Source organism: Roseofilum halophilum BLCC-M91, assembly GCF_030068445.1.
GTDB classification, from domain to species: domain Bacteria; phylum Cyanobacteriota; class Cyanobacteriia; order Cyanobacteriales; family Desertifilaceae; genus Roseofilum; species Roseofilum halophilum.
The window spans coordinates 1-57,671 of the sequence record NZ_JAQPOK010000036.1; the positions used below are offsets into that span (position 1 = coordinate 1).

50 protein-coding genes and 1 tRNA gene are annotated in these 57,671 nt (G+C 47.2%); 27 read left to right on the forward strand and 24 right to left on the reverse strand.

The window, feature by feature from the left end:
• The 3 genes from PJF56_RS22030 to PJF56_RS04375 all read right to left on the reverse strand — a co-directional run.
• On the reverse strand, positions 1-107 hold a 107-nt coding region (locus PJF56_RS22030; protein ID WP_347179441.1), incomplete at its 3' end, for a helix-turn-helix domain-containing protein.
• A 149-nt stretch (positions 108-256) separates the two neighbouring features.
• Positions 257-508 carry a BolA family protein gene (locus PJF56_RS04370; RefSeq protein WP_283761424.1) on the reverse strand — a complete coding sequence of 84 codons (252 nt, stop codon included), beginning with the start codon at positions 506-508 and terminating at the stop codon, positions 257-259.
• A 106-nt stretch (positions 509-614) separates the two neighbouring features.
• Positions 615-1,229 (reverse strand): hypothetical protein, encoded by a 615-nt coding sequence (locus PJF56_RS04375; protein ID WP_283761425.1) that lies wholly within the window; start codon positions 1,227-1,229, stop codon positions 615-617.
• 126 nt (positions 1,230-1,355) lie between these two features.
• Here PJF56_RS04375 and PJF56_RS04380 point away from each other — a divergent pair, with 126 nt between their 5' ends.
• The 8 genes from PJF56_RS04380 (at position 1,356) to PJF56_RS04415 (ending at position 13,082) form a co-directional block, all read left to right on the forward strand.
• Positions 1,356-3,506: a S8 family serine peptidase gene (locus PJF56_RS04380; protein ID WP_283761426.1), complete on the forward strand. Its 2,151-nt coding sequence runs from the start codon at positions 1,356-1,358 to the stop codon at positions 3,504-3,506.
• A gap of 28 nt (positions 3,507-3,534) precedes the next feature.
• Positions 3,535-4,149, forward strand: a complete 615-nt coding sequence (locus PJF56_RS04385; protein ID WP_283761427.1) for a hypothetical protein — start codon at positions 3,535-3,537, stop codon at positions 4,147-4,149.
• A gap of 85 nt (positions 4,150-4,234) precedes the next feature.
• Positions 4,235-4,885, forward strand: coding sequence for a hypothetical protein (locus PJF56_RS04390; protein ID WP_283761428.1), 651 nt, complete (start codon positions 4,235-4,237; stop codon positions 4,883-4,885).
• Between the two features lie 796 nt (positions 4,886-5,681).
• Positions 5,682-7,433 carry a 2-succinyl-5-enolpyruvyl-6-hydroxy-3-cyclohexene-1-carboxylic-acid synthase gene (gene menD, locus PJF56_RS04395; RefSeq protein ID WP_283761429.1) on the forward strand — a complete coding sequence of 584 codons (1,752 nt, stop codon included), beginning with the start codon at positions 5,682-5,684 and terminating at the stop codon, positions 7,431-7,433.
• 205 nt (positions 7,434-7,638) lie between these two features.
• Positions 7,639-11,574 carry a S8 family serine peptidase gene (locus PJF56_RS04400; RefSeq protein ID WP_283761430.1) on the forward strand — a complete coding sequence of 1,312 codons (3,936 nt, stop codon included), beginning with the start codon at positions 7,639-7,641 and terminating at the stop codon, positions 11,572-11,574.
• A gap of 325 nt (positions 11,575-11,899) precedes the next feature.
• On the forward strand, positions 11,900-12,133 hold the full coding sequence (locus PJF56_RS04405; protein ID WP_283761431.1) for a hypothetical protein: 234 nt from the start codon (positions 11,900-11,902) through the stop codon (positions 12,131-12,133).
• Positions 12,120-12,461: a type II toxin-antitoxin system PemK/MazF family toxin gene (locus PJF56_RS04410; protein WP_283761432.1), complete on the forward strand. Its 342-nt coding sequence runs from the start codon at positions 12,120-12,122 to the stop codon at positions 12,459-12,461. Before PJF56_RS04405 ends, PJF56_RS04410 begins: the two co-directional genes overlap by 14 nt.
• Before the next feature lie 468 nt (positions 12,462-12,929).
• The gene (locus PJF56_RS04415; protein ID WP_283761433.1) at positions 12,930-13,082 is read left to right on the forward strand and encodes a hypothetical protein; all 153 of its coding nucleotides are present in this window, start codon (positions 12,930-12,932) and stop codon (positions 13,080-13,082) included.
• 14 nt (positions 13,083-13,096) lie between these two features.
• Here the strand turns inward: PJF56_RS04415 and PJF56_RS04420 are convergent, their stop codons facing one another.
• From PJF56_RS04420 to PJF56_RS04445, 6 genes are all read right to left on the reverse strand, one after another.
• Positions 13,097-13,426 carry a type II toxin-antitoxin system PemK/MazF family toxin gene (locus tag PJF56_RS04420; protein WP_283761434.1) on the reverse strand — a complete coding sequence of 110 codons (330 nt, stop codon included), beginning with the start codon at positions 13,424-13,426 and terminating at the stop codon, positions 13,097-13,099.
• Complete coding sequence (locus PJF56_RS04425; protein WP_283761435.1) at positions 13,411-13,602, reverse strand: hypothetical protein; 192 nt, start codon at positions 13,600-13,602, stop codon at positions 13,411-13,413. The genes PJF56_RS04420 and PJF56_RS04425 overlap by 16 nt, the downstream gene beginning before the upstream one ends.
• Before the next feature lie 33 nt (positions 13,603-13,635).
• Positions 13,636-14,103 carry a type II toxin-antitoxin system VapC family toxin gene (locus PJF56_RS04430; RefSeq protein WP_283761436.1) on the reverse strand — a complete coding sequence of 156 codons (468 nt, stop codon included), beginning with the start codon at positions 14,101-14,103 and terminating at the stop codon, positions 13,636-13,638.
• Positions 14,091-14,324 carry an AbrB/MazE/SpoVT family DNA-binding domain-containing protein gene (locus PJF56_RS04435; RefSeq protein WP_283761437.1) on the reverse strand — a complete coding sequence of 78 codons (234 nt, stop codon included), beginning with the start codon at positions 14,322-14,324 and terminating at the stop codon, positions 14,091-14,093. The genes PJF56_RS04430 and PJF56_RS04435 overlap by 13 nt, the downstream gene beginning before the upstream one ends.
• Positions 14,325-14,366: 42 nt before the next feature.
• Positions 14,367-14,687: a DUF433 domain-containing protein gene (locus tag PJF56_RS04440; protein WP_283761438.1), complete on the reverse strand. Its 321-nt coding sequence runs from the start codon at positions 14,685-14,687 to the stop codon at positions 14,367-14,369.
• Positions 14,688-14,865: 178 nt separating this feature from the next.
• Complete coding sequence (locus PJF56_RS04445) at positions 14,866-16,110, reverse strand: flavoprotein (RefSeq protein ID WP_283761439.1); 1,245 nt, start codon at positions 16,108-16,110, stop codon at positions 14,866-14,868.
• A 163-nt stretch (positions 16,111-16,273) separates the two neighbouring features.
• Between PJF56_RS04445 and hemB the strand changes: the two genes are divergently transcribed.
• The 10 genes from hemB to PJF56_RS04495 all read left to right on the forward strand — a co-directional run bounded on the left by hemB (position 16,274) and on the right by PJF56_RS04495 (position 26,907).
• A complete protein-coding gene (gene hemB / locus PJF56_RS04450) occupies positions 16,274-17,257 on the forward strand; it encodes a porphobilinogen synthase (protein WP_283761440.1) in 984 nt (327 codons plus the stop codon).
• Between the two features lie 61 nt (positions 17,258-17,318).
• Positions 17,319-18,416 (forward strand): calcium/proton exchanger, encoded by a 1,098-nt coding sequence (cax, locus tag PJF56_RS04455; protein ID WP_283761441.1) that lies wholly within the window; start codon positions 17,319-17,321, stop codon positions 18,414-18,416.
• 427 nt (positions 18,417-18,843) lie between these two features.
• Positions 18,844-21,237: a hybrid sensor histidine kinase/response regulator gene (locus tag PJF56_RS04460; RefSeq protein WP_283761442.1), complete on the forward strand. Its 2,394-nt coding sequence runs from the start codon at positions 18,844-18,846 to the stop codon at positions 21,235-21,237.
• Positions 21,238-21,239: 2 nt separating this feature from the next.
• Positions 21,240-22,598 carry a hybrid sensor histidine kinase/response regulator gene (locus tag PJF56_RS04465; RefSeq protein WP_283761443.1) on the forward strand — a complete coding sequence of 453 codons (1,359 nt, stop codon included), beginning with the start codon at positions 21,240-21,242 and terminating at the stop codon, positions 22,596-22,598.
• A gap of 153 nt (positions 22,599-22,751) precedes the next feature.
• Complete coding sequence (gene minC / locus PJF56_RS04470) at positions 22,752-23,690, forward strand: septum site-determining protein MinC (protein ID WP_283761444.1); 939 nt, start codon at positions 22,752-22,754, stop codon at positions 23,688-23,690.
• Between the two features lie 71 nt (positions 23,691-23,761).
• Complete coding sequence (gene minD, locus PJF56_RS04475) at positions 23,762-24,568, forward strand: septum site-determining protein MinD (protein WP_283761445.1); 807 nt, start codon at positions 23,762-23,764, stop codon at positions 24,566-24,568.
• Positions 24,569-24,655: 87 nt separating this feature from the next.
• Complete coding sequence (gene minE / locus PJF56_RS04480; RefSeq protein WP_283761446.1) at positions 24,656-25,243, forward strand: cell division topological specificity factor MinE; 588 nt, start codon at positions 24,656-24,658, stop codon at positions 25,241-25,243.
• 32 nt (positions 25,244-25,275) lie between these two features.
• On the forward strand, positions 25,276-25,701 hold the full coding sequence (locus PJF56_RS04485; RefSeq protein WP_283761447.1) for a (2Fe-2S) ferredoxin domain-containing protein: 426 nt from the start codon (positions 25,276-25,278) through the stop codon (positions 25,699-25,701).
• 294 nt (positions 25,702-25,995) lie between these two features.
• Entirely contained in the window at positions 25,996-26,634 is a 639-nt protein-coding gene (locus tag PJF56_RS04490; protein WP_283761448.1) for a response regulator transcription factor, read from the forward strand.
• Between the two features lie 200 nt (positions 26,635-26,834).
• A tRNA-Thr gene (locus tag PJF56_RS04495) sits at positions 26,835-26,907 on the forward strand.
• Positions 26,908-27,144: 237 nt separating this feature from the next.
• On the opposite strand, the gene PJF56_RS04500 is transcribed toward PJF56_RS04495, so the two are convergent.
• Entirely contained in the window at positions 27,145-27,849 is a 705-nt protein-coding gene (locus PJF56_RS04500; protein ID WP_283761449.1) for a YdcF family protein, read from the reverse strand.
• Between the two features lie 290 nt (positions 27,850-28,139).
• Here PJF56_RS04500 and ctpB point away from each other — a divergent pair, with 290 nt between their 5' ends.
• On the forward strand, positions 28,140-29,450 hold the full coding sequence (ctpB, locus tag PJF56_RS04505; protein ID WP_283761450.1) for a carboxyl-terminal processing protease CtpB: 1,311 nt from the start codon (positions 28,140-28,142) through the stop codon (positions 29,448-29,450).
• 392 nt (positions 29,451-29,842) lie between these two features.
• Here the strand turns inward: ctpB and PJF56_RS04510 are convergent, their stop codons facing one another.
• The 5 genes from PJF56_RS04510 to PJF56_RS04530 form a co-directional block, all read right to left on the reverse strand.
• Positions 29,843-31,339 (reverse strand): inorganic phosphate transporter, encoded by a 1,497-nt coding sequence (locus PJF56_RS04510; protein ID WP_283761451.1) that lies wholly within the window; start codon positions 31,337-31,339, stop codon positions 29,843-29,845.
• 70 nt (positions 31,340-31,409) lie between these two features.
• Positions 31,410-32,072 (reverse strand): DUF47 domain-containing protein, encoded by a 663-nt coding sequence (locus PJF56_RS04515; protein WP_283761452.1) that lies wholly within the window; start codon positions 32,070-32,072, stop codon positions 31,410-31,412.
• A gap of 47 nt (positions 32,073-32,119) precedes the next feature.
• Positions 32,120-35,008, reverse strand: coding sequence for a PA14 domain-containing protein (locus PJF56_RS04520; RefSeq protein WP_283761453.1), 2,889 nt, complete (start codon positions 35,006-35,008; stop codon positions 32,120-32,122).
• Positions 35,009-35,116: 108 nt separating this feature from the next.
• Entirely contained in the window at positions 35,117-36,007 is an 891-nt protein-coding gene (locus tag PJF56_RS04525; protein ID WP_283761454.1) for an alpha/beta fold hydrolase, read from the reverse strand.
• 114 nt (positions 36,008-36,121) lie between these two features.
• Positions 36,122-36,952, reverse strand: a complete 831-nt coding sequence (locus tag PJF56_RS04530; protein WP_283761455.1) for a carbohydrate ABC transporter permease — start codon at positions 36,950-36,952, stop codon at positions 36,122-36,124.
• A 32-nt stretch (positions 36,953-36,984) separates the two neighbouring features.
• Between PJF56_RS04530 and trmB the strand changes: the two genes are divergently transcribed.
• Positions 36,985-37,614: a tRNA (guanosine(46)-N7)-methyltransferase TrmB gene (gene trmB, locus PJF56_RS04535; protein WP_347179438.1), complete on the forward strand. Its 630-nt coding sequence runs from the start codon at positions 36,985-36,987 to the stop codon at positions 37,612-37,614.
• Positions 37,615-37,701: 87 nt separating this feature from the next.
• Positions 37,702-39,570, forward strand: coding sequence for an excinuclease ABC subunit UvrC (gene uvrC, locus PJF56_RS04540; RefSeq protein ID WP_283761456.1), 1,869 nt, complete (start codon positions 37,702-37,704; stop codon positions 39,568-39,570).
• Here the strand turns inward: uvrC and PJF56_RS04545 are convergent.
• The gene (locus PJF56_RS04545) at positions 39,564-41,885 is read right to left on the reverse strand and encodes a CHASE2 domain-containing serine/threonine-protein kinase (RefSeq protein WP_283761457.1); all 2,322 of its coding nucleotides are present in this window, start codon (positions 41,883-41,885) and stop codon (positions 39,564-39,566) included. The genes uvrC and PJF56_RS04545 overlap by 7 nt on opposite strands.
• A 72-nt stretch (positions 41,886-41,957) precedes the next feature.
• On the reverse strand, positions 41,958-42,779 hold the full coding sequence (locus tag PJF56_RS04550; protein ID WP_283761458.1) for an alpha/beta hydrolase: 822 nt from the start codon (positions 42,777-42,779) through the stop codon (positions 41,958-41,960).
• 153 nt (positions 42,780-42,932) lie between these two features.
• Here PJF56_RS04550 and PJF56_RS04555 point away from each other — a divergent pair, with 153 nt between their 5' ends.
• A complete protein-coding gene (locus tag PJF56_RS04555; RefSeq protein ID WP_283761459.1) occupies positions 42,933-45,743 on the forward strand; it encodes a CHAT domain-containing protein in 2,811 nt (936 codons plus the stop codon).
• Between the two features lie 134 nt (positions 45,744-45,877).
• Here PJF56_RS04555 and PJF56_RS04560 read toward each other — a convergent pair whose 3' ends face one another.
• A complete protein-coding gene (locus PJF56_RS04560) occupies positions 45,878-46,447 on the reverse strand; it encodes a Uma2 family endonuclease (RefSeq protein ID WP_283761460.1) in 570 nt (189 codons plus the stop codon).
• A gap of 115 nt (positions 46,448-46,562) precedes the next feature.
• Here PJF56_RS04560 and PJF56_RS04565 point away from each other — a divergent pair, with 115 nt between their 5' ends.
• Together PJF56_RS04565 and PJF56_RS04570 are read left to right on the forward strand one after the other, a co-directional pair.
• Positions 46,563-46,964 carry a hypothetical protein gene (locus PJF56_RS04565; RefSeq protein WP_283761461.1) on the forward strand — a complete coding sequence of 134 codons (402 nt, stop codon included), beginning with the start codon at positions 46,563-46,565 and terminating at the stop codon, positions 46,962-46,964.
• A 24-nt stretch (positions 46,965-46,988) separates the two neighbouring features.
• Positions 46,989-48,473, forward strand: coding sequence for a hypothetical protein (locus PJF56_RS04570; RefSeq protein ID WP_283761462.1), 1,485 nt, complete (start codon positions 46,989-46,991; stop codon positions 48,471-48,473).
• Here PJF56_RS04570 and PJF56_RS04575 read toward each other — a convergent pair.
• Together PJF56_RS04575 and PJF56_RS04580 are read right to left on the reverse strand one after the other, a co-directional pair.
• Positions 48,432-49,934: a DUF4335 domain-containing protein gene (locus PJF56_RS04575; protein WP_283761463.1), complete on the reverse strand. Its 1,503-nt coding sequence runs from the start codon at positions 49,932-49,934 to the stop codon at positions 48,432-48,434. The genes PJF56_RS04570 and PJF56_RS04575 overlap by 42 nt on opposite strands.
• Positions 49,931-50,536, reverse strand: a complete 606-nt coding sequence (locus tag PJF56_RS04580; RefSeq protein ID WP_283761464.1) for a DUF3038 domain-containing protein — start codon at positions 50,534-50,536, stop codon at positions 49,931-49,933. The genes PJF56_RS04575 and PJF56_RS04580 overlap by 4 nt, the downstream gene beginning before the upstream one ends.
• 486 nt (positions 50,537-51,022) lie before the next feature.
• Between PJF56_RS04580 and PJF56_RS04585 the strand changes: the two genes are divergently transcribed.
• The 3 genes from PJF56_RS04585 to PJF56_RS04595 all read left to right on the forward strand — a co-directional run bounded on the left by PJF56_RS04585 (position 51,023) and on the right by PJF56_RS04595 (position 52,959).
• Positions 51,023-51,544 (forward strand): adenine phosphoribosyltransferase, encoded by a 522-nt coding sequence (locus tag PJF56_RS04585; RefSeq protein ID WP_283761465.1) that lies wholly within the window; start codon positions 51,023-51,025, stop codon positions 51,542-51,544.
• A gap of 79 nt (positions 51,545-51,623) precedes the next feature.
• Positions 51,624-52,652, forward strand: coding sequence for an ABC transporter permease (locus tag PJF56_RS04590; protein WP_283761466.1), 1,029 nt, complete (start codon positions 51,624-51,626; stop codon positions 52,650-52,652).
• Between the two features lie 22 nt (positions 52,653-52,674).
• The gene (locus PJF56_RS04595; RefSeq protein ID WP_283761467.1) at positions 52,675-52,959 is read left to right on the forward strand and encodes a hypothetical protein; all 285 of its coding nucleotides are present in this window, start codon (positions 52,675-52,677) and stop codon (positions 52,957-52,959) included.
• A gap of 262 nt (positions 52,960-53,221) precedes the next feature.
• Here PJF56_RS04595 and PJF56_RS04600 read toward each other — a convergent pair whose 3' ends face one another.
• The 4 genes from PJF56_RS04600 to PJF56_RS04615 form a co-directional block, all read right to left on the reverse strand.
• Positions 53,222-54,295, reverse strand: coding sequence for a glucose-1-phosphate thymidylyltransferase (locus PJF56_RS04600; protein ID WP_283761468.1), 1,074 nt, complete (start codon positions 54,293-54,295; stop codon positions 53,222-53,224).
• A gap of 181 nt (positions 54,296-54,476) precedes the next feature.
• The gene (gene rfbD, locus PJF56_RS04605) at positions 54,477-55,364 is read right to left on the reverse strand and encodes a dTDP-4-dehydrorhamnose reductase (protein ID WP_283761469.1); all 888 of its coding nucleotides are present in this window, start codon (positions 55,362-55,364) and stop codon (positions 54,477-54,479) included.
• Positions 55,361-55,909, reverse strand: a complete 549-nt coding sequence (gene rfbC, locus PJF56_RS04610; RefSeq protein WP_283761470.1) for a dTDP-4-dehydrorhamnose 3,5-epimerase — start codon at positions 55,907-55,909, stop codon at positions 55,361-55,363. Before rfbC ends, rfbD begins: the two co-directional genes overlap by 4 nt.
• A 252-nt stretch (positions 55,910-56,161) precedes the next feature.
• Positions 56,162-57,658: a beta-barrel domain-containing protein gene (locus PJF56_RS04615; RefSeq protein WP_283761471.1), complete on the reverse strand. Its 1,497-nt coding sequence runs from the start codon at positions 57,656-57,658 to the stop codon at positions 56,162-56,164.
• Positions 57,659-57,671 lie beyond the last annotated feature (13 nt).

Sequence of the window (57,671 nt, forward strand, 5' to 3'; positions counted from 1 at the left end):
TTTAGAGCGTAGTTCCACCACCATCTAGCACAGCCAAAGTGCTGAGACAGTAGAATTTGTTGCTCTGGTGTTGGGTAAAGTCGAACCTTGAGTGCTTTGTGCAGCATCTTAATACCTCCTTACTGTATTTTACATACAACAGTAAAAACATCAGGAAAATTTGGAAATTTCCGTTCCTCCAATTTCCCGCCTTTCATCCCGCCGCTAAATCGAAGCGATTATAGCGGGGGACTTCCCGGCAAATTAGTTAAGACTTTTACTGGGAAGTTTCAAATTGTTCTGGGGTATAGGTTTTTAAACCCAAGGCATGGATGGCATTACTAGCCATGGCTTCCTGAACGGCCGCATAAACCAACTGATGTTGTTGTACGGGTCGTTTACCTTCAAACTCACGGGAGACAACGATCGCCTCGTAATGATCGCCCCCTCCCGTCATATCCTTGAGTTGAATTTGGGCATCGGGAAGCTTGGCTTTAATCATTGCTTCCACTTCGGCTGGACGAACCATGCAAGACTCCTTATGATTAGTTACGATCAATCGTTCTCAATTCTTTATTGTAGCGATCGCTCTTGAGAGACTCAAGGGGATAAACCACTCGATACTCTTATGGCTTCTATTGAGGAGTCGCAGAGGTAGGTTCCCTATCATCGGGTTTGGGATAGGGAGACTCCACAAATCCCAATTCAAAAAGCTGTTGATATGCCTTTTTGCCCATTTCTGTAGTCGGGTTTTGAGAGCGAATCACCTGTACCAGCAGGGGAACTGCTAAGTCAGCTTCGTTTTGAGCGCGATGGACAAGGGCAAGCTGATAGGTGGCTTCGTCCCGTTTTTGCGCCGTCTCAACGGCTAGATCCCGTTGGCTATTGGCAATGCGGTTATCAATACCAGAGAAACTCGCAGCCAGTTCCTGATAAAAATTAGAGAGCTGGTTAAACACCTGACGGGCATCTTGGAGTTTTTGCTGGGCTAGGGCATAATTCTCATCACCAACGGCTGCTGCTGCTTCTCCCATCAGGCGTTCGGCCCCGACCATGCTCAGTAAGCTGTTTTCCTGGTTCAGGGGGCGAAATTCGTTGGCACTGCCTTCTTCGGCGGTGGTTTGAGCGTCTTGTGCTGCAAGTTGCTGGTGGGTCGATTGTCCAACGGCAACGTTAGTCAAGGCGATCGCAGAAGTACAAACCGCTAAAGTCGTAGATTGTAGGAGTCGAGAGGGATTTAAAGATACCATGAGTTGTAAGAGCTAGGGTGAAGACAAACAATATAAAACAAATCTAAACATAATTTAGCAGACAGTTTCCCTTTTTATCTGTTCCAATCAAGAGCAAAGATAAACGATCGCAAAGAAGTGGTGAAGATGGTTAAATTTTTCGAGCAGTTGAAGCGCTTTCTTGGGAGTCAACCGAGTTCTCCCCCCGATCTAGCCTCCGATCCCGTTCAGGCTAAATCTCCGATCCCAGAGTCAGATATCGGGTTAGTTCTGCAACGGGGGGGCGAACAATGGGTTTTAGAAAAGGCCCCAGATCGGCTCACGGTGGCCGTGAAGTCCCAGACCTCTCCAGATTGGGCCAGGGATCTGCCTTCTTTAGCCACTCGCCCCATTGACACCAAACTCTCAGAATTAACCGTCGATCCCCAAAGCTTGGAAACGGCCATTACTTCGGCTCGCAATTCCCAAGATGTGGCCTTTGCCAGCCATGTCTATCAGATCAAAGATGCGCCGGGAACCTACACCTATTTGTCCAACGAGATGACCATTCAATGGTCAGAAACAAGCGATAAACCAACCCGCAACGCCCTGATCCAACAGTATGGCTTGCGGGAGATCAAACCCGTGGACATGCTCCCCCATACCTGGGTCTATCAACTGACGGAAAAATCTACCGAAAATCCAATTAAAATTGCTAACCGTCTGATGGCTTCCCCAGCCGTAGTTGCGGCTGAACCCAATTTAATTATTCCCAGCCAACCCATGTATCGCCCCACGGATGGGTTTTATGGTCAACAATGGTATCTGAACCATAATGGGGGCAATTATCTGGCCACCGGGTCTCATATCGATGCTGAACGGGCTTGGGATATGATTAGGGGCGATCGCTCCATCGTCGTTGCCGTTGCCGATGATGCCATGGATCTCAACCATCCCGACTTCCAAGGACTCGGCAAAATTGTCGCCCCCAAAGACTTCAAAGACCAAGACTTTATCCCCCAACCCGGAGGCCTGGTAGAAAACCATGGAACCTCCTGTGCCGGAGTCGCCATTGCCGAAGAAAACGGCTCTGGGATCGTCGGTGTTGCCCCCGGATGCTCCCTGATGCCCGTTCGTACCACTGGCTTCCTCGATGATAATTCCATCGAACAACTCTTTGATTGGTGTGCCAGTCGAGGCGCTGCCGTCATTTCCTGTAGTTGGGGGCCAGCCGCCGTTAATTTTCCCCTTTCCCTGCGCCAAAACGCCGCCCTTACCAAAGCCGCCACCCAAGGCCGTCAGGGCAAAGGTTGCGTGATTGTCTTTGCCTCTGGCAATGCCAACCGCCCCATAAACGATACGGTTTATGAGCAAGGATGGCCCAATAATGTCATTTCTGGCAATACCCGATGGTTAGCCGGTTTTCCCATTCATCCCGATGTAATTGCCGTTTCTGCCTGTTCCAGCCTCAGCAAAAAAGCCATTTACAGCAACTGGGGCAAAGAAATTGCCGTTTGTGCCCCCTCCAATAATGCCCCTCCAGGGATTTGGTTACAGCAAACCGGATTTATCCCAACCCCTCCCGCAGTCACCAGTGCAACTCCAGGGTTAGGGGTATTTACCACTGACCGGGTAGGGGGGGCAGGCTATGGTACGGGGGATTTTACGGGCACATTTGGCGGCACGTCTAGCGCTTGTCCGATTGTGGCTGGAGTCGCTGCCCTCGTCTTATCCGCTAATCCGGATTTAACGGCGGCTCAGGTGAAGCAAATTTTGATCTCGAATACTGATAAAATTACTGACCTAGACCCCGATCCCCAGTTTGGCTTTCGCAAGGGGACTTATGATGCTCAGGGCCACTCTGAGTGGTTTGGCTATGGTAAAGTGAATGCCTATAAAGCAGTTTCGGCTGCCCTGCGATCGCGTCCTACTCCTCCTACTGTCAGTCGCTGGATTCAACGCCAAAACTATGCCAGCGTCGCCATTAGAGATTATGATAGTCGCGGCATTAGTAGCTCGATTTACATTTCTGAAAGCAATTCATTACGGGATATCCAAGTCACCGTCAATATCGATCACAGTTTCTTAGGCGATATTCAAGTGAGTTTAATAGCGCCCAACAATCAAACGATTTTGCTGCAAAACCGGACATTAGCCAGACAAACCCAACTTCAACATACCTATACTTCTTCTGAGCGCCCCTTACTGAAAGATTTAGTGAATCTTTCCGTTAAAGGCGTTTGGAAATTACAAGTCATTGATTATGCTTTAGGCAATACCGGCACGTTAAGAGGTTGGGTATTGACATTAGGGATTTAAACCATTCTTGCAAGCGCTATCATTAACTATGTCTCGATTGACCATTATCAAGCCAGACCAATCGTATACTTTTGCGGATTACTTTAAACTTAACTTTGCACCGCAAGATATTCTGGCATATTTTCAGGTTTCCTTGCAACGGCGATCGCTACAATTTCCCCAGTATACCGGTACTCTCGATCGCCTACTCGACCTCAAAACCCGCATTGAGGAAAGTCTCCCCCGTCTTAGTCTCACCAGTGAAATGGCACGGCGAGAATTTTTGATTGCCCCGGTTTTAACGGACTTGCTCCACTATACCCAAGCAACCCTCAATGTTGAATATCCTATTGTCGTGAGCCATCAACTCAAAGGTTCTCTGGATTATCTGCTCCAAAGTGATGGTGTTTTCCTCGCAATTGAAGCTAAAAATGAAGATCTAGAGCGGGGTTTTGTGCAACTGGCGATCGAACTCATTGCCCTCGATCAATGGATCGAATCCGATCAAAACCTGCTCCATGGAGCAATTTCCACCGGCAATATCTGGCAATTCGCTCAATTCGATCGCCACTCTCGTCAAGTGACTCAAGACCTTAATCTTTACCGTGTCCCTGCCGATCTAGAAGACCTGCTACGCATTTTAGTTCAAACTCTGAATAATTAAATTAGCGGGTAGGTGCGTTAGCGACAGCGCAGGGCACCTTACTCTGGAAGATTGATTTTATCAAACTCTATAATCCAAGAAAATAATGCGAATTAAAGTTGACTCAACATTTCATCTGTCGAATAGTGGAATACTCGGCTTGTCTAGTTATGATGATTTAATGTTCACCAGCATTTATTGCACAATAAGTTTGGATTTTACTGAAGATTTATCAGAAGAAGAATGGTGTGAAAGAGAAGAAACTGGTGGTTTACCAGATGATATTCAAATTGGTCATATATATGCCCATAGATTTGATTTAGATTACGATCCAGAGACTCTATTTCTCTTGGGTCATGCTCGTAGTTCAGACTTAGCTAATTTCGTATCTTTCTTTTTCTTAGATGAAGGTAAAAAACAGAAAAGCTTTGATTATCTTTTTTATTTAGATGATGTATTTATTGAAATTCCTTATAGGGGTAAAAATTATGCATTACAAGCATTAGCTCTCTTCTTACAAGGTTTTGCCTGGGGAGAAACTGTCGGTTGTTTTCCTGAAGATTTACGGGGTAAAAATTCTAATTTAGAGAGCCAATCTAGAGAAAAAGGTAAATTTTTAATGAGAAAATATTGGTCTAAATTAGGATTAGATCGCTATAGTGCAAATCATAATATTCTTTGGACAGATGAATGGTATATGCCAAGTTGGTTACGAGATAAAGTGTTACCAAACTCAATTGATAGTCAATTCGATTAAGGTTGAGACACTGTTAGGTACACACAACCTGTCTAGAGCACCCGTATCTGTAGGGGCAAGCGGCCGTTTCGCTTCGCGACATAAACGCCCCTACAAAAATGTCTTGGGGGGACACAGGGGGGGTTTGCCTCTTGCCTATCGCGTTTCATGTCCGCCATAGCGGAAAGCGCTATAACCTGAATCAGTAGGGGCGAACGACTGTTCACCCCTACATCTCGTCTATTCTTAATTCAATAGGGTATCAGCTTGAGCGTGCCTAGGATTGGGAGACCGTTTTACGTACACTCAAAGCAGGAGCAGCAAGTTCCAAGGGCCCATGGGTGGTATATTCTGGCCATAAGATCGCCAATTCTTGAGGCTACAAATAATTCTGGATGGGGAGGCGATCGCCTAAAATAGAGCTAAAATAGATCCCAAGGCGTGCCCTGACTCTTACAGCTTACATACTTTAGTACGAGAGGAACAGTAACACTGCCATGCAGTGGGTGTTTGGGAAACAGGATGCGAAGAACCCGACAGGTGGACATTAAAGGTAGTCATCCTTTAAAGAGTGTGTAATAACTCATCGGCGGAGTCCCTGGTGTCCCTGAGCAAACACATCATGCTGTAAGTAACTTGCACGCCCTATCAATTAAAAATTAACAATTTTCATGTCGGCGACAGCCGAAAAAATTAAAAATGGGTATGGGTTGGGGGCGAGTTGGCTTGCTACGGGGTTAATATCGTGTTTTCATTGGAGATGCGAATAGGAAATCTGCCTATCTCCCCATCTCCCTATCCCCCCCATCCCTCCACTATGCCGATTGATTTCCGTAACCTGAATATGCTTTGGGCTTCGATTTTGGTGGAAACCTTGGAGCGTTTGGGGTTAAGGACGGCGATCATTTGCCCCGGTTCTCGTTCGACTCCCTTAACGGTGGCTTTTGCTGCTCAAAGGGGGATTGAAGCGATACCGATTTTAGATGAGCGTTCGGCGGCGTTTTTTGCTTTGGGACGGGCGAAACAATCCGGGTTACCCACGGCTTTAGTCTGTACTTCGGGAACGGCAGGGGCTAATTTTTATCCAGCCGTTATTGAAGCGGCGGAAAGTCGAGTTCCCTTGATGGTGTTAACAACAGATCGCCCCCCGGAATTGCGGCAAACCCATGCGGGGCAAACCATTGACCAGGGTAAGATATTCTACGGAAATTATCCCACTTGGCAAACGGAGCTAGGTTTACCGGATGTGGATCTTTTAGCCTATCTGCGCCAGGCGATCGCCTATGGATGGGAACGCACCTTAAGTCCAATTGCTGGCCCCGTCCATGTTAATATACCGTTTCGAGACCCCTTAGCGCCCATTCTGCAACTGGATCTGGGCATTCGGGAAGAAGAATTCGATCTCGATCGCTTCTTTGGCTTTTTAAATCCCCGTTCTGCCTCAGTATCGAGTATCGACATCACCCCGGAAGCGGTGCAAACTTGGTGTAATACTCTGCGCTCTTCCCGTGGCATTATTGTTGCCGGAGTCGCTCAACCGCAGCATCCAGAAGCTTATGTAAAGGCGATCGCCCATTTAGCCAAAACCCTTAACTTTCCCGTCCTCGCGGAAGGACTCTCACCTGTTCGTAACTATGCCCATCTCAATCCCCATCTTATCTCCACCTATGACCTAATTCTCCGCAATCCTGAAATTGCCCAAGAATTATCTGCCGATGTCGTCATTCAAATTGGCGATTTTCCCACCAGTAAAGAGTTGAGACAATGGCTTAAGAAATGTAACCCTCGCCAGTGGATTATCGATCCAACCTATCAGAATCTCGACCCCCTGCACAATCAAGCCCAATTTTGGCGCTGTTCCATTGAACAACTCTCCCGATTTCTGCCAGAACCCCCGTCTGAAGCCAATCCCTATTTAGAGCGTTGGCGTACCTTAGAGCATTGGGGGCGATCGCACCTAGATCGAGTCTTAGAAACGATCGATCCTTTACTCGAACCCAAAGCCCCTTGGCTACTCTCCCAAATTCTCCCCGCACAGACTCCGATTTTCATTTCTAATAGTATGCCCGTGCGCGATGTAGAATGGTTTTGGACTCCCAATACCCTCAAAATACATCCCTATTTTAATCGCGGAGCCAATGGCATAGATGGCATTCTCTCCACAGCTTTAGGAATGGCTCACCGTCATCAGCAACCTGGCATTTTACTCACCGGAGATTTAGCCCTCTTGCATGATACCAATGGCTTTTTAATCCGTCCCTATTTCCAAGGTCATTTAACCATTATTTTAATCAACAACAATGGGGGCGGCATTTTCGAGCATTTACCCATTGCTGAATATAATCCCCCCTTTGAAGAATTCTTTGCTACCCCTCAATCCATTAATTTTGCCCAGTTATGCCAAACTTACGCAATTGAGTATCATCTTGTGGAAACTTGGGAGCAGTTTCGGCAGTATTTAGCCCAATTACCCGATCGCGGGATTCGCCTCTTGGAAATTCAGTGCGATCGCCATCTAGACAGTCAATGGCGCAAGCAAATCTTCAATAACTTCCGCATTAATACTTAGAAAATGCCCGGCATTTCTATGATTTGTGTAAACTAACGTACATAAAAACCCCCGATCGATCGATCCATTTCAGAAATAATGTAAAGAATTGTTGCGGCTTGCATAAAAACAGGGGCAAAAAAACGAGAACCCTATAGAGGGGTTTCATAGCAGCCACTCTACCTATTTTTTACTGTTACTCAAGATTCGGGTGAATCTTACCACTATGGATTTTTTGAAAAAATTCTTCCGCAACAACGCCCCTAAAACCCCCAAAACTAATTCTAATCAAGGTCAGACCTTCATCCTTGAACCCATCCTTACCCCTTCAGGTTTGGGTTTCGATGGAGATGGAGGAGACGAAATTCCCCCCTTAGACCCAGACTTCGATATCGATCTAGATCCTCCTGATGGTGAAGAAATTGATATTCCTGACGATACAAGTGCTTCAGATACAGAACCTACAGAAAGTACAGAAGAGAATAATACAGAAGACAATAATACAGAAGACAATAACTCAGACGTTAGCGGAGGTGACATAGAAGATTCAGACATAGAAGATTCAGACATAGAAGAAATCTCCTATATCACCTCCCTTACAGAAAATCGAGCCGAAGATGAAGGTTTAGAAACACAGGAAAATCCAACTAATGACGAAGTAGAAGTTGATGGTCAAAAGATTGTAAATTCTGAATCGGATGGCGGGCAAGAAACCCTAGCTGCATCCTCAGTTAACCGTACTCAAGCAGACGGAGACTCTGAAGATGAACTTCAACCGAGTGAAACCCAAACGACTGAAACCGGAGAAGAAATTGTCAACAATACGGAAGAAGAGAAGGAAGAAATTGTCCCCGTTTTAGAGATTGAGCAACCCAATTTTACCTTTGATTCCGGAGTCTTCACCGTTGGCGAAACCGGAGAAGTTGGAGTAGATTTCCTCTTTGATGGTGGTGGATATAAAGGTGAACTGGCCATCTTTTCTTTAGATGGAATGGATGAATTTGAAGCCGGTTCCGAGGAATTTATCCAAGAAGCTGCAACTCGTGCCTTGAGTAACTCAGAGCAAGGTTATGTCGTGATTTCTGACGCTGAAGAGGGTGCGAAATTTAGCGGCAACTTGGGCGAGCGCGACCAAAATGATGGGGATTATTTGGGGGTGAAAACTTTTAAGATGCGCTCTGGCGATGAGTTTGGGGTGATGTTGGTTCCCAATAAGACTGTAGCCAGGGTTTTGGATAATCCCAGTATTGGGGGTTCCGGTCGTCCTTTGTTTTCCATGGTAACGGCGAATCCCCATGAAGCCTTTCATGTGGGCCAAATTGCCGATGTGACGGGAGATGGTTCTACGTTTGTGATGGAAGATATCCGCGTTGATGGTAAGACCGATGGGGATTACAATGATGTGATTTTCCAGGTTAGGGGAGCAGAAGGGAAGGCTACGCTGTTGGATAGTGCGATCGCCTCTGACAAAGAATGGCGCTATTCTGATCTTGGGCAAGCCTTGCTCGAATACGCCAAACCCTACATCACCCCTGAGTCCGTAGAAACAGAAGTCACAGATCTCATTCAGGACGTACAAGGATTAACCGATGCCTTGCAAGACGCAGTAGAAACTCTAGAACCTGAAGTTGTAGAACCTCCTGAAACCCCTGAAGAACCGACTCCAGCACCAGAAACTCCCACTTCTGAGCAGAACGAGCAAAATTCAGATACTGAGGAAACCGAGACTTCTGACAACTCCACTGCTGAGACTTCTAATTCTGAGCAGAACGAGCAAAATTCAGACACTGAAGAAACCGAGAATTCTGACAACTCCACTGCTGAGACCTCTAATTCCGAGCAGAATGAGCAAAATTCAGACACTGAGGAAACCGAGAATTCTGATAACTCCACTGCACAAACTCCAGATACTGAGGAACCCGAACATATTCATCACGAACATGAAGAACCCTCAGCCACCGATAACCTCATCGCTCGGTTAGACCATTTAACCACGCGACTCGAAGACGCGCAGGATGCTCCCGTTTCCACCGAAGAAGCAGAACAACTGCAAACCTTGGTGCAACAGGTAGAAACCTTAACTGAAACCCTCGAAGAACCGGAGTATCAATCCTTCTCCGAGCGGGCAGAATTAGCCGTAACGCGAGTCGTTGAGCGCTTAGAAAACGTCGCCCAACGCATCGTTCCCATTGGCGAAACTCCTCCAGAATTTGAGTTTGCCGAAACTGCGCAACCCCTAGTCGGTATCATCGACACCGGATTTAGCGGGGATAATCCCGATATTGACTATGCTCGCATTACCTTGGGTCAAGACCATATCGACAACGACGATAATCCCCTATTGTCCGAAGGAGAAGGCAACGAACACGGAACCCATATCCTGGGAATTATCGGCGCAACCGAAAATAACGGTATCGGTATCGATGGCATCAATGACCAAGCGCCCCTATGGGTAAGTCGTGCCGTAGGTTCTGGAAAATGGGCTGAGTCATTAGTTGAATTTGTCGATGCAGCGCGAGAGTCAGGACAACCGAATGCGGTGGTGAATTTGAGTATGGATTTAACTCAAATTGATGCCCAAGGAAATGTCACCACTCGCTATGAGTTTACCCAACAAGAGTGGGATGCTATTGAATATGCTCGTGAACATAATGTGTTGATTGTAGCTGCTGCCGGAAATGATGGCGGGGTGATGTCGGCGTTGGGACAAGCTTCTCAGGAGTTGGATAATATTCTTACCGTCGGTGCTGCTGAACAAGTGAATCTAGACCTATCTGTGGCTGAAGGTTTCGAGCGAGTAGACTATTCCAGTTATGGAGAAGGATTAAATCTGGTTGCTCCTGGAGGAACCGATGAATATCCGATTTTATCCACCGTTGGTAATGGCGTAGGAACCATGACCGGGACTTCAGTAGCAACAGCAAAAGTTACGGGAGCAGCGTCTCAAGTTTGGGCCGCTAATCCAGATTTAAGTTATCAGCAAGTGGTGCGAATTCTCAAGGAAACAGCGACTGATTTGCATGAAGCAAATCCCGATAATGAAACTGGGTTTGGCTTGTTAAATATTGCCGCAGCCGTTCAGTTGGCAACCGTAACGAAACCCGAAATTTACGAGCGTCCTACTATTGCAATTCCAGAGACTTGGAGTGGAGAAGGTCGAGTTACTGCTACGGAACGTGCTGCAAATTATCCAAATTATCCCATTGTCTCAGAAAATTTCAGTGGCTGGGTTGGGCCAACAATAGGTGTAAATCTTCGCAATACTCCTGTTCATGGCGATCGCGGGCCTGTTAACGAACCTTATCGTAAAACGCTTTACTTTGATGCCTGGACTTATGGCAGTCGAGTCAGTGACTTGTGGTTAAACCGTCCAGATGAGCTATGGTATCGAGTGCGTGGAACAAGTTACTGGGTTCCGAGTGCTTATATCTGGGGTTATCCAGGCAGTAAACCACCTGTACTTGCTCCACTGTTGCCAACCCCAACGCCTACTCCAACTCCAACCCCAACTCCCACTCCTACGCCTCCACCAGCTAATCGTCCAACTCCCGTCTCTCCTCCTACTGGCCGTTCTTATACCATTCAACGAGGGGATACTCTCTGGGCAATTGCTCAACGCTTCTTAGGTAATGGTAGCCGTTGGCGGGAAATCAAGGATCGTAACGGTAATTCTTTTAACTCAACTTCTGCAAGGTATTTGCGTATTGGTCAAGTGGTTTACCTTCCTGGTGGTTCTCCATCTCCGTCTCCCACTCCAACACCCCAACCATCGAATACCTGGCATCATCCCCTTCCAGGAGCGCGAGTAACCAGTGAATATGGGCCGCGTTGGGGACGTTTTCATTACGGTATCGATTTAGGTGTACCAACAGGAACTCCAGTTAAAGCTGCTAAAGCTGGTCGAGTCGTTTATGCTGGTTGGGATACGACAGGATATGGAAACTTAATCAAGATTCAGCATTATGATGGCACGATGACGTTCTATGCTCACCTATCTCGGTTTGGAGTCAGTGTTGGACAGTCAGTTAGTGGAGGAGCCTACATTGGTAGAGTTGGTAGTACAGGCAATTCTACGGGGCCTCATCTGCATTTTGAAGTCCGTGTATCTCCTTATCGATGGAAAGTTAATAACCGCAATCCTAGGAATTACATCAAATTCTAACGGTAGCGATTAATCGATCTCTCCCGTTAAATTGTAGGGGCTTTCCGGCCGTTTCGCTTCGCGACATGAAACGCCCCTACAGATTTGGGGAGATACGGGGGAGTTTTGGCGATCGCGCCAGCGATGCGGAGCATTATCGCCCTTCCAGCACCCCAAGAAACCGGGTTTTTCAGGACACTGTTGCGTCTTAAGCGATATCGGCGGCAAAAACCCGGTTTCTGAAGCTTAGGGACGATCTTGGGATGAGATTTCACTTCCAGGCGATTGTTACGCTCGGTCGCTATGATAAACTTCTAAAGTACGTCTGTTTACGATCGGTGAGATTATGAACTTTGTTTCCTTATCAGCGCATTTTGATGGGAAATCAATCCAACTCGATGAACCCTATAAACTCGAACCTAATACTAAACTGATTGTCACGATTATTCCCGAACAAGCAGAGGAGCAAGCATCTTGGTTAAAACGCTCCAGAACTCAACTCAACTGCGCCTACAGTAATGATGATGATTACCCTCTTGATGCGATAAAAGTTCCTAATCCCGATTATGCAGGAAGCTGATGTTGTTCTTACGCCAATTCCTCAAGCGGATGGACAAATTAAAAATCGTCCTGTCATTCTTTTGCGAGAACTGCCACCTTATCAAGATTTCTTAGTTTGTGGAGTGAGTACCCAACTCAATCAACAAGTCATGGGTTTTGATGATATCATTGCCTCTACCGATCTCGATTTTATCACAAGTGGCTTACGAAGTGATTCTTTGATCCGCCTTGGCTTTCTGGCTGTAATTCCTCGCCAGCAAATTCTTGGTTCTATTGGCAAAATATCACCAGAACGACACCAACGATTGCTGAAGACTTTAAGTGATTATCTCGTCAATTCTCCTTAGTGAATCGGCGATCGCCCCTTCCATCCTCTCCCCCACCCCAAGAAACCGGGTTTTTAGGTCACTTTTGCTGCTTCAGCGATATCTGTGGCAAAAACCCGATTTCTGACTTTGGGGCGATCTTTGGATGAGAAGGGGGCGATCGCTCATTTGCTAAAATTAATAGCAGGCTCATTCAGTAGCAGTAGTGCCGTGACACGACTAAAATGAGGCAATAGGATTTTGCTTAAATTCACAAATTTCAAGAACCCTAGCGATTTTCTAATGCCCTAAATTAGCTGTGTCACGGCAGTAGGGTGCGTTAGTCGGGAATCAATTTCAGACTGAATCAGTCAATTAAAAAGCCCGACGCAGGGCACCAACTTTACACAAATAAAATCAACCGGTTTTCGGTGCGTTATGCGGGGAATACAATTTACTCGACTTCGCCAACTGTTAACTCCCCGCTAACACACCCTACCCGGTAAGAGGTTGCTCATTTTCCCAGAGTGCGATCGCGCCAGCGATGCGGAGCATTATCGCCCTTACCCACCCCAAGAAACCGGGTTTTTAGGTCACATTTGCTGCTTAAGCGATATCTGTGGCAAAAACCCGATTTCTGACTTTGGGGCGATCTTTGGATGAGAAGGGGGCGATCGCTATTGGATGATTTCCAATATTTTGGCGATCGCCTCGTTTAATTTTTCTGGCTTCAGTTTACCCGCTCGATACAGTATGATTCCTCGATCGGCCGTAAACAAACGATTGGGTCTAATATTACTGTTTTGGTTCAGTCCACCCTCACTAAAATCATCCGTTTCCAGAGTAATTGCATAGCGATCGCTAATTTTCTGGCTCGTAACTTGACATAGAATTACATCATCTCCTGTTAAAGTGGCTATCACACAAGCTGGTCTGCGCTTAGCTTGGGTTAAATCTGAAAAGGGGAAAGGAACAACCACCACATCCCCTTTTACAAATTCTGCCATGCTTCATCCTCCTCTAAGCTCAACCAATCTTTTTCTAAAGAGGATTGACTGAGCAAGCTAGTTTCTAAGGTGTGGCGATCGCGTTTTTGTTTCAGAAACCGCAGAAAATCCCAGACCTCTTCTAACATGGCTTCAGGAAGATCTTCTATTTCTTTGAGAAATAACTCTTTGTCCATAAAACTGCATTAATCAATACAAAGGTTAGAACCTCAATTGTACCAGGTGTTATTTTCTCGTTCAAATCCTGGCCCTTCCACCACCCCAAGAAACCGGGTTTTTAGGTCACTTTTGCTGCTGAAGCGATGTCCGTGGCAAAAACCCGGTTTCTGACTTGGGGGCGATCTTTGGATGAGAAGGGGGCGATCGCCAAATGGGTCAAAACAAGTATAATTAACAAAACCCAACACAATCTCACAAGGGCAAAACTTTAGGTTCGGAAAAGATGGCAAGTCGCGAGCATATTCTTCAGCAATTTCGGAGAAGCCATCACGCAATGGCTTAACCATCAATTCTGCTAGTACCAAATCACAAGCAAAACCTTGACATTTTCCCAGCTCTATCAGCTCAAAAATTTTTCTGGCTAGTTCGCCAAATTCCTGATTCCCTTCGATAGCGTAAATAAAAATTACGCTGTCGAAAGCCACAGCAACACCTTCCAGGTCTTCTAATCGCGCCATGACTCCCGTTCCTCACGAATGTAAGCAACAGCATCAACTTCATCCCAGAGATGGCGATGCTTGCCAAACCAGCGAGAAGTGTGGCTGGGAACTGGCAGCATCACCACTGCACCATCTACTACTTTAAATTCCAGAGAATCGCCCGGTTTTAGCTGTAATCTTTCTCGCACCGCTACCGGAATCTCGATTTCATAGTTTCCACTCAATTGAGCTATAATCATGAACCTTATCTCAATATTTTATTCTTATTATACAAATGATATTTAATCTTCTCCAAGATTCATTCCCTTTAGTTTTTGCTCTACTTTAGAAGGAATTTTGGCTTGCAACTCTTGAACCCATTGTTCGCTCTGTTGAATCTGTTGTCGAATTTCTTGGAAATGATCGTGATAATAAGCCAAAGCAGCATAGACATCTGCCAAAGTAATGGAAGGATGTCTGGAGACAATCTCATCAGGAGAAATGCCCATTTGTTCGTGCCAAACCACAATGTCTTGAACTCTAATTCTATGGCCAGCGATATGGGGTTTTCCACCACATATCTCAGGAGAAATCTGAATGTGTTCTGAAATTACTGCTGTCATGGGAGCATGAAACTAGACGATTAGGAGTGCTTATTATATCTCAAATTCTTGTTCTTGAATCGTATTTTCAGTTAACCAGGGGGGCGATCGCCTGAAATTTAAGCAGCAACTGAACTTGGACTTGGAGGCGTTAAGCGCTATATGTCCATAAGAACAAGGTTGCAAGGTATGCGATCGCCTAGATTAATTCTTCTAAGCGATCGCCGATCGCCCTGGCAATGCCTTCTTTACCCATCATCTGTTCTGGTGCGTCATTCTCCGATACCCAATAGGCAACTTGTTCGCCGTTCTCGCCCATCTCTTCTCCCCGATTCGCCACCACTGCATTATACCCCTGTCCTAATCTCTCTTGGGCAATGTTCATTAATTCTTCATGGCTGACTTGTTCCTGATATTTGAACGTCACCATATATAAGTCGGGAAACTCTGCCCTTACCCGTTCAATGATTTTCGCCGTCGGGACTAATTTAAGGGACTGCATTGCGCCTCCACTGGGAATTTTTCCCGCGAATAGCTGCTCCGGTTGATAATCAGCAACGGCGGCGGAAAAGATACCAAAAACATAAGGAATTTCCTGTAACTGTTCTAAAACCAATTGTGAATAACGATCGTAGGTTGGAGCCATTTTACAAGGTAAATGAGCGGGGGAAATATCCCCACCTGTCCCTAAAATCAATTGAACTTCTGCGCCTCGTAAATACAGTTCTTCTGTGATTTTGATACTGAGTGTACCGCGAAAGCGATTAGTAATTCGGCGAATATTATCAATAGGCACGGGAGTAGGGCCGCCGGTCACTAAAATGGGGATACCTTTTAAGGGAGAAGAACTGACCAAACGAGAAACAGCAGCAACAATTGAGCGTAAATCGGGTAAATTATCTTTGCCGTAAGCTTGTTTGGGGGTCATAATCTCTACACCCCAGCACTGTAATTGCTGTAGAGATGCGGTTAAAATTTGATTGTGTAAACTGCCGTGCATCGTGGGCACAATCAGGATTTTCGCTTGTCCCTGTTCCAGTTTTCCTAATGCGGAAGCGAGGGTAGATGTAATTACGCCATCAGCAATGCCGTAGCGCATTTTATTAATGGTATTGTAGGTTGCAGGAGCGACGACATAGGCATCAAAAGGGTCTTCATCGCTCAGATGTTCGGCAGCAGCCGTCAGTTTGGTAATTACCGGATGGGTGGTACTCCATTCTAGGCTGTCAAGGGTGGTATAGCGTAGGGCTTCAGTGGAGGTAAATGCGATGACTTCTGCTCCTTCGCGCCTAAGTTCTCGCGCGAGTAAAGGGGCTTTGAGGGCAGCAATACTGCCGGTAATCAGCAGGGCAATCCGTTTGCCTTGAAGATGGGTTCCATGTAGGGGGACTTGGCGATCGCCTAATTCAGAGGCAGGAGGTGGGGTAAAATTCCAAGGTTTCATATAGGGAAGGGGAATGCTTGATTTTATTTTGCTTGAGGCTAGGGCCAGCTAACGTTACAAAAGATTGAGAAAAAGGGGTCAAATGCCAAGAGGGATCGGCGATCGCTATACAATGCACAAATACTCTGATTTTGTTTAGATTCTCGTTTGTAAACCCCTAACTATGTTTCCCATTCATCGCCCTCGCCGCCTCCGTAACTCTGCCACTTTGCGCCGGATGGTGCAAGAAAATGTGGTCACCACTAATGATTTGATTTATCCCCTCTTTGCTATACCGGGTGAAGGAATCGCCAAGGAAGTGCGATCGATGCCCGGTGTGTATCAGTTATCGGTAGATAAAATTGTAGACGAAGCCAAAGAAGTCTACGATCTAGGCATTCCCGCCATTATCCTGTTTGGCATTCCCGAAACCAAAGATATGGAAGCAACAGGCGCTTGGCATGATTGTGGGATGATCCAAAAAGCCGCCACAGCAGTCAAAGAAGCAGTTCCTGGTCTAGTGGTGATTGCCGATACTTGTCTGTGCGAGTATACCAGCCATGGCCATTGTGGTTATTTAGAAGTGGGAGACTTGACGGGACGGGTGCTGAACGATCCCACCTTAGAATTATTGAAAAAAACCGCCGTCTCCCAAGCCAAAGCCGGAGCCGATGTAATTGCCCCGTCCGGGATGATGGATGGGTTTGTACAAGCCATTCGAGCTGGGTTAGATGAAGCCGGGTTTGAAGAGATCCCGATTTTGTCCTATGCAGCTAAGTATGCTTCCTCCTATTACGGGCCATTCCGAGATGCAGCCGAGTCTTCCCCCCAATTTGGCGATCGCCGCACCTATCAAATGGACCCTGCCAATAGTCGAGAAGCAATCAAAGAAATTGACCTAGATGTGGCCGAAGGCGCAGATATGCTGATGGTCAAACCCGCCCTAGCCTACATGGATGTGATCTGGCAAGTCAAACAAGCCTCTAACCTCCCCGTCGCCGCCTACAATGTTTCCGGTGAATATTCCATGGTCAAAGCGGCTGCCCTCAATGACTGGATTGATGAAAAGCGGGTGGTCATAGAAACCTTAACCAGCTTCAAACGTGCAGGAGCCGATCTGATTCTCACCTATCACGCTAAAGACGCTGCTCGGTGGCTTCAAGGCTAATTACCGACAGTTTGAGAAAATGCGGGTAGCATGAGTGAGTGTCAACCTGGATTCACTCACCATGTCCAAAACGAATATCATCATTTCGCTATTCTTAATCTTTGTCCCCATCTCGATCGCCGGCCATTTTTTTGAATGGGGATCGACAACAATCTTTATCACGGCTGCTTTAGCCATTATCCCCCTAGCCGCTTGGATGGGCATCGCCACAGAAGAAATTGCTGTGGTTCTCGGGCCCAATTTGGGAGGGCTGATGAATGCCACCTTCGGGAATGCCACTGAATTAATTATTGGTTTAGTTGCCTTAAATGCGGGCTTAGTCAGTGTTGTCAAAGCCAGTATTACCGGCTCCATCATCAGTAACCTGCTACTGGTGATGGGGTTTGCTATGTTTTTAGGCGGCATTCGCTATAAGGAACAAAATTTCACCTCGGTGGTAGCGCGTTTGAATGCCTCAGCTATGAATCTAGCGGTGATTGCCATCTTGGTTCCTACCGCAGTCGATGTCACCTCGGATGGGATCGCCGAAGAAACCATGCAAACCTTATCCGGTGCGGTATCCATCGTTTTAATTGTGGTTTACTTGCTCACCCTGCTCTTTTCCATGAAAACCCATTCCTATCTCTATGATGTCGGTTTGGCGGAAAATGAGGAGGAAGGGGAAGAAGAACCCCATGAACAGCCGAATCTCGTTTTGTGGAGTCTGGTGCTGCTGGTGGCAACTGTGGTGGTTGCCGTGGAATCGGAGCTATTGGTGGATTCTTTAGAAGAGGCAACCTCTTATTTAGGCTTAACTGCTTTGTTTACCGGGGTGATTGTGGTTCCCATTATTGGTAATGCGGCTGAACATGCCACCGCAGTCACCGTCGCCATGAAGAATAAGATGGAATTGTCGGTTTCTGTGGCTATGGGATCGAGTTTACAGATTGCCCTGTTTGTGGCTCCGGTTTTAGTGTTAGCGGGAGTATTTTTTCACCAACCCATGGATCTCGATTTTAATCCTTTCGAGTTAGTGGCAGTGGTTGTGGCTGTCCTACTGGCGAATTCCGTTAGTTCTGATGGTCGTTCCGATTGGTTGGAAGGCTCCCTGTTACTTGCTACTTATGTGGTTTTAGGGTTAGCGTTCTTCTTCCATCCGGCGATCGAAGGATTAGGTTAATCTCCAACTTCTGATATCAAGTCCGCTTAAATTGGATTCAAGAAGCGGGCAAGATGCCCGCACTCCTCGAATTCTTCGATCTGACTGGAGTGGGAGCATCTTGCTCCCTGGATTTTTAATTCGGGTATTTCCGCTTCGCGGACATGAATAAGCGGACTTGATATAACTGAATCTTTTGAGACTTATCCCCATCTTCCGGTGAAACTGATTCAATATGTTAAGAAGACTCGCAATGACTTAATCATAGATAAATAGCCGGATTTGATATTACGATTCATTGCACACTCAGATGATATTCGATGATTTTCTTTTAGAATACGGAAATCTGGTGTTTTCTGGTCTGTATTTTTATAATTTTTTTTACCGATAAGGCTCTGCATCCCTGGCCCGATCGCCTAGGTCAACTCCCTCCACCCTCTATTCTAATATGAAACTTCCTAATTTACAACTCAGTAAATTTGCTGCAAAAGACCCTACTGCGGCTAAAACTGAGATAGATAGTTTATCGGAAAACCTGCTGTTAAAAATAGTGGTTGGCATCATGACTTTAGGGGTCAGTATGGCAACTTACTACAGCTATCAAATTTTGCGAAATTCTTACCTGGAAAGTTTAAAGCAAAATGCCATATTGGAAGTACAGCAAGGAGTCGATCGCGTCGATAAATGGCTAGGCATCCAAAAAGCCGAAAATGCTGCTATTGCTGCGAGTCCAACATTACGGACAATGGATTGGTCTCAAGTGGAACCCTATATGCGATCGGAAGAAGCAAGATCAAAAGACTTTTTTTACTTTGCAATGGTTTATCCCGATGGTTCCTACTATAATACCAAGGTCGGATTTGCCAAGGGTAAGAACCTCAAAGATCGCGAACATATTCAGATTGCCATGACGGGGAAAAACTCGGTCTCCGATCCGATCGTCTCTCGGACTATGGGCATAAATATAGTAGTCGTCGGCGCTCCCGTTCCATCGGAAAGTGAAACGCCTGCCGGTGTACTCACTGGTATTATGTCTTTAGAACGAGTCACTAAAGTCGTGACCGACCTCAAATATGGAGAGGGGAGTTATGCCTTCGCTCTCAACTCAGAAGGCAAACCGATTATTTATGCAGGCGATCGCGCCGAAGAAGTCGTACAAAAGGAACAACACCCAGATTTCCAACCTCTCACCCAGCAAATCATGAGGCAGGAAAGGGGCATTGAATTGATGCAACTCGACAACAAAAAGGTTTATATCGCCCACGTTCCCATCAGAGAAGCCAACTGGTCGATCGCCCTCGTCATTCCCAGGGAGAATATCGAATCTCAACTTAGACCCCTAGAAGTTATCGCCTTAGTCGTAGCCGGACTCACCATCGCCACCATCGCGATCCTCCAACAAGTGCAAAGCTTCAAGCAACGGCAGCTACAACGTTCCAAAGAAGCAGCCGATGCCGCCAACCAAGCCAAAAGCACCTTCATCGCCAACATGAGTCACGAGTTGCGAAGTCCCCTCAACGCCATCCTCGGTTTCACTCAAATTATGACCCGCTCTCAAACCCTGCCCAAAGAGCATCAAGAAAGTGTCAGCATCATCAACCGCAGTGGCGAACACCTGCTCACGTTAATTAACAACGTCCTCGACCTCTCCAAAATCGAAGCTGGGCGCGTCACCCTCAACGAAAAAAACTTTGACCTCCACCGCCTCCTCGATGACATCCACGATATGTTCCAACTCAAAGCCACAGATAAAGGCTTGCAATTGCTGTTAGAACCAGCCCCCAATCTCCCCCGCTACATTCGCGCCGACGAAGTAAAACTGCGGCAAATCCTCATTAACCTGATTAACAACGCCCTCAAATTTACCGAACAAGGGGGCATCTGTGTCAGAAGTCAAAGGATTAATGGGGCTAAAATTGCCTTTGAAGTGGAAGACACAGGCCCAGGCATCGCCCCAGAAGACCTCGATAAACTCTTTGAAGCGTTTAGTCAAACTCAAAGCGGCAAGCAATCCCAAGAAGGAACCGGTTTGGGATTATCCATCAGTCGTCAATTCGTTCAAGTGATGGGGGGCGAAATGCAGGTTAGTTCCCAAGTGGGTAAAGGAACGATCTTTACTTTTGAGATTGCCTACACAGAAGTCGCAGCAACAGAAATCGAAAGTCAGGAGGTTAACCAACGCCGGATTATTGCTTTGGAGCCAGACCAACCCCGCTATCGCATCCTCATTGTTGATGATAAACCAGTCAATCGACAATTGCTCGTTAAACTCCTGAATCCTTTAGGTTTCGAGGTTGCCCAAGCGAGTAACGGCAAAGAGGCAGTGGAAATCTGGGAGCAGTGGCAACCGGACTTAATCTGGATGGATATGCGGATGCCGGTGATGAATGGATTTGAAGCCACTCAAACGATTAAAGCGACTACAGCAGGACAAGCGACGGCCATCATTGCTTTAACAGCCAGCGTCTTAGAAGAGGAACGAGCAGTCGTCGTCTCTGCCGGATGCGATGATTTCTTGCGTAAACCGTTTCGCGAAGATGATATTTTTAAGATGATGGAGAAGTATTTAGGGGTGCGCTATGTGTATGAGGATATCACTCAGTCACGGCAGGAAATTCTCCAGGAAACGGAGGTATTAACTTCAGAAAATATACTCGCTTTACCGCCAGAATTGCAGGTGCAATTACGGAGGGCAGTCGTCAGTGCCAGCAAGCGAGAAATAACGGCTGTAGTTGAGGCAATTGCCAGGGAAAATGCGGCTTTAGCGGAGGCGATCGCCAATTGCTTCCATAATTTTGAATACGATAAAATTTTGAACCTAATCCCCCAGGAGATTAGTTAACTATGAACAATGATAATTTACCTCTAGGTCAAATTGCTGTAGTTGACGATACGGCAGCTAACTTGCATCTACTCTGTAATTTGTTGGAGGATGCGGGTTATGATGTGCGTCCTTTTCCTAGGGGTAAACTCGCTCTTGAGGGAATCGCTTATTCTCCCCCAGATTTAGTTTTGCTGGACATCCAGATGCCAGAAATCAATGGCTACGAAGTCTGCGAGAAACTCAAAGCTCAAGAATTAACTCAAAATATTCCCATAATTTTTATTAGTGCCTTAAATGAAACCTTTGATAAGGTAAAAGCCTTTCAAGTAGGTGGGGTAGACTATATTAGCAAGCCGTTTCAAGCAGAGGAAGTTTTGGCGCGGGTAGCCACTCATATAAACCTCTACCAAATCAAGAAAAAATTACGAGAAACGAATATTATCCAAGGGGAAAAACTCGCGGAGCAAAATATCCAACTTCGACAACTCAATCAATCTTTAGAGAAGGCTAACCAAGAATTACAAAGGCAATACGATCAATTACAGAAAACTCAATTACAACTGATTAAAACTGAGAAAATGTCAACTCTGGGAGGTTTGGTGGCAGGGGTGGCACACGAAATCAATAATCCTCTGAATTTTATCCAGGGTAATCTTAAGTATGCCCTGGGATATATTGATGACTTACTTGGTCATTTAGATCTCTATCAACAGGAATATAAGCCTACACCTGGCATTGAAGAAAATGCGGAGGATATAGAGCTGGATTTCTTGATTGAAGACCTTCCTAAGCTGATTAGATCTATGGTGGAAGGGGTAGAGCGAATCGGGAAAATTAGTACATCTTTGCGAACGTTCTCTCGCACAGATACGGATAAGGAAACAGAATTTAATTTGCACGAAGGACTCAATAGTACGCTGTTAATCTTAAAGTATCGCCTCAAAGCTAACGAACAACGGCCGGCTATTGAAATTGTCAAAAAGTATGGGGATCTACCTGCCGTTAAATGCCATGCTGGGCAAATTAATCAAGTGTTTATGAATCTTTTGGCTAATGCGATCGATGCTCTCGATGAAAGCAATGCAGGGAAAACATTTGAAGAGATACAAAAAGATCCCAATCGCATTACCATTGAAACGAAATTAAGCGAAGATAAGAAGAATATTCTGGTAGGTATTACCGACAATGGGAAGGGAATGGCAGATGAAGTGAAAACACGCATTTTCGAGCAAGGATTTACCACGAAGGAAGTGGGCAAAGGAACGGGATTGGGGATGGCGATCGCTCACCAAATTGTGGTCACAACCCACGGGGGAACCCTGACGGTTGACTCTGAACTAGGTCAGGGAACAAAATTTGGCATTCACTTGCCGATCTAGGGTTGGCTCAATAAAAGGGCACTCTCGCTCAAATCCTTAAAAATGGGAACTATAGCGTGAAAAACGGTTTTCCCATTACCGATTACCCATTATCGATTACCGCGCAAAGCGCTATATAATGCACTAAAAGCCATGCTAAAAGCGCGATCGCTCATGCCTGAATCTTCTGTTTCTCCCGCTTCCTTAACGTTTGCTGTCAGCTTAGATGCGGCTCCTCCAGAGGAGTCCCCGGATCAACCCGTGGAGGCTGCACCTTCAGAACCCCCTGCAAATCTTGAAGAGACTTCACACGAAGGCGATCATCTCGAAGATGCAGCAATAGATGACCAACAATTGCCTCCCGAACAGCAGCAGTTGAAAGATATTCCGGTGCGCTTGAAGTCCCAAGGCTCCCATTTTTGCTTGGTTTTACCGCCAGAGGGAGAATTAAGCTGTACTTGGACGGAGTTGTTTCAACAACTTCAGGTGTTGCTTAAAGGGAGCGATCGCCTGCGAGAATCGAATGTACCGGTTCATTTAATCTCCCAAGACCGTTTATTAGATATGCGCCAATTGCAGGCGATCGCCGATATCCTGAAACAATCCCAGCTTGAGCTAGAACAGGTGGAAACCCAACGCCGCCAAACCGCCGTAGCAGCAGCCACTTGTGGCTATTCGGTGCAACAGGTAACCCGCAAAGATCCCCTCAAGTCGGCTTCCTCCCAACCCCTACAACTGCAAGAAGAGCCTCTCTATCTACAGACTACCTTGCGATCGGGCGTGGAAATTCGCCATAAAGGAACCGTCATTATCCAAGGCGATGTCAATCCCGGAGCCTCTGTGGTCGCCGATGGCGATATCCTGGTTTGGGGAAGACTGCGGGGTGTAGCCCATGCAGGGGCGATCGGCAACCCCGAATGTGTCATCATGGCCTTAGATATGGAACCGACTCAAGTGCGAATTGCCGGTCAAGTCGCCAGAGCGCCCCAACATTCCTTACCCAAACCCTATCCAGAAGTCGCCTACGCCACCCCCGAAGGCATTCACATCGCTGGAGCCATGGAGTTTCACAAAGTTCGTCAGGCTCTAGCCGATGAACAACCCGAAGTTTAACCCCATCTGTTAAAACCCTAAACTGCCTTGCTATAATCAACAGCCGTGACCCTGCCAAAGAAATCGCCATCATGAGCCGTATTATCGTCGTTACATCAGGAAAGGGAGGAGTAGGTAAAACCACCTGCACCGCTAATTTAGGAATGGCTCTGGCTCAACGGGGACGAAGAGTTGTCCTGGTTGATGCCGATTTTGGGTTGAGAAATTTGGATCTCCTCTTAGGTTTGGAAAACCGCATCGTCTATACAGCAGTCGAGGTGATTGCCGGAGAGTGCCGCTTAGAGCAAGCTTTAGTGCGAGATAAGCGTCAGTCGAAGTTGGTGCTGTTACCCGCAGCCCAAAATCGCACCAAAGATGCTATTACTCCGGATCAAATGGCTAAGTTGGTTCATCGCTTGAGTCCTAGTTTTGATTATGTGATCGTCGATTGTCCGGCTGGAATTGAAATGGGATTCCAAAATGCGATCGCCGCAGCACAAGAAGCCGTCATTGTCACCACACCAGAAATTGCGGCAGTGCGGGATGCTGACCGGGTGATTGGTCTTTTGGAAGCCAACAGTATTCGCAAAATTCGCTTAATTGTCAATCGCATTCGCCCAAACATGGTGGAAGCCAATGACATGATGTCGGTTCAGGATGTTCAGGAAATCCTGGCCATTCCCCTAATCGGTATGATTCCCGATGATGAACGGGTGATTGTGTCCACGAACCGAGGGGAACCCTTGGTACTTTCGGCTGCTGGAGAGTCCTCCTTACCAGGGATGGCCTATGGTAATATTGCTCGCCGTCTGGAAGGGGAAAAAGTTCCGTTTCTGGATTTGGCTCCCCCCCAAGGCAATTTCTTCAGTCGCTTGTTTCAGATGTTCCGCAAGGGATAAGTGCGGTGAATTTCTTTTTCCCATTGCCTTTTGCCTTTTGCCTTTTGCCTTTTGCCTCTTGCCTTTTGCCTATTCCCCTAACTCCCTATGTTAAACGATCTTCTAGAACGCCTTTTTCCCTGGACTACTCGCCCGTCTAGTCGTGAGGCGGTGAAAGAGCGGTTGAAGTTGGTACTCGCTTATGACCGAGCGGGGATTAGTCCGGGGATGTTGAATGCCATGCGGGATGATATTTTGGCGGTGCTGTCTCGCTATGTGGAGATTGATGACGAACAATTGGAGTTTGCCATAGAAAATAGCGATCGCACTACAGCTTTAATTGCGAATTTTCCCATTCGCCGGATTAAAAAGACGGCTGAACCGGAACCGGAAAATTCTTCCTCCGAGGAAGAGAGCAGCCCCAACTCTCCTGCTCTGGAAGAGTCGGCCGAAGTATTGGCTGAAGAATCCCTTGAAGAATCGCTTGAAGAATCGGCTCCGGAATTAGAGGAGTTATTTGTCGAAGATGCGCCCCTAGAATCGCCTGAACCTCCTCCTAGTACGTCAGCTCCAGCAAAAAAGGAAGAAAAGGAGATAGAGTCTTCTGCACCCTCTGAACCCACAGAATCCCCTAAAAAAACAGATTTACCCCCGAAATCCAGCCAAAAACAACGAAAATCGCCCAAATCTGAGTAAGATAAAGTGAATCGTGTTACTTTGTCTTACGAATGAACCTGGAATCTGATGCACAAAAAACCACTTTTGACTCCTTAAGTGCTTGTGTCAAAGCACTGGGTCTCGCTCAGATTGAGCGCCATATCTTCATTTGCGCCGATCAGAGCGTTCCTAAATGTTGCGATCGCCAACAGAGTCTTGAATCTTGGAATTATCTCAAAACTCGCTTAAAAGAGTTGAAATTGGATCGGCCCACTCCAGAACGGCCGGCGAGTATTTTTCGCTCTAAGAGTCATTGCCTACGAGTTTGCCAGAACGGCCCGATTCTCGTGGTTTATCCTGATGGGGTTTGGTATCATAGCTGTACACCAGATGCGATCGAGCGGATTATTACAGAACATCTCCTAGGCAATCAGGTGGTTGAAGACCATGCCTTCCTGATCCATCCCTTGCCCAATGCTTCCGTAATTTCATCATGAGTTTTCAGGAAATTCGGATATTCGGAGAAAAAAATCAGTAAATTCCGCAGAAAAATTATTGGATCATCTGATTATTTCCGCAAAAGTACGCTATAATCAAAAAAAACAACTGAGCTTATATCAGTATATTTACCAAAATACCTAATCTGACCCTCAGTTCTCGAATCTCGGAGAAGTCTCAGGTATTTTGGGACAAGGCAGAAACTCGAACGTTCTTCCTATTGATTTCCTGAAAATAGAGGAATATACTGAATAAACAGTAGTTGATAATGAAGTAAATGAGGTTATACGGATATGACAACTGACCAAAAGCAATTACTGCTGATTGACGACGATCCCAACTTAATTCTGTTGGTGCAAGATTACCTAGAATTCCGGGGATACGAAGTGACAACAGCCGAAAATGGTCAAAAAGCGATCGATATCTTACAGCAGCAAACTCCAGATATGATTATCTGTGATGTGATGATGCCGGAAATGGACGGTTATGAGTTTGTGCAAAAAGTCCGGGAAAATGAGAACACGGCCTGGATTCCCGTCCTGTTTTTGTCAGCTAAAGGCCAAAGTCAAGACCGGGTGAAAGGGTTGAGTAAAGGAGCTGATGTCTACATGGTCAAACCCTTTGAACCCGAAGAACTCGTGGCCCAAGTTGAATCTTCCCTCAAACAGGCCTCCCGGATGATGCATTATCCCTACAAAGGGAATAATAGTGAAGTTAATTTCCCCAAAGTACCTGAAGATGTGACCCTAACACCTACGGAGCGCAAAGTGGTACAGAAAGTAGCCCAAGGCAGTTCTAATCGCGAAATTGCCGAGATCTTAAATGTGAGTCAACGCACCGTAGAAAGCCATGTCTCTAATATGTTGGGTAAAACCAATTTGCACAACCGCACCGAGTTAGCTCGTTGGGCCATGGAAAATAATCTAGCTTAGGGCAGCAATTAGGTTAACCGAATTAATCATAAGGGTTGCATCTTGACTTGAGGTTTTCCTTCTCAATTGCACAGTCTGAAGCCACAACTCTACTCCTCCAAACCACCTTTGGACTGTTGCTCCATCGATATTCCCTTCCTTTAAGATCGGGGAGTGACAAGGAGATCCAATTTCTGATATACTGCTCTAAGCATGAGTCTGCTGGTGTAACTCAGTTGGTAGAGTAGCTGATTTGTAATCAGCCTGTCAGGAGTTCGAGTCTCCTCACCAGCTTTTCTATGAATGCAGTCACAGGGAGACTTTCACCCCTGACAGGCTAATCATCAGCTACTGCATCTGCCTAAAATCTGCCTAAATCCAACATAACACCCCCCAATATGGGAGTAGGACTTACCCAATTGCCGGTGAGCTGTGCAAATAATTCACACAGTTCACGTAAAGTGGCATCTTGCCCGCTTCTTGAATCCCATTTTCATGTCCGCTTGCGGAAACCGGACTTGATATCACATCTTAAGGCATATTTTTAAAGATATGGCGTAAATCCCATTGATGTTCGCAGTTATATCCTTTTTCTATCCACTCTTGTACATCAGAGTCCACAAGCCGATACAATTGGTCACAACTCGGTTGATAAAACTGGCTAATTCCTGCCCAGATGAGGCTGCGAACTACATCTAATGCGGTTTTCAAAGGAGATTCGGTATTTCCAGGAATGCCTTTTTCTTTGACGGTATAGGTTTCCATCCAAATGCCATGACTACCGAGGATAATTTGTCCTAACCATTGGGCGCGGGGGAGATGGCGAGCCGAGGTGATCATTTGTAGGTGATGAACCCCCCAGTTTTTGAGAATGGGTAAGGTATAGTAAAAGTTTTCAAAGGTGGCATTGGCGCAGCGCTCTAACCACACTTGATTTTGGGGTGCAGCGTTGACTTCAAATAGGCGTACAATGCAAGGATCGTCGGCTCCTTGGGAGATGAGAATGGGAAGGTTGGGATGATCTTTGGCTACTTGCGTGATATGCATTTCTCGACGAATGCTGCCCCCTAGCATTAAATAGGCATCGAGGGGGGATTGGGAAGCAATAGAAAGTTTTTGGGAGGTGGCGATCGCCCACCCACTGCCAACGACTATCATCAGGCTAAGGAGTACCCAAGTGCCCAATCGCAACCAACGACGCAGCACAGGAGAAGTTAATCTTGCCCAAATCTTCATGACTACCTCCATAACATTGGCTAGGGATGGGATTCTGAGTATAGGCGATCGCCATTTTCCTTAGTGGATGTAAAGTTATGTTATGTTCCCTGGCCTAACTTGGGGAAAAGTGGCACACAATAGGGAAAGTGAGCTATTCGTCTTGAAGTAGAATCAAAGAGCTTCCTGGAGCATTTTGCATTCTTCAATCGACTCAGTATTCCTACCCAGTACATCAGTTGATGGGTAAAACTGAAGATAAAAACTCAATAGGACAGCTCACTCTCTAACCTCGATCGCGGCTAATCCCAATGAACTGGTATAAAAACTGCTTAAAACCACTTCAGATTGCGTTGCTCACGGGTACACTGACCACCACAGCAACCCTATCTTTACTCGGTACAGCCTGGTGTCAATCAGTCCGTGCAGCCTTACAGGATAGTCCCAAAGCAATTGTGGATGAAACCTGGCAAATTGTAAACCGTGAGTATGTTGATCCCGATTTTAATCAAGTGGATTGGTTGAATGTGCGACAGGAACTCCTAGATCGCCAGTATACTAGCCCCGACCAAGCCTATAGAGCCATTCGCGCGGCCTTAGAACAACTCAACGACCCCTATACCCGTTTTCTTGACCCCAACCAGTTTAAGCGACTCACCGAGCAAACCTCTGGAGAGTTATCTGGGGTGGGTATTTCCTTAGAAATCCATCCCCAAACTCGCCGATTGACCGTGATTCAACCTTATGATAAATCCCCAGCGTTGAAAGCCGGTATTCTCCCTGGAGATATCATTTTAGCCATTGATGGCCAGTCTACGGAGGGCATGTCTTTGCAAACAGCCAGCCAACTGATTCGAGGAGATGTGGGGAGTAAGGTAAAACTGAAATTAACCCGGCCGGGATGGGGCCCCTTTGAGTTAGAGGTTGTGCGAGCTACGGTGGAAGTGCCTTCTGTTAACCATGAAGTTAAACAAGAGGGTTCCTTACGAGTGGGTTATATTCGCTTAGATGAGTTTAGCTCCCATGCGGCTGAACAAATGGAGCGCTCGATTAAAGATTTAGAACATCAAAATGTGGATGGGTTTGTGCTAGATTTGCGCGGTAACCCAGGGGGATTATTAGAATCAAGTATTGAAATTGCTCGTATGTGGCTCGATAGTGGGGCGATTGTTAGTACGATTGACCGTAATGGGAATCGGGAGTCTGTGCGAGCGAATCGTACTGCGTTAACGAAACGGCCCTTAGCGGTTTTAGTGGATCAGAAATCGGCTAGTTCGAGTGAAATTCTCACGGGCGCTCTGCAAGATAATCATCGGGCTAAAATAGTGGGAACGAAAACCTTTGGTAAAGCCTTGGTGCAAGCGGTTCATTCCCTCTCCGATGGCTCCGGATTGGCGGTTACGGTTGCCCATTATTACACGCCGAAGGGAACGGATATTAGTAAAATGGGGATTACTCCGGATGTGGCGATCGAGTTGAGTCAGCGAGATCAACGGCGCTTGGTGCAAAATGCCCGTTTACGAGCTACGTCTTCCGATCCCCATTATACCCAGGCGATCGCCTCTTTAACGGCTCAATTGTCTCCCAAACCCTTAGCCACGACGTTTGAAATGAGGCCATAGATAGTAGTGTGAGCATCTTGCTCACTGCCTTTCTCTAGGGAGGAAGATGTAGTGGGAGCATCTTGCTCATACCCTTTCTCTAGGGAGGAAGATGTAGTGTGAGCATCTTGCTCACTGCTTTTCTCTAGGGAGGAAGATGTAGTGTGAGCAAGATGCTCACTGCCTTTCTCTAAGGAGGAAGATGTAGTGTGGGCATCTTGCTCGCTGCCTTTCTCTAAGGAGGAAGATGTAGTGTGAGCATCTTGCTCACTGCCTTTCTCTTGCCCGCTTGTTCGATATCAAAGCTATAGCAAGGCGCGATCCCATTCTGCAACCTGACTACCAATTACCCATTACCTATTACCTATTACCGCGCGTTTCATGTCTGCGAAGCAGAAAGCGCTATAACTGAATTATCGCGATCGCCGCCTACCCCACGAAGCACTATAAAATAGTTTTTCCAGATAAAGAAATTGGTCTTCTAAGTTCTCGTTTCCCGGTTGGGGTTGCCAGGCAGTGGTTTGCACCCCTAGAGCTTGATGAAGTTCCCATTTATAATTAAAGGATTGACCGGTTAATCGCTCAATGGCTGAGAATTGTTCTGGAGTTAAGGCTTGGGAATCAATTTTGTTAATCGCTTCTGGGGTAATGTGCAGGGGATAGAGTTCTGCTGCTGCCATTACCTGGGATTCTTGTTTTGGGGTTAAGCTGGCAACCCGTCTTAAGGCAGTGCGAAAATTAACTGGTTTAGTCAGGGTTTGACCTTCTAAGGGGGCAATTTCGGTCGTGGGTACGCCTTTTTGTTGTAGATGCATTAACACGGGTTCGGAGATGCGAAAGTGGATCTCCTCATACACGGGTTGGTTAAAGACATTTTGGACAATAAAGAGGAGAATAATACTGATTAAGGTGGCGATCGCCGGAGTCGAAACCCAACCCGATCCTATTTCCCCTAAAACTCGCCAGCGAATTTGCCTTACTCCTCGCATCCCCTGTAATAGTCCAATGCCAATCACTGCACCAATTACCGCTTGAGAACTCGATACCGGAATCAGGGGAATGGGGGGCACTCCGAGGCTAATAAACGTTTGTTGTAATTCCCTTGAAGAGAAGACGAATAAGACTAAAGAATGGGCAACCACCACCACAAAGGCGGCAATGGGGGATAATTTCATTAAACTGCCGCCCACGGTCATCATCACTCCTCTAGAGTAGGTATAGACTCCGATCGCAATGGCAATACCTCCCAGGAGAAATAATTGTTGTGTTGAACTCACGCGCACCATCGTTCCCAAGTGAAACTCGGTAAACGGAGACGAAGGAATAAACACCCCCATTACATTACCAATATTATTCGCGCCCAAGGCATAGGAGCCGAAAATTCCCGCTAAAATCAACCCCCAACGGGTATATAAATCCAATTGCAGTAAATGGGGTTTTGTGCGATTAATCATCATCGCGATCGCGCGATATAAAATAGCGGCAAATATCGCCCCTAAAACCGGACACGCCACCCAAGTGAGGGCAATTTTCGATAACACCCCTAAATCCGTAATTGCACCGCTAAAGAGATTCCAACCAATAATCGCCCCCACCACCGCTTGAGAGGTAGACACCGGTAAACCTAACTGGGTCATCCAAAACACCGTCATAGCGGCTGATAATGCCACTGTAAACGCTCCCGGCAGAGCATTTAACGATCCGAGTTCTCCCAAGCCTCCGGCAGCCCCTGCGCCCCCAATAACCGCCCCTAAAATCACAAAGACACTGCATAGAAACGCGGCTGTGGAAAAGCGAATCATGCGACTGCCAACCGCAGTGCCGAAGACGTTTGCAGCATCATTAGCACCGAGAGACCATCCTAAGAATAGCCCACTGGAGAGGAAGATAAAAGCGGCGATCGCATCCATGATGGTAATGGGTAATGGGTAATGGGTAATGGGTAATTAGTAATGGGTAATGATGTTACCCTGCCAAGAGCTATAATGCTCGTTTAATGGCATAAATGGATAGCTTATCCGCCACATCTTCGGAGGCATCGGCTAATGCATCAATCACATCAATGACATCTCGCAATTGGGTTTTATGAGCCAAAGGTAAAACGGAGCGAAAAATCCCCCGTTTCAGGCGAAAAGAAATCTGATCCGCTTCTGCTTCGTAAACCCGGACTTTATAGGCGTAGTCGCGGACGGTTCTGGGGTCGCGAAAAAAGGCGCGAGAGGTGAGAACAATAGTTTCCAAACACTTGACTCCCATGGAAACCAACTGCTTAAAATCACTATGATAGGGAGTGGGAATAATCGGTTCTTCAATCATCAAATTTTGAAAATTATCCCCAATTAAGCCAATCAGATAATACAAATCTTCGAGCAAACTCAAAACATCTCCCCGCGCATCGGGAATGAGCATTTCCGTGTAGAGTTCCGCTTCAATTTCCCGGCGCAAGGTATTACAGCGATGTTTCACTTGGTCGATTTGTTGCATTTTTTCTTCGCACCCTGGGGTGAGAGCTTCAGTCTCTAGGTAGAGTACCATACCCATCTCAAAGTACATCCCCCCTTCCGAGAGGCGATCAAAAAATTCATTCAGTTGATTTTCGATGAATTTGGTTTTACCAAACAGGGGGAGTGATGAGTGATTCATAGCTGCTAAAATTTTACTCCTCTAGAGCAGTATAAGCAATAAGGTAATTAAGGATATAAAACTTCTTGGGGAATCACTTCCGGATCGAGAGTGGTACTTGTCCAGATCGCTCGAAGGGTTGGATTTCCACCCTGGTTAATCCATTCGATTTTAATCGGATATTTTTCTCCCCTTTGCAGAGTAATTTTAGGGACAGGATTTTCTGAATCTTCAGCATCAAAAACCAATTGATTATCAACCCATATCTTACCAGAATCTTGGGCTTTTTTCAAGTACAGATAAAATTGATGGTCTTCACTAAATCTGGCTTGCACTTCACCTTCCCACACCATCTTAAAATCATCGGGTGCAACCCCAGAGATAGGGGAAGGGTTATAGGGTTCGATGTCAATTTTGGAAAAGGTAAACTCGCCCAGAGCTGATTTACCCTCGATATTTTGATAGAGAGTTCCTGTTAATCCGGTTCCAGAGAATCCTATGGTTTCGACGGGTTGATCTAGCTTCAATTGACCGGTTGCTTGTTGAATTTTGTCCCATCCCAGGCTTTCATAAACCGGTAATCCTCCCGTTTGCGGGCCAATCCAAAACCGGCGACCATCGGCCAATTCTGTTAAGGCAAATCCCTGAAAATCTTGATGATAAGAGGCTTGATAAACGGAATCCGGATAATTATCTAAGGTACGCTGGTCTAACAGGGGGCCAATAAATAATCCATCTTGGGTATAAACGGCGGCTGGCGTATAGTCTTGATCGACGACAATCACTGTATTATCGGGGCCAGAGCGCACATGCATGGGATAATAGAGTTTGCCGCTATCTTTTTCTCGATGATCGAAGACTTTACGGGAAATCAAGCCTAAAAGTTCTTGATTTTCATTCCATTTGATCAGGCGATTGACGCGATTTTGGCTACTGGGCCAGCGTCCTCCTAAGCTTTCATGAATGGTGAGATGGGATTGACTGACGAGATAGATATTACCCTGTCGATCGCGCTCTAATTCTCTTCCCCAATAGGCATTATTTACAGACTCAGGGATTGGGGGGCCGGGTTCGATGTTTTGCAGGTTGTAAAAGGGGATTTTGGGATTAGTTCCGAGCCATTCGGCTACGGGGACTTTATACCAAGCAAATTGGGGATCGGAACTGCCAAAGTTTTGGGTGGGTAAATAATAGTTAAATTGGTCATCCCAAGCACCTTCACCGGCGAAATTCCAGCGAAAATCCTGGGGATAGAAGAGGAATTCTTCGGGTTCCATGAGGCCATTTTGATTGCGATCGCCCCAAGCAAAGCTTCTCGGTGCTTGACCCAAGTCCTGAAACCCTTGCGATCGCACCGCTTCCACCCATGGCGCGGGAAAACCGTCTTCTCCAGACCCCCTCCACAGGTCACTATTGGGGTCGTGAATGACGGTTGTGGTTAAGGAAACGGGCCATAATTTCCCTTCCTGGCGATCGACTCTTAAAATAGCCGGTCTTTTCGTCGCGAATAAATAGAGTTCATCTTGCCAATACACCGGTTGCCAACGGGAACCGATCGCCCGATTTTCCACAAAGAGCTTATCCCCCGGTTCTGCAAAGGAATAGACCTCTAACACCTCCCAGGTTCCTTCATCTACATTCAGCCGGAGCTTAACTACCTCTGGAGCATGACCGGTTAACCAAATAATGCTGGGGTCTTTGGGGTCAACCGTGGGCACTAGATAATAACTTAATCCCCCAAACCAGGCACTTAAAACCGAGCCATCCGCGCTGCCAATATGGGAGGTTTGCCGAGGATACCTCCCCGGCTCTGTCGTATAAAATCCACCGCGCTGATCCGCCGTCACATCCGCCAGATCCCCGAATAACTCCTGTTGATAGACCCCAAAGGGTCGCCGCTCTGAGCCATATTCCTGTACCTTGCGAAACTCCCGGTCATAGCGCCAAACCTGAGACCCTTGGCTGGTTTCATTCAGATATAAATCCCCGGTGGTATGGTCGAGATCGAGGGCAACAACCCCCTGTAAGCCAGTGATTTGAGTCTCCTGAATGCCTGACACGGGATCGACAAAGATGACTCGACCTTGAGTATGAACCAGGACAGCTCCTTGGCGATCGCCGCTTACTGCCGTCACCCCATTCACCCCCTCTAACCCCTTAACCGTCCCTAAAACCATACTCGGATTCTCTGGATCGAGCCATCGGATTTCCCCTAAATCGGGCAAAACCACGACTAAATTATCACCTTCAATATCAACATCACTAACCTGAATTCCGCCCTCCGTAATTTGCCAGTCTCCTGCCGGTTGTCCCGTATCCGCCGTTACCACCCTAATCCAATGGGTTTCCGTATTCCCTCCCCCCTCATCCTTAAGCAAATACACCTTACCCCCTCCCGCCGCCAACCGTTTCAGACGGCCCCCTTTGTAATACTGCTCTTTCGTCCAAATTTGCTCTTTACCATCCGGGGAATGCTTCACCACCATTGGAGGCACTTCTGTCACCCTTGCGCCAAAGTAAACCCCAGAATCATCCACAGCCACGGTTCCCACACCGGTATGTTCTCCGGGCCATAAATGATACGATTCTGATGGCGGATTCACGCCAATATGGGTCACATAGCGGGAAGTAAACCCCGGATGAGTCACCCGTTTCCAAGTATACTCACCCGCAGGCGCAGGATTTCCTTCCCCATCCAAGCCATCCCACCTTACCTGATGGGTTCCCGCTTCATAGGGTTCACCCCTCAGCACTTCCCGCACCAAAACCCCTTCGGCATTAAAAATACCCAAAGAAACCCGGCGTTTTTCCGTAAGGGTAAACTCTAGGGTGCGTCCAGCAGGGATGACTGCTTGCGTAATTGAGGGGTCATTTGTTTCTAAAGTTTGACACCCAGAAAGGACTACTCCTGTGGTTAATCCGAGAATCAGTAAGGGGAGATAAAGAGAGAGACGCATGGCTTTTTAAATGAATAGACAGGGGGACGCGGAGACACGGGGATAGGGGCTATAGCCTGAAAAAACGGTTTTCCATTACCCTTCTGCCCTTTTGCCGCCCATAACCCCTTAAGGCCGCAATTGTTTCCAGAGTTGACGAATGAGACCAATGGTTAATCCGGGCATTTCCAATTGGGGAGTCAGTCCCACATCGTCTAGAGTCATAAATCGTTTCACATATTCGGGATTTAGACCCGCGAGACGTTGACCGATTTCGGGGCCAGTAAATTGAGATTTTTTCCCCCAAAGGATGGCGGTAGGAGTCGTTAAACGGGGCATATATTTGGCTAAATCAAAGCATAAATCCCCCCGCACAAAAGAGAGGGCAGCGTATTCTGCATTCGGTTGTGTCGCCGATTCGAGATAGGCTTCGATGATTTGGCTGTAGATGCGATTGCTTTGGGCAAATTGGCGATTTTCCAGAAAGGAAGCAATTCCGGCTTCGGTGGCGATCGCACTGCTATAAACCAATTTATCTAAAACCGGAAGTTTAATCAATTGGGCAAATAAACTGGCGCTATAATCTTGGCCAAAATCCGATAATCCTGCCGGAGTGGTTAGAATCAGAGACTCGAATAACTCAGGATACTCAATCGCTACCCGAATCACCAACGCTGCGGTTAAAGAAGAGGCAATCACCGTGCAGGGTTCGTCACAGGTGAGTTCGAGGAATTCCCGAATGGTGGTCAGATAATCCTCAATGGTATAGTTGCGCTCTGGATGCTCGGAACGACCCCAACCGATTAAATCGGGAGCGAGGGTATAATATTGGGGGGCGAATGCGGGATACACCTGCGACCACTCATAGGCCGATGACCCTCCCCCAAACCCATGTAAAAACACCAATTTGGGCTGTAGCTTGACCTGAGAATCCCAGAAGGAGTCACTGGGGTGGTAGTAAACCATGCGACCTAAGCTGGTTACCACAGAGTTTTGCTCAAAACCGGGAGGGATAATCATGTACGCTTTGTTCTGTTCTCAATGATTACGCTCCCATTTTAATCAATTTTTGGCGATCGCCTAAGCAGATACAATATTTTGGACGAAGAGAGATGAGGGCAACGATCGCCAACCCTAACCTTTCAAACCACTGCTCGCATCCGTAGACATAATATAGCGTTGCACAAACATAAAAAGCAGTAAAATCGGCAAAATTGAAATCATCGATCCCGCCGCAATTAAACGCCAATCTAACGAAAATGTCCCCGCTAACCGTTGCACACCCAGAGGAAGCGTAAACATTTCCGGTTGATCTAAAATAATCAACGGCCATAAAAAGTCACTCCACGATCCAATAAACACAAAAATCGCCAGAGTCACCAAAGCAGGGCGGACAGCAGGCAACATCACACACCACCAAATTTCCCATTCTGAACAGCCATCCATACGCGCTGCTTCTTCTAATTCCTTGGGCACACCTTGAAAGGCTTGTCGCAAGAGAAAAATCCCAAATGCAGAAGCCAGAGACGGCAACATTACCCCTAAATAAGTGTTTCTTAATCCCAATTGTACCATTAAAATATAGAGGGGAATCATCACAATTTGAAACGGAATCAAAATCGTGGCCACAATGAGGTTAAAAATCAGTTGTCGTCCCTGAAAATTGAGCCGCGCTAAGGGATAAGCCGCCAGGGAACAAAAGAGTAAATTGATCCCCACCGTCAGGGCAGAAATCCAGAAACTATTGAATAAGTAGCGGTCAAAGGGGTTGGTTTGCCAAACCTCCATAAAGTTACTCAGGGTGGGTTCTTCTGGAATTAATTGCGGCGGAAACTCAAAGATATTTTCACCGGCTGATTTCAGGGAGGTACTCCCTAACCACAGTAGCGGCAAGAGCATCATAAATGCTATGATGATCAGTACACTATAGGTTGCTAGAGTCGGCCAGAATTTGGTCTTATGCATAGAAGTTAGGAGAGGAAAAAGGGGGTTATCCTTTGGGACGAGTGCGGGTGCGTCAGCATGTTAATCCATTAAGCCAGAAATTTCAAGAGCCGGTCACTATCCCCAATTGGTCGGAAATTTATTCCCATTTAGATCGCCCTCTCCATCTAGATATTGGTTGTGGACGGGGGAGATTTTTATGGCAAATTGCCCAACAGCAATTAGACTGGAATTTCCTGGGGTTGGAAATTCGGGAACCTCTGGTGATAGAAGCGAATGAATGGCGCGATCGCCAGAATTTAAGTAATCTTCATTATCTCTTTTGTAATGTTAATATTTCCCTGAAAGATATTCTTGGTTCTTTACCGGAAAATGTTGTTCATTATGTAAGCATTCAGTTTCCCGATCCTTGGTTTAAAAATAGACATCAAAAACGGCGGGTGGTTCAGGATGAGTTGGTGGATTTTTTAGCTCAGTTTATCATAGCTGGGGGTCAGGTTTTTCTACAATCGGATGTGGAAGAGGTGGCGTTACAGATGCGAGATTTATTCGATCAACACTCTAGTTTTTCCCGTTCTGATGACTGGTTAGAGGAGAATCCTTTACCGGTGCAAACGGAGCGAGAAATTGCCACCTATGCCAAAGGTGAGCCGGTTTATCGGGTTCTATTTGAGCGGTTGTAGCCCTCATCCCCCAGCCCCTTCTCCCAGGGGAGAAAAAGTCCCTCTCGGAGTGGGAGAGGGAAAATTTTTGGATAATAACTAACAACTATGGCAGAAAAAATAACTTCAGAATTATTCTGTGAAAATCCAGAGCGCCTACAGCAATGTTTGCAAGAAATTCCCAAATTACCAGGGGTTTACTTGATGAAAGATGCAGATCATTTAATTTTATATATCGGTAAATCGAAACACTTAAGAACCCGCGTTCGCTCCTATTTTCGCGATTTCACTAGCCATAATGCTCGCATTGCTTTAATGGTGCGAAAGGTGAGTGATATTGAATGGATTATTACGGATACGGAGGCGGAAGCACTGGCTCTAGAATCAACGCTAATTAAGCGCCATCAACCGCGTTTTAATGTGCTGCTCAAGGATGATAAAAAGTATCCCTATATTTGTATTACCTGGTCAGATGATTATCCCCAAATTTTTATTACCCGCAAGTGTAAACGAAGAAATGGCAAGGATAAATATTATGGCCCCTATGTGGATGGGGGGCAATTGCGGCAAACTTTGGATTTAATTAAGCGAATTTTTCCCCAGCGTCAGCGACAGAAACCGCTTTATAAAGACCGGACTTGTTTGAATTATGATATTGGGCGCTGTCCGGGGGTTTGTCAACAGTTGGTGGAGGTGGAGGAGTATCGGCAAATGATGCAAAAAATTGCCATGATTTTTCAGGGGAGAACGGCTGAGTTGGTGGAGGAGTTGCGGGAGAAAATGCAGGAAGCGTCAGATGCTCTGAAGTTTGAGTTGGCGGCTGGGTTGCGGGATCAAATTCAAGGGTTGCAAGGGCTGAATGGGAGTCAAAAGATGGATTTATCGGACGATCGCATTTCACGGGATGCGATCGCCCTTGCAGAGGACGCAGAACGCTGCTGTATTCAGTTGTTCCAGATTCGCGCCGGTAAATTAGTGGGTCGTTTGGGGTTCTTTACCGAGTCTGGGGAACCGGGGGCGATTGTACAACGGGTGTTAGAGGAGCATTACCAAAGCGCCGATCCCCTAGAAATTCCGGCGGAAATTTTGGTGCAACACCCTTTACCAGATGCAGAGTTTTTGCTAGAGTTCTTGCACCATCACAAGGGTCAAAAAGTTACGATTCATGTTCCGCAACGGCAAAGTAAGGCAGAACTGATCGATTTAGTCTATCGCAATGCCCAAGGGGAGTTAAACCGGATGCAGAAATTGGGCGATCGCACCCAACAAAGCCTCACGGATTTAGCCCAGATTCTCAATTTACCGGCAATTCCCCGACGGATCGAGGGTTACGACATTTCCCATTTACAAGGCTCGAACGCGGTTGGGTCTCAAGTGGTGTTTATTAACGGGATGCCAGCGAAACAATATTATCGCCATTATAAGATCAAAAATCCCACCGTCCAACCCGGTCATTCTGATGATTTTGCCTCCCTTGCAGAAGTCATCAGTCGTCGATTTCGCGCTTTTCTGGACAATCCCCAACTTCCCCGTCAAGGAAACCCGGATTTTCCCGATCTACTGCTCATTGATGGGGGAAAAGGTCAGCTATCGGCGGTGGTTGCTGTCCTTTCTGAGTTAGAATTATTACCCGATTTGCGGGTGATTAGTTTAGCCAAACAGGAGGAAGAAATCTTTCAACCGGGCGATCCTGCGCCCCTTCCCAGCGATCGCGATCGACCCGGTGTGCAGTTGCTGCGTCGGGTTCGGGATGAGTCCCATCGGTTTGCGGTGAGCTTCCATCGTCAGCAACGGGGCGATCGCTTCCTCAGTTCCCGTCTAGATGCAATTCCGGGATTAGGCTATGAGCGCCAGAAGCAATTATACAAGCATTTTCCGTCCGTGGATGCGATCGCCCAAGCCACCCCCAAACAACTGCAACAAGTCCCCGGAATCGGCCCCCATCTCGCCCAAAACATTTATGATTATTTTCACTGATGGATTGTTTTCAAAGCCTCGATCGCCTCAACAGCAGAGGGATAGCGATCGCGGAAATGATAGGCCACCATTTTGTCTAAAACATCCATCAGCTCCACACTCACCTTATCCTCAACCAAATGATGCCAAACAGCGCTACCACTGCTCCAATCTTGCCGTAACTTCTGGGGCGTAATCCCCGTTAAAGCATGGATAGCGATCATACCCACAGAGTAAATATCACTACAAAGTCTCGGCTGTCCCATCAGTTGCTCTGGTGCTGCATAGCCTTTCGTGCCGATCGCCACCGTAAACCGTTCCGTCTCTTCATCTAACTGGGGAGAAAACTGCTTCACTGCGCCAAAATCAATCAAGCACAGGCGGCGATCGCTCTGGCGACGGATAATATTACTGGGTTTAATATCCCGATGGATCACCTGATATTGATGTACAAAGGTCAACACCTGCAAAAGATCCAACATCAACTCAATCACTCGCTCCACCTCTAAGCGCCGATCTTCCCCGACTTCATCACTTAAAGAACTGCCCTCAATGTACTCTTCCACTAAATAAAACTCTTGATATTCTTCAAAATAAGCAAACAATTGGGGGATTCGATCGTGTTCTCCTAAAATTTCTAAAATTTCCGCCTCCGTCTTAAACAACCGTTGAGCAACCTGAAAAAAATTACCCTCCGTCTGTACCGGTCGTAAATGCTTAATCACACAAATAGGATGTCGGGGGCGCTGTATATCTTGTGCCAAATAAGTTTGGCCAAATCCTCCCGCACCTAATACCTTCGTAATATGATAACGCCCTCCCAAAAGACTCATGGGCTGAGTCCATTCCTCTGGATTTTCCGGAGCAATTTGGGTGCAGTCTTCTTCTGCATCTATATCCGTCTGTGTCAAAGCCTTCGTATTCTCTGAAGGTTCTAATTGAGTCGAATTTTGTGCTTGAGTCTGTGCCTCTAAAAACGTTTGCAACAGCCTTAAATCTTCCTCTTGTTGTTTCACCCGTCTAGCCATTTGTTGTTGAACTTTTTCCGTTTGATAAGACCGATAACCCAACACCCCACCACTACTGATGAACAATCCCAAAACAGGAGAAAAGAGAGGAACCCAAACAGAAGCCTGAAAGAACCCCCAGCTACATCCGGCTAAACCCAAAACGGCGATCGCCAAACTTCCCGATAAACCCAAAGGACGGGGAATCTTCCAACTCAACACTGCCCCCACTGCCGCCCATCCTAGAATCCAGAGGATTTCCACCCGATCTGACCAGGTACTCATCAAGGGCTGGCCATCCAAAGCAGCATTAAGGAGTTGGCTAATCATTTGGGCATGAATCTCCACCCCTGCCATTTGATGATTCGTTTCTTGTCCTCCGCTATAGGGCGTATAAAAGAAATCATTCAAGCTAGGAGCCGTCACCCCAATCAGAATAATGCGATCGCGTATCCAACTCGGATCGACGTTCTCTTGCAAAACATCCGTGAGCGTCACTTTAGGAGCCACCCGATCCGGAGAATGATATTTCAATAAAATTTGATAACCTTCAGCATCCACCCCCTGATAGCCCCCCGTATTCGGTTGCAGGCGCTCTAAAGGCACTGATCCTAACATCAGCGTTCCCTCGGAAGTTCTCGCATCAATATTTTCATCCCTTAGATAATGGCGCGTCAGTTGCAGGGAAAAGGCTTGTTTCACCTGACATTGAGAAGAAGGAAAAGGTTTACCCCATAACAAACTGCGCCGAATCACCCCATCCTCATCAATCACCACATCCGCAAATCCCAGATGGGAATTGGGAACTTCAGGAGGGGGAGGAACCCCAATATCATCCTCTCCTCGACTCAGTTGACACACCGTAACTGTACGATTATCCTCCCCTTGTAAATAGGCCATCAATTCCTCACGGCCGGGATTTTGGGGAATATCTCGATAAATATCTAAACCAATGACTCTCGGCTCATGAGCCTCTAATTTCTGTAAAAGCTCATAAATCGTTTCATCGGATAGGGGATACCTCTGTTGCGCTTGAATATCCTCTTCCGTCACCCCAACAATTAAGAGGCGATCGTCGAGTTCGGCGATCGCCCTCCATTGAGTCAATTCATCATAAATTAACAATTCCAGCGATTCAGTCCAGCCCAATTCCCTCAACACCACCACCAACGCCGTCGCCGTCAACGTCACAATCACCACCGAATTTCCCACACTCACCCAATCCATCCATGAATCCTGGGGATTATTCCACAATTGACAGAGCTTGGGCCAAACTTGCTCGCACACCAATGAACGACATCGCTGCCATAAAGGGAGGCTGGTTTTCATTCCCGGTTCACTTTTGCCCATACTCGCCTCTCTGACACCTTTTGCCTGTTGCCTCTTGCCTAGCGCTCCGCCCTATATCGGAATAGTCCGTCCTAGGCTCAACTCTTGTAAACTTTCGTTATAGAGATCGACCCTTCCCATCCAATCATTATGCCCTAAGTCCTCAATCGGAACCAAGTCTTTCGGTTCCTTGGCAACTTGGTAGAGTTTCTCACCATGGATGAAGGGAATTACCCGATCCAGTGTCGCATGAAAAATGAGGACAGGAGCATTAACTTGTCTGATTTTGCCAATATTATTAAATTTTTCAAACGGAAATAAACGTATCCAAGTCACCACCCGCAAAACGGAAATAAACGTATTTTCAGTCACTAAAGCAGCAATAGGACTCTGGGTAGCTAAATCAATCGAGGGCCCCCCACCCACGGAACGACCATAAAGGATAATTTGACTAGGGGGAATCTCTAGCGTTTCCGTGAGATAGCCATAGGCAGCGCGAATATCTTCATATGCACCTCCTTCCGTGGGTCGTCCTTGGCTCGTTCCATAGCCTTGATAGTCATAGGCAAAAACACTAAACCCCAGTTGCTTGAAATGTTCGAGAACCGGTTGAATCATACCTAAATCTTCCGCATTGCCATGGCTATAGAGCAAGGTATAGGTAGCCTTGGGATTGGGTAAATATTGGCCCGTAATATTGACTCCCGATCCAGAGCTGAGGGTAACCGTCTGGGGTAGAGTTTGATAGCTAGACACGGGAGGCAAAAAAATCCGACTGTCTGCAATCAAGAAAACGTAAACACAGAGAATCGCATAAATAGCTACCGTGGATCGCAGCAGACGAAACCAGGAAAATTTGCCCATTAACAAGGTTTTTAACCGTGGAATTTTCATGATGATTCTCGGCTATGAGGTACATTAGTGACTATTTTTCACCCGAACTACAATAGCTTACAGTGCTATATAATAAATACATCCCCCATGACAGCGCTTGGCGCTATTGCGTTTCCGCTTCGCCGACACGAAAATTGTTAATTGTTCATTGCTATGGGTCTCTGGAACTGGCTAAAACGACTCTTTAACCGGTGGTTCGGCAAAAAACGCCAACCCCCACAAACCCCCGCGCCAACCCCTGCTCCTGCGCCGGATAATGCCCAATGCGAAGCCGTATTCATGGAACTGTTGGAGGGAGTTGACCAAGGGTGGACAAGGGGGAACGGTAAAGGCTTCTTGATGGGGAAAGGGATCAAAGAAGCGACCCTCATCGCTTGGTTGCACGAGTTTGCCCAGCGCGTGGGGCAGAACCGAGAACAGCACCGGGAACTGGGGAGACGGTTGCAGAAACTGGGGAATTTGGCATGGGGGGAACTCTCGCCAGTCGCCGCACGTTTGGCGCGGGAGTTGCTGGTGGTGGAGGAACCGAGAGTGCAAGGGATAGAAGCGGAGTTTGGCGGAGATGGGTTGGGAATAGAGGAGGAAGAGGAGAAAGACGAGGTAGAGGTATGGTTTGAGCGAGGTAAGGCTCAATATATGCAAGGTGATTTTTTAGGCGCGATCGCCTCCTACGACCGGGCAGTGGGGATTAAACCCGACTTCCATCAAGCTTGGGGCAACCGGGGGGTGGCGCTGGGTGAGTTAGGCAGAACAGAAGAGGCGATCGCCTCCTACGACCGGGCACTGGAGTTTAAACCGGACAAGCATCAAGCTTGGTACAACCGGGGGGTGGCGCTGTATGACTTAGGCAGAACAGAAGAAGCGATCGCCTCCTACGATAAGGCACTGGAGTTTAAACCCGACGACCATCAAGCTTGGCTAAACCGAGGAATAGCCGCAGGAAACTCTTCCTATTCTGCTCCTCTACAAGCCTTTGCCCTCACCCTCCAATATCCCCAACTCAACCAACGGGGTTTTGCTGGCGCACTCGCCAGCTACGAGGTAGGCTTAACCTTCTGTACCCAAGACCAACACCCCCAAGGTTGGGGACGCTTGCACCGTGCCATTGGTCGCGCCTACTATTACCGAGGACGCGCAAGCCTCTACAGTCACGGCGCAGGAGGCTCCGACTTCCAGGAAGCCCTCAACCACTACCACCAAGCCCTGCAAACCCTCAGCCCCCCACAAAAAGCCCCCTCTCCCCTAGCCGAGAACACAAAAGCCCCCTCTCCCCCAGCCGAAAACACAAAAGCCCCCTCTCCCCCAGCCGAGAACACAAAAGCCCCCTCTCCCGTGGGAGAGGGGGTTGGGGGAGAGGGCTACAACCCCGAATACCACCTAGAACTCATCCGAGATCTAATTAAAGTCCACCAAGCCCTCCACAACCAAGAAAAAGCCAAAGAATGGCGCAACCAAGGCTTAGACCTTTGGAGCCAACTGCTCAACCACCCCCATAAATCCTCCCAACAAAAACGCCAACTCGCCATTAAATTCATCTACTTCGCCCAGATGCGCGTCGATGTCCTCCTCGAAGACAACGAACTCCTAGCCGCCTTCCGCGCTGCCGAAGAACAAAAAAACCTCTATCTCACCTGGATCTTAGACCGGCAAAAGCAACATATCCTCAGTCCCACCTATCACGACATCCAACAAAACCTCCTCAACCCCACCACTGCCATCATTCTCTGGCATCTCAGCGACCTAAACCTCACCACGTTCGTCCTCCTCCCCGGTGCATCCGCACCCATCCCTTTCACTACCTCCCCCGAACCCCTAAAACACTGGTTCCACAACTGGGAAACCACCTACGAGGAACACCGGGAAGCCAAAACCAGCACCGAGAGCGACTGGCGCAAAACCCTCCGCCAACAACTCCAAGACCTCAAACAACTCCTCAACATTGACCAAATTTGCGCCCATCTCCCCCAACCCGTAGGGGCAAACGACGATTTACCCATTACCCATTACCCATTACCCATTACCAGCGCGAAGCGCTCTATCCACCACCTCATCCTCATCCCTCACCTGGACTTACACCGCCTTCCTCTCCATATCCTCTTCCCCGAAACCTTCACCCTCACCACCCTCCCCAGCGCCCAAGTCGGCATCGAAAAAGCCCCCTCTCCCACGGGAGAGGGGGTTGGGGGAGAGGGCACAGAGGGCAACAACCTCCTCATCACCCAACCCCCTCGCAACTCCCTCGAACCCCTACCCCTAGCGGAACTCGAAGCCCAAGTCATCGCCTACCTCTGCCACCCCTCCCACCTCATCCCCAACGACAACGCCACCCCAGACACCCTCAAACAACACCTCGCCCAACCCTATCACCGCTTCCACTTTACCGGCCATGCCAGCCACGATTTCAAAGCGCCCCAAGACTCGCGACTCCTGCTCGCCGACGACGAAACCCTCACCCTGCGCGACCTCATCCACCCCGACTTTCACCTCTCTCCCTTCGCCCTCGTCTCCCTTTCCGCCTGCGAAACCGCCGTCACCAGTCGCGAAGCCTTCGACGACGACTATGTAGGTTTAGTGAGCGCCTTCCTCTCCCGTGGAACCCGTCAAGTCCTCTCCACCCTCTGGACAGTCCCAGAAAGCTCCAGCGCCCTCTTCATGATGGAATTCTACTGGCAACTCACCCAAGAAGGAAAAACCATCACCGAAGCCTTCCAGCACAGCCAACAGTGGCTCAAACAGCTCACCCCCTGCCAAATCGTCACCTGGTATCATCAGCGCGGACAATTCTTCATCACCGCAGGAGAAAATATCCAGGAAGAAAAACGGCGAGAGCAAGTTCTAGACATCGCAGACCAATTACAAGAACAAAGTGTTGTCCTGCAACGGCAAATAGACGCAGGTGAGTTTTTGGCCGACCTCCCTCACCCCTACTACTGGGCAGCCTTCACCCTCACCCATGTGTGTTAATTGGGTTAAACGTGGGGAACCCAGAAACAGGGGGCGGGTTTACAAAAGCGATCGCTCTGTGTCCTAGATCTAGGTGAACCCGCCCCTACAGGTTAATTGTTAATTGTTAATTGTTCATTGTTAATTGTTAATTGTTAATTAATTCCTGCATCTTCATACAATTGGTCAAAAGACACCTCTAACCCCAAACTCTGTAGCGCAAAGGTTCCCGAATCTGGAGTATAGGATTGAAAAGACCACTCCTGTTCGCCATTGCGCCGAAAAATATCTACTCGCTGCTGCTTCGCGTTCACTAGCACATATTCTTCCAGCGACTCCAAGGTTTGATAATCATTAAATTTATCCCCGCGATCGAAGGCTTCCGTACCGGGAGATAACACTTCTACAATTAATTTAGGAAATCGCTTATACACCGGAGTTTCTCGATCTCTCGGATCGCAAGTCACCATTAAATCGGGATAATAAAACCGATTCTGTTTCTCTATTTGCGCCTTGACATCATTGAAATAGACCTGACAATCCGTTCCTCGTAAATGATTGCGGAGCAACATATACAAATTACCACCAATCATATTATGGCTATCTGTACCGCCTGACATGGCATACATTTGACCATCAATATATTCATGTCTAATCGTATTCCGTTCTTCGATTTCCAGATACTCTTCTGGACTGATAAAATAGGATTTAGAGAGCGCAACCATAATTCCCACTCGTTCCTAGCTTACTCTGTCTTAGACTCGCGTCTGTTCCTAGTTTAACCGAGAACCCCAAAAATATCTATAATAGAAGAAACTCCAAATTACAGATGCCCCCACCATGGACAACAGAAGCGCCAATATTCTCCGCTCTTTTCTCTACGCTCTGGCGAAAGCACAAAATCCCATTCCTGCACAATTCATGTCAGATTACCGTGAAATCGCTAAACAATTACCCGATAAAGATGCGATATTGAAACTCAAACCAAAGGAAGATAATCCTCTTTATGCCGATTATAAAGAAGGGATGTATCAACTGCAAAATAGCGGAGAAACGGAGCGCAATAAACTGTTTCCCCCGAAAGGCGAGAACCCCAAAGAACGCCTAGAAAATATTAGCGCACCCCAGCGCCAAACTCCGAATATTACTGAAATGTCTGGAGAAGTGTTAAACTCAGAGAATCCGCAACAAAAGGCCAAGGAAAATCCCCCAGAGGTTTATCTGGGTTTGCCTTACTGTTAAAGTTGCTAAAGGATTCTGGTTTTTATGAGTTATTTATACTATCCCAATTTGGATTTGTTTGTCTATTCCCTACGGGAAGGGTTGGGATATAGCGATTTGGATATTCAAGAGAATCAGCGCCTGTTTTGGCAGTTGCTCCCGGATGAACTGGAAAAGTATCGTACAGGTTGTTTTGATGAAGAAGAGAATACCGGCACGCCTCACTATTTGGAGTTACTGAAACTCACGCCACATCAGCAAGAAGTTTGTCAATTTAAGGAAGTAAATGCTGCTGAATCTCCGCCGGTTAGAGGCTATTATTATCCGGTGCGTCTTTTCGATACCTATGGCTTAATGGTCGATTGTTATTTGGGTTATCAAGCTCCGAGTCAAAGCCAGAATTTTTTACCGGAAACAGAAAAGTTTGAGGCTAAATCTAGTATAGCACGGCTGAAGAAGTATGTCGCTACTTTTCCCAATTATTTCATGGATTCTGAGGTATATTTAGGCAAAACTTGGATGATTTCTGGTTGTATCGATCCCCAGGTTAATCCTAAAAGCATGGTGGCTGAACTTTATGAGGGTTTGGGGTTGGGAAAATTTGACCCCAAAACCTGCCAATGGGGTAAGTTTTTAGGGGTGGAGTGTTGTGAAATTTATCAACCGCCTCCGCAGTGGAAAGAAAGAGATCAGGAAGTTCATGTGCTGTTCTTTTTCTTCCCTAATTTAGATAAAAACCGCGAATTTTCTGGGTTTTACAAAACTTGGATGGAGCTATTCCTCTATCACCATAAAATAAATTGGGCGTACTGGCAAACCCGCAAGCTGAAACGGAAGATGATGATGGGTTATGGGGAGAGTTTTGAGATTGCTAAAACCTTACGGGATCTCAATTTATTAGAACTGGAAGAGAAGTTACAAAAGACGACGGAAACGTTATCGGATTATGTGGATAATATCAGCTATTTTGGTATTCAACCCTATACTATTGGCACTAATCTTACCAATTATACAAACTGCCTCAAGGAGTTACAAGAAAACCCAGACACTGACCTAAGTTTATTATCACAATTTGCGACAATTGTCAAGGAAAAATATCTGCCGCAAACGGAGGGCGATCGCCAAACGCTCCATCAAGGTTTAAGAGTGCTGGAAAACCTGTTACAGAGTATCCGGGGCAAAATCCAAATCGAACAGACGAAAATCCAACAGGAGCAGATCGAGAGCGATCGCCAACTCAACGAAACCATCCAAGTGTTCGGTACAGGTATCGCTTTCGCCAGCGTCACGGCGGCGATCGCCTCCACTCAGGTTCAAGATCCAGAGCCTCCCGGCTTATCCTCTTGGCAAGCATTCGGATTGAGTATAGCGAGCGATCGGCGCTCTAGTCGCACTTGGGATGGCTTGGTTTGTCAGATCGGAACAGAAAAAATAGCGATCGCCCCCATTCCCCCACTACAGCCACCCAATCAACTGCCCCATATAGACTCAATTAACCCCATAATATCCCCGCCAAGGACTCACCTGTAAAATCCCCTCCGGAGTAAACACCACCTTAAACTGGGCTAAGGGTTCCTCAGAACTTCCCACCTCTCCAGAACGGCTATTTTCGGTCACCTCAAGTAAACTCGGTAGGGGAGTCCGATCCAGATAATCAAACGCCGCTTGATTAAGCGCTTCATAATCAGCAATCTCACCATCGGGTTGCACGGCTACCCGGTAATTGAGTTCTGTGGGAAAATCGGCTTCTCGAATCCGGGCCCTATCGATTTGGTCGTAGAGTTCATCATTCAAATTTTCCAGCAAAAACGGATCGGTAATTTCCGGGCCTAAACTTTGAGACCCTGGGGGAAAGCCATTCCAAGGACTGACCTCAACCACCCCTTTTTCCCGAAACACCACCTTAAACTCAGCAATCGATTCTGTTTCCGTCCCCCCATCAGCCGTCGGAATATAAGCTAACTCCAACAACGGAGTTAATTGATCGTCTTGGGGACTCATGGCTGCATCTGCCCCTCGATAGCCCAAAATTGCCCCATCTTGTCCCACTGCGACTCGATAGGTTAAATCTTCCTCTAAATCTTCGCGACTTTGCCAAGCCCGGTCAATATCCTCATGCAATCTCCGATTTAAGATCCCTATTGCCGTGGGATCGGTAATTGAAGATCGGCGTTCGACTAAGGTATCAATATCTTCAATCCTTGGCGGTAATGAACTTGGCCGAGTGGTTAAAGGATTCACAGTTGTCGAATCAGAAACGGTCAAGGCCCCTTCTCCATTGCGCCCTTGAGGATTAGCACTTTGAGGACTTTGATCCGTATTCGGGGAAGTGGAGGGGGGGGAAGTCATGGGTTCCTCCGAGTCTGAAGACTCCGAGGAATCAGAGGGTTGGACTTCCTCTAGGGTATCCGGCCGTTCAATGGTGGGTACAGGCATAATTAGAAACAGGCCAGCCGCAACTGCCAAACCCACAACCCCTAGGGCCGCAGGTGCTGCCCGTTGCGTGACAGGAATAGTGGCTTGCACATAGCGCTTAGGCGTGGGAGCTAAAGACCAGGAAAGACTGGGCAGGGTTTGGGTATCGGCAAAAAATTGATCGACTGCTTCTACCAGGTCAAACAGTTGGACATCGCTAAGTTTTACTTCTGGAGGATTTGGGGAGCTAGTCGCGGAATCGGGAGTATTATGGTTAATGCACAGGCGATGATAATGGCCGTTGAGTTTTTCTAAGTGTATCCATTTGGGCCCGGGGAGATGGTCTTGGGGATAGGAAACGCCACTGAGGACTTCTTGGGCATAGGTGCTGACGGCCCAAACGAGGCTTTCAAAAAATTCTTTGCCCCCGGTTAATTTGATTCCAGCAATTTGGCATTCCACATTGCTTAACATGGATAAGGCTTGAAAGTCTAAGGAACTCCCTTCGTTAGAGTCATTCCATCCCCAAAGGGTTAAGGTGCAGTTGGGTAAACTATATTGACGTTCGATACTCATGCCACTTCTCCATCAAATAAGCTGATCCACAGTCGTTGCATTCCTTTGGTTCCGGTGCAAAATAGGAGTTGACTCAGTAAGGATATGCCCAATTCATTGAGGGTTGGATCGTCTTGGTATTTGGCTAGGGCGGAGCGTTGGAGATTCATACGGGAGCGGAAATGGGCCCGGAAGCGATCTAAGTATTCGGAAAGGCGAAAATGATGTTCTACACAGAGGTGTCTTTCTTGGAGTTGGTCGTAGGCAACGAGCAGTTGACGGATGAGGACGGTACGTTTGCGGGCGAGGGTGGCGGCGATCGCCACTAATGCCTTAGCTTCTTCTAAACTGAGAGAACGGCGCATATGGGCGCGGCGAAAGGGGTTCGTGCTGCGTAAACGCCATAGAGTCACACGATTTTGAATAATTTCTTGCAGTTGTAAACTTTTGGAGGCGGCAAGCATGGCTTCTGAGCCGCCTAAATCTAGGGCTTCGAGAGCCAGTAAAATCAGATCGAGATGCCAGCGAGTACGGCGGGGACATTCTGGGGAATTGAGGGGCGGATTGACCAAATTCTCCAGAATTAGGGGAGTAGTATTCAGAGGTGGACTGTTGGTTTGCATAATGTTCTCAAGAAACATTTAATCGTGTTAGCGACTGCCCTTGTGCTGAACTGTTTGTTCAACTGCTAGGGCACACTCTCAGGATCTCTGTTGACGAATGAACCGGATACAGCACTTTGCGCGGTAATGAGGTACGAACTTTAAAGATCCCCCTTTCCTGTCTGCTTGCGGAAAATCCCCCGATGAATTGGGGGATTTTTGCTGCCCCCCTTAAAAAGGGGGGTTGGGGGGATCGAGATGTACCGCATAGCAGCGAAAAATCCTGTAAAAGAGGGCAGGGTTTAATTAGACCATCAAAGGGGAACACGATCGCTAATATGAGTTAATCTAGGATGCTAAGTGTATATTACCGGATTGCTCACCCTTTGTTCTAGAGTAACGCCTACAGGCGATCGCGTGCTTCTCTATTATAGATTTGGCCGAGCGATCGGTTAGGATTTGGAAGCACAGGCTCCTATAACCTGATAATCACAAAAGTATTGGATGATGGATATTCAAGACATTCAGACGCTCATTCGGGATATTCCCGATTTTCCGAAACCGGGGATTGTATTTCGCGATATTACCACCCTATTGAAGCACCCCGAAGGGTTTCGCAGCACCATCGATCTCTTGGCTCAACGCTGCGGTGAACTCTCTCCGGACTATATTTTGGGCATGGAGTCACGGGGCTTTATTTTTGGTACGGCTGTCGCGTATCAATTAAATTGTGGCTTTATTCCAGTACGCAAGCCGAAAAAGCTGCCAGCCCCGGTTTATCAACAGAGTTACGATCTCGAATATGGTCAAGATCAGTTGGAAATGCATCAAGATGCCTTAAAAGAGGGCGATCGCCTCGTCGTCGTTGATGACTTAATCGCTACCGGGGGAACCGCTCAAGCCACCGCCAAACTTGTCGAGCAAGCCGGAGCCATCTTAGCCGGATTCGTATTTGTCATTGAATTAGAAGCCCTAGAAGGACGCAAAAACCTCCCCGATGTCCCCATTTCCAGCCTAATCCAATACTAATTTGGTAATAGGTAATAGGTAATGGGTAATTGCCGTGTCTCCCTATCTCCCCATCCCCCCCATTCCCCCACCCCATTCCATGAATTCTACCGTCTCTTACAATCTCCGGGGGCTTTTTGGTAACGAAGTCTTCCTCTATATCAGCAAACGGGTTTTACAAGGATTAATCACCCTGTTATTAGCCTCCGCCCTAAGCTTTACCATTATTCAACTTGCCCCTGGTAACTACATCGATACCCTGCGGCAAAATCCTCAAATTTCCCCCGAAACCCTGGAACAACTCTCCCAGCAATTTGGACTAGACAAACCCGCCTATCAACAGTATTTTCGCTGGCTCTGGCGTATTCTCCGATACGGTGACTTTGGTCAGAGTTTTGTCTATCAACGCTCCGTGGCCTCGCTACTGTGGGAACGGATGGCCAATACCCTGTTGTTAGCGATTATATCTCTAGTGATTAATTGGGCGATCGCCCTCCCATTAGGCATTGTCGCTGCCCTCAAACAAAACACCAAACTCGATCAAAGTCTGCGAATTCTCAGCTATATTGGCCAAGGATTTCCCAGCTTTATTACCGCCCTTGTTCTCCTCTTTTTTGCCCAAAGTGTTTCCCCCCTCTTACCCGTCGGAGACATGACCAGCATCTATTTCTCTGACCTCACTTTACCCGGCAAAATCCTTGATATTGGGTGGCACATGATCTTACCCGTATTAGCCCTCAGCATCACCGGATTTGCCGGACTCCAACGCCTCACCAGAGGACAATTTTTAGACGTTTTGCGCCAAGATTATATTCGCACCGCCCGCGCCAAAGGATTACCGGAAAATCGCGTCATTTATGTTCATGCCCTCCGCAACGCCATTAACCCCCTAATCACCCTTTTAGGCTTTGAATTTGCCAGCCTATTAAGCGGTTCCTTTATTACCGAATTCTTCTTCAACTGGCCAGGGTTAGGGCGCTTAATTCTCAGTGCCGTCCAATCCCAGGATTTATACCTAATTATGGCCAGTCTGATGATGGGGGCAGTCATGCTCATTATCGGCAACTTAATCGCCGACTTGATGTTAAAATTCGCCGATCCTCGTATCCGCTTAGAAGACCTCAAATAAATTCTCAATCCTATCAATGCCTATGGCTTTTCAAACCTATTATCTCATTCGCTCTCAAAACGACGGCCAATACATCACCGCTCGCGTAGGAGATAACCAATATGTCTTACTGTTTCAACAGGACTTTGAAGCGTACAGTTATCTCAACACCCATGCTCCCGATTTAGCCCAGCAATTCGCAGTAGAAACCTTAGTGGGTTCCCAATTAAGCGCTCTCTTAAATCGTTGGGGATATCAGGGAGTCGGTTTAGTCAAAGATCCCTTAATTCCCAGGGTAGAATTCATGGCGCGGGAGTCATTCATTTAGGGGACTTGATACAGCGCTTTCCGCTATGATGGGGAGATGGGGGAAAAATACAGCGCTTCGCAGAGACATTTGCCGATCTGACTGGATTTTTGAGTTTCTGTTAGGAAAAACTGTCGCGATCACTCATACTGCAAGAGTTCTAGAATTCAGTCAAGACAAGTGTTTTCCCAGTTTGACAGAAGAGGGGTATTAGCGAGCAAGATGCTCGCACTCCTCTATTATCCTATATTTGATATTTGATGCAGTCACGGCACAACCAGTTTCACACCAATTCAATCTGACAATCATCGCCAATCATAAACCTTAGAGCTGTGGGACGACGGGGGGCAACATTTAAGCGAGCGCGTCTACCGACGACACTATCAACAATCCGTTGTTGAATGTTTTCTAAGGTTGCTTCCCCTAGAATCACGCTGTGTTCAATATCGACTTCTGTTAAGGTTGTGCCACTGGCGATACTACTATAGGGGCCGATGAAGGTATTTTCAATGTGGCAATTTTCCCCGATCGCCACGGGGCCGCGAATTGTGCTATTGATCACTTTTGTCCCTGCACCAATTCTCACCCGGCCAATGACTTGGCTTTGAGCATCAATGGTTCCTTCTACTTCTGATTCTAAGCGGGTATCGAGAATAATCCGATTGGCTTCTAAAAGATCGTCTTTTTTGCCGGTATCTAGCCACCATCCTTCGATTTGACGCGCTCCGACTTGGGTTTTGCGATCGATTAAGACTTGAATAGCATCGGTGATTTCGAGTTCGCCTCGCGAGGAGGGTTGGATACTGGCGATCGCCTCATGAATGGCAGCCGAAAAGAAGTAAATCCCCACCAGCGCTAAATTCGAGGGCGGATCTTTCGGTTTTTCCACCAATTTTAAGACTCTTCCCTGAGCATCAACTTGGGCGACCCCAAAGGCGCTGGGATTAGACACCGGACGCAGCAAAATCAGTCCATCTAGGCTGTTTTCCTTAAATTCGGTCAAAAATGGGGTTAAATCATTTTGAATGATGTTATCGCCCAAATACATCACGAATGGGTCGTTTCCTAGGAAGGGCTGCGCCACCTTTACGGCATGGGCTAAACCGGCAGGTTTCTCCTGCAAAATATAAGTAATTTTCGCCCCAAACCGTTCCCCATCCCCAGTCGTTGCTTTCACCTCTTCCCCAGTTTCGGGACTAATAATAATGCCAATATCCGTAATTCCGGCGGCCACAATCCCTTGAATGCCGTACCATAAAATCGGTTGATTGGCCACTGGAACCAATTGTTTCGCCCCCGTATAGGTAATGGGACGTAAGCGCGTGCCTTTACCACCAGATAAAATAAGTGCTTTCATAATTAACAATTAACAATTAACAATTAATAATTAACAATTACCTGTAGCCAATTAGCCTAACATCTTCCGTAAACTTTTCCGCCAATGGGGGGCAGAGTGTAGGTTGGGTTGAACGATAGTGAAACCCAACAAAGTTTGACTGGTGTGGATGTTTTCGGATACTGACTCATAAAGATCGCCCCTAGTAGACTAATTTTTCCGCATATTCAGCTAACATTTTTTGTAAACTTTGCCGCCAATGGGGGGCAGGGGTTCCCAGGAGATCGGCTAGTTTTTGACTCGAAAGAACGGAGTAAGCGGGACGTTTGGCAGGGGTGGGATATTGGTCGGTGGTAATGGGAAGCACCCGTTTAATTTTTAGGGGAATGCCCAACTTTGTGGCTCCTTCAAAAATGGCGATCGCAAAATCATACCAACTGGTCACCCCCGCATTAGTGTAATGATAAATACCCACAGTTTCCCCGTTCAGTTTGGGAATCAATTGGGCGATCGCCCCCGCTAAATCCACAGTCCAAGTCGGAGAACCCACCTGATCGTAGACCACGCGCAACTCTTCCCGCTCCTGACCCAGGCGTAACATGGTCTTGACGAAATTACCCGTCATCCCATTTCCATACACCCAAGCCGTTCTGAGGATGGCAAAGGTTGCCCCACTCTCCTGCACGACCTCTTCACCGCGCAACTTCGATCGCCCATAGGAACTCAGAGGATTGGTTCGATCCGTTTCCAAATAGGGCTGATTTTTACCGCCATCAAACACATAATCCGTAGAAATATGAATTAACTTGGCTCCAGAAGCAGCCGCTAAACGGGCTAATTGTCCCGGTGCTTCCCCATTCACCTGCATGGCCAGATCGGCATCCTCTTCAGCCTTATCCACTGCGGTATAGGCCGCTCCATGCACCACGATATCTGGTTGCAGGTCTTGCCAAAAGGCTTCTACCCGGTCAAACTCAGTTAAATCCAGTTCCTGGCGATCGATTCCCGTTACTTCTCCCAAGGGTTTTAACAGGGTGACCAACTCTTGGCCCAACTGACCTTGGGCCCCGGTTACCAAAATTCGGGTCATGAATATACCTCAGCGTCTGATAATAGCTTACCGGCTCGATCTTTAGCCGATAAGGTGGGTTCTAGCCCTTCAATCTGCCAATCGATGGCGATATCGGGATCGTTCCACAAGATGGAGCGCTCGTGCTGGGGAGCATAATAGTCGCTGGCTTTATACAGCACCTCTGCTATTTCCGACAGCACCACAAACCCATGGGCAAATCCGGGCGGAATCCATAACTGGCGGTGATTTTGGGCCGTCAATAGACAACTGACCCACTGGCCAAAATGGGGGCTGCTTTTGCGGATATCTACGGCTACATCTAGGATTTCGCCCACCGCAGCACGGACGAGTTTACCTTGGGCCTGCTCAATTTGGTAATGCAGACCCCTTAGCACTCCTTTAACGGAGCGGGAATGGTTATCCTGGACAAACTCCACAGAGTGGCCGGTGAGTTCGATAAAGCGTTTATGATTATAGCTTTCAAAAAAGAAGCCGCGATCGTCTCCAAAAACCTTGGGTTCTAGGATGAGAACATCGGGAATTTTTGTCGGGATACATTGCATAAGGTAAAAGGAAGGCAAAAGGCAAAAGGCAAAAGGGAGGATATAGGGACAAGGGAGGCACTATAGCTAGTCTAAATGAGTTGTACAACAGGAAATGCCCTCTCCCTAAATCCCTCTCCCACGGGGAGAGGGACTTCTGCTCCCCTTCTCCTGCGGGAGAAGGGGCTGGGGGATGAGGGGCAATCGTTACATAACTCATTTAGGTTTGCTGTAGTTAATCAGTTCATTATTCCTTGTTCCCTGATTTCCTAGTTAACGAACCTTTTCTAAGCTGCGGATTTTGGTGTCAAACTTATCGGTTAACAGACTTAAAACCGTCCGTTTCCGCACCTTAATGTTGGCACTAATATCCATCCCAGCTTGTAAATCCAGTTGCTTATCATTAATGGTGAAATACTGTTTATCCAACTGAATTTTGGCCGGGAAGGCGTAGAAGGGTCGCACTTGCGTTGGTTCTAGGGCATCGGAACCAATCCAAGTTAGGGTTCCTTGAATGGTGCCAAATTCAGAAGAGGGGAAGGAGGAGACATCTAACTCCACTTCCATGCCTTCATCGACAAAGCCAATATCCTTGTTGGGGATATAGACTTCAGCAATTAAGGCATCATTGGGGACGATCGAGAGTAGGCGTTCTGTGGCTTGGGCCACGTGGCCCGTACCGGCTTGTAAATCAAAGACTACCCCACTAACGGGCGCTCGTAGTTCTTGATAACCCAGGGCCTGTTGGGCTTTGATCAGTTCCCCTTCGACTTCGGCTAACCGTTTTTTGGTCTCAATTTTGGCACGGGCCAGTTGGGAATCGATCTCAGCGATGCGCCGTTGGTTATCGGCAACTCTCGTTAAGATATCTTTGGCAGAAATGGCGATCGCATTGGATAAGGCTTGTTGAGACTGGGCTTGTTCTACCCGCAACCGTTGTTCCTCTAGCTGAAGCTGTTCAATTTCCCCTTCCCTAGCCAGCAGCTCGTCCTGATAGCGTAGCACTTCCTGCTGTTGGCGATCGTACTGGAGTTGGGAGAGGGCCCCTTCTTCCACGACGGGACGAATACGATCTAGAGTGTTCTCATGAATGGCTAGGGTTTCTTTGGTCTTAGCTATCCGAGGCACGATCGCACTGGCTTGGCGTTGGGTGCGGTTGATTTGTTTGTCTAACTCCGAAATTTTCAGCCGAGCAGCTTCTACCCTAGATTGGTATTCTGCACGAGACGCACTCAGCAGTCGATCTTGGTTTAGATTAAAGGCACTACTGACCGGTTGATTGGGGTTATAGCCATCGAGTTGGGCATTGAAGTATTCATTTTCTGCTAACAGGGTTTGGCGCAAGCTGGCCAGAGAGGCTAATTCTGGGGGGCCACCTTGGATGCTTCCTCCAGAGAGAATGCGATCGTAAATTTCTATTTCTTCTTGCAGAGTAATTTGTTGCTTGGTGAGCGATTCAATATCCGCTTGGGGAGCCGTGGGGTCAAAGGTAATTAACAGTTCACCCTGTTGTACCACATCCCCATCTTCGATCAGGATTTCCCGCACCATGCCACTGGTAGGCGATTTCACTTCATTGACCGATCCTTGAGGTTCCAGTTGTCCTTGAGCAGGAACGGCCTGTTCGATTTTGGCGATCGCCGCCCAAGCAATTCCCGAAGACGTAATCAATAACAGCAGCCATACCAGGATTTGAGACCAAATCACTGGCCGCTCTAGCAATATAGGCTGTTCGACATAAGTTTCTGTGTATTTAGCTTGCGTTTTCATAGGTAATGGGGTA

What these genes read in the sequence shown, in the direction of transcription:
- PJF56_RS04510 (WP_283761451.1), bottom strand. Translation starts at nt 31,339, where the DNA reads ATGGATGCGATCGCCGCTTTTATCTTCCTCTCCAGTGGGCTATTCTTA.
- PJF56_RS04530 (WP_283761455.1), bottom strand. Translation starts at nt 36,952, where the DNA reads ATGCATAAGACCAAATTCTGGCCGACTCTAGCAACCTATAGTGTACTG.
- PJF56_RS04485 (WP_283761447.1), top strand. Translation starts at nt 25,276, where the DNA reads ATGAACCTGGAATCTGATGCACAAAAAACCACTTTTGACTCCTTAAGT.
- PJF56_RS04570 (WP_283761462.1), top strand. Translation starts at nt 46,989, where the DNA reads ATGAGTTATTTATACTATCCCAATTTGGATTTGTTTGTCTATTCCCTA.
- PJF56_RS04385 (WP_283761427.1), top strand. Translation starts at nt 3,535, where the DNA reads ATGTCTCGATTGACCATTATCAAGCCAGACCAATCGTATACTTTTGCG.
- PJF56_RS04545 (WP_283761457.1), bottom strand. Translation starts at nt 41,885, where the DNA reads ATGAAAACCAGCCTCCCTTTATGGCAGCGATGTCGTTCATTGGTGTGC.
- PJF56_RS04615 (WP_283761471.1), bottom strand. Translation starts at nt 57,658, where the DNA reads ATGAAAACGCAAGCTAAATACACAGAAACTTATGTCGAACAGCCTATA.
- PJF56_RS04550 (WP_283761458.1), bottom strand. Translation starts at nt 42,779, where the DNA reads ATGAAAATTCCACGGTTAAAAACCTTGTTAATGGGCAAATTTTCCTGG.
- PJF56_RS04595 (WP_283761467.1), top strand. Translation starts at nt 52,675, where the DNA reads ATGGCTTTTCAAACCTATTATCTCATTCGCTCTCAAAACGACGGCCAA.
- PJF56_RS04440 (WP_283761438.1), bottom strand. Translation starts at nt 14,687, where the DNA reads ATGACAGCAGTAATTTCAGAACACATTCAGATTTCTCCTGAGATATGT.
- PJF56_RS04555 (WP_283761459.1), top strand. Translation starts at nt 42,933, where the DNA reads ATGGGTCTCTGGAACTGGCTAAAACGACTCTTTAACCGGTGGTTCGGC.
- rfbD (WP_283761469.1), bottom strand. Translation starts at nt 55,364, where the DNA reads ATGACCCGAATTTTGGTAACCGGGGCCCAAGGTCAGTTGGGCCAAGAG.
- PJF56_RS04490 (WP_283761448.1), top strand. Translation starts at nt 25,996, where the DNA reads ATGACAACTGACCAAAAGCAATTACTGCTGATTGACGACGATCCCAAC.
- rfbC (WP_283761470.1), bottom strand. Translation starts at nt 55,909, where the DNA reads ATGCAATGTATCCCGACAAAAATTCCCGATGTTCTCATCCTAGAACCC.
- PJF56_RS04575 (WP_283761463.1), bottom strand. Translation starts at nt 49,934, where the DNA reads ATGAGTATCGAACGTCAATATAGTTTACCCAACTGCACCTTAACCCTT.
- minE (WP_283761446.1), top strand. Translation starts at nt 24,656, where the DNA reads ATGTTAAACGATCTTCTAGAACGCCTTTTTCCCTGGACTACTCGCCCG.
- PJF56_RS04410 (WP_283761432.1), top strand. Translation starts at nt 12,120, where the DNA reads ATGCAGGAAGCTGATGTTGTTCTTACGCCAATTCCTCAAGCGGATGGA.
- PJF56_RS04520 (WP_283761453.1), bottom strand. Translation starts at nt 35,008, where the DNA reads ATGCGTCTCTCTCTTTATCTCCCCTTACTGATTCTCGGATTAACCACA.
- PJF56_RS04565 (WP_283761461.1), top strand. Translation starts at nt 46,563, where the DNA reads ATGGACAACAGAAGCGCCAATATTCTCCGCTCTTTTCTCTACGCTCTG.
- PJF56_RS04600 (WP_283761468.1), bottom strand. Translation starts at nt 54,295, where the DNA reads ATGAAAGCACTTATTTTATCTGGTGGTAAAGGCACGCGCTTACGTCCC.
- cax (WP_283761441.1), top strand. Translation starts at nt 17,319, where the DNA reads ATGTCCAAAACGAATATCATCATTTCGCTATTCTTAATCTTTGTCCCC.
- PJF56_RS04590 (WP_283761466.1), top strand. Translation starts at nt 51,624, where the DNA reads ATGAATTCTACCGTCTCTTACAATCTCCGGGGGCTTTTTGGTAACGAA.
- hemB (WP_283761440.1), top strand. Translation starts at nt 16,274, where the DNA reads ATGTTTCCCATTCATCGCCCTCGCCGCCTCCGTAACTCTGCCACTTTG.
- PJF56_RS04380 (WP_283761426.1), top strand. Translation starts at nt 1,356, where the DNA reads ATGGTTAAATTTTTCGAGCAGTTGAAGCGCTTTCTTGGGAGTCAACCG.
- PJF56_RS04425 (WP_283761435.1), bottom strand. Translation starts at nt 13,602, where the DNA reads ATGGACAAAGAGTTATTTCTCAAAGAAATAGAAGATCTTCCTGAAGCC.
- PJF56_RS04500 (WP_283761449.1), bottom strand. Translation starts at nt 27,849, where the DNA reads ATGAAGATTTGGGCAAGATTAACTTCTCCTGTGCTGCGTCGTTGGTTG.
- minC (WP_283761444.1), top strand. Translation starts at nt 22,752, where the DNA reads ATGCCTGAATCTTCTGTTTCTCCCGCTTCCTTAACGTTTGCTGTCAGC.
- PJF56_RS04390 (WP_283761428.1), top strand. Translation starts at nt 4,235, where the DNA reads ATGCGAATTAAAGTTGACTCAACATTTCATCTGTCGAATAGTGGAATA.
- PJF56_RS04420 (WP_283761434.1), bottom strand. Translation starts at nt 13,426, where the DNA reads ATGGCAGAATTTGTAAAAGGGGATGTGGTGGTTGTTCCTTTCCCCTTT.
- PJF56_RS04515 (WP_283761452.1), bottom strand. Translation starts at nt 32,072, where the DNA reads ATGAATCACTCATCACTCCCCCTGTTTGGTAAAACCAAATTCATCGAA.
- PJF56_RS04405 (WP_283761431.1), top strand. Translation starts at nt 11,900, where the DNA reads ATGAACTTTGTTTCCTTATCAGCGCATTTTGATGGGAAATCAATCCAA.
- PJF56_RS04445 (WP_283761439.1), bottom strand. Translation starts at nt 16,110, where the DNA reads ATGAAACCTTGGAATTTTACCCCACCTCCTGCCTCTGAATTAGGCGAT.
- PJF56_RS04435 (WP_283761437.1), bottom strand. Translation starts at nt 14,324, where the DNA reads ATGATTATAGCTCAATTGAGTGGAAACTATGAAATCGAGATTCCGGTA.
- PJF56_RS04585 (WP_283761465.1), top strand. Translation starts at nt 51,023, where the DNA reads ATGGATATTCAAGACATTCAGACGCTCATTCGGGATATTCCCGATTTT.
- PJF56_RS04580 (WP_283761464.1), bottom strand. Translation starts at nt 50,536, where the DNA reads ATGCAAACCAACAGTCCACCTCTGAATACTACTCCCCTAATTCTGGAG.
- PJF56_RS04460 (WP_283761442.1), top strand. Translation starts at nt 18,844, where the DNA reads ATGAAACTTCCTAATTTACAACTCAGTAAATTTGCTGCAAAAGACCCT.
- uvrC (WP_283761456.1), top strand. Translation starts at nt 37,702, where the DNA reads ATGGCAGAAAAAATAACTTCAGAATTATTCTGTGAAAATCCAGAGCGC.
- PJF56_RS04465 (WP_283761443.1), top strand. Translation starts at nt 21,240, where the DNA reads ATGAACAATGATAATTTACCTCTAGGTCAAATTGCTGTAGTTGACGAT.
- PJF56_RS04560 (WP_283761460.1), bottom strand. Translation starts at nt 46,447, where the DNA reads ATGGTTGCGCTCTCTAAATCCTATTTTATCAGTCCAGAAGAGTATCTG.
- PJF56_RS04525 (WP_283761454.1), bottom strand. Translation starts at nt 36,007, where the DNA reads ATGATTATCCCTCCCGGTTTTGAGCAAAACTCTGTGGTAACCAGCTTA.
- PJF56_RS04370 (WP_283761424.1), bottom strand. Translation starts at nt 508, where the DNA reads ATGGTTCGTCCAGCCGAAGTGGAAGCAATGATTAAAGCCAAGCTTCCC.
- minD (WP_283761445.1), top strand. Translation starts at nt 23,762, where the DNA reads ATGAGCCGTATTATCGTCGTTACATCAGGAAAGGGAGGAGTAGGTAAA.
- PJF56_RS04400 (WP_283761430.1), top strand. Translation starts at nt 7,639, where the DNA reads ATGGATTTTTTGAAAAAATTCTTCCGCAACAACGCCCCTAAAACCCCC.
- PJF56_RS04430 (WP_283761436.1), bottom strand. Translation starts at nt 14,103, where the DNA reads ATGGCGCGATTAGAAGACCTGGAAGGTGTTGCTGTGGCTTTCGACAGC.
- menD (WP_283761429.1), top strand. Translation starts at nt 5,682, where the DNA reads ATGCCGATTGATTTCCGTAACCTGAATATGCTTTGGGCTTCGATTTTG.
- PJF56_RS04375 (WP_283761425.1), bottom strand. Translation starts at nt 1,229, where the DNA reads ATGGTATCTTTAAATCCCTCTCGACTCCTACAATCTACGACTTTAGCG.
- ctpB (WP_283761450.1), top strand. Translation starts at nt 28,140, where the DNA reads ATGAACTGGTATAAAAACTGCTTAAAACCACTTCAGATTGCGTTGCTC.